This window comes from Stenotrophomonas sp. GD03958, from assembly GCF_029839005.1.
GTDB lineage: Bacteria > Pseudomonadota > Gammaproteobacteria > Xanthomonadales > Xanthomonadaceae > Stenotrophomonas > Stenotrophomonas hibiscicola.
Genome location: NZ_JAOBZT010000009.1, coordinates 1 through 56,421, shown reverse-complemented (window position 1 = coordinate 56,421; position 56,421 = coordinate 1). Strand labels below are relative to the sequence as shown.

At 67.4% G+C, this 56,421-nt stretch carries 49 protein-coding genes, 4 tRNA genes and 1 riboswitch (1 of these 54 only partly in view); of the genes, 22 read left to right on the top strand and 31 right to left on the bottom strand.

The features are described from left to right. A protein-coding gene (gene btuB, locus N5C25_RS04685; RefSeq protein ID WP_262212321.1) for a TonB-dependent vitamin B12 receptor crosses the window boundary here: on the bottom strand, nt 1–879 show its start. It extends 966 nt beyond the left edge of the window; 879 of the gene's 1,845 nt are visible here — the first part of the coding sequence; its start codon is at nt 877–879; the stop codon falls past the left edge of the window. A 114-nt stretch (nt 880–993) separates the two neighbouring features. After that, nucleotides 994–1,217, bottom strand: a riboswitch (cobalamin riboswitch). A gap of 143 nt (nt 1,218–1,360) precedes the next feature. Between btuB and N5C25_RS04680 the strand changes: the two genes are divergently transcribed. Further along, entirely contained in the window at nt 1,361–1,939 is a 579-nt protein-coding gene (locus N5C25_RS04680) for a histidine phosphatase family protein (RefSeq protein WP_021203373.1), read from the top strand. A 90-nt stretch (nt 1,940–2,029) separates the two neighbouring features. On the opposite strand, the gene N5C25_RS04675 is transcribed toward N5C25_RS04680, so the two are convergent. Continuing rightward, nucleotides 2,030–2,392, bottom strand: coding sequence for a TfoX/Sxy family protein (locus tag N5C25_RS04675; RefSeq protein WP_279936521.1), 363 nt, complete (start codon nt 2,390–2,392; stop codon nt 2,030–2,032). Continuing rightward, nucleotides 2,389–2,871 carry a GAF domain-containing protein gene (locus N5C25_RS04670; RefSeq protein WP_005407940.1) on the bottom strand — a complete coding sequence of 161 codons (483 nt, stop codon included), beginning with the start codon at nt 2,869–2,871 and terminating at the stop codon, nt 2,389–2,391. The genes N5C25_RS04675 and N5C25_RS04670 overlap by 4 nt, the downstream gene beginning before the upstream one ends. Nucleotides 2,872–2,939: 68 nt before the next feature. Here N5C25_RS04670 and bioD point away from each other — a divergent pair, with 68 nt between their 5' ends. Next, nucleotides 2,940–3,632 carry a dethiobiotin synthase gene (gene bioD, locus N5C25_RS04665; RefSeq protein WP_279936520.1) on the top strand — a complete coding sequence of 231 codons (693 nt, stop codon included), beginning with the start codon at nt 2,940–2,942 and terminating at the stop codon, nt 3,630–3,632. Nucleotides 3,633–3,696: 64 nt separating this feature from the next. Here bioD and N5C25_RS04660 read toward each other — a convergent pair whose 3' ends face one another. The 4 genes from N5C25_RS04660 to msrB all read right to left on the bottom strand — a co-directional run bounded on the left by N5C25_RS04660 (nt 3,697) and on the right by msrB (nt 8,484). Continuing rightward, nucleotides 3,697–5,145 carry a PLP-dependent aminotransferase family protein gene (locus N5C25_RS04660; RefSeq protein ID WP_058980667.1) on the bottom strand — a complete coding sequence of 483 codons (1,449 nt, stop codon included), beginning with the start codon at nt 5,143–5,145 and terminating at the stop codon, nt 3,697–3,699. Nucleotides 5,146–5,387: 242 nt separating this feature from the next. Then, nucleotides 5,388–6,125 carry a peptide-methionine (S)-S-oxide reductase MsrA gene (gene msrA, locus N5C25_RS04655; protein WP_058980665.1) on the bottom strand — a complete coding sequence of 246 codons (738 nt, stop codon included), beginning with the start codon at nt 6,123–6,125 and terminating at the stop codon, nt 5,388–5,390. 14 nt (nt 6,126–6,139) lie between these two features. Beyond that, nucleotides 6,140–7,909 carry a cytochrome c biogenesis protein CcdA gene (locus tag N5C25_RS04650; RefSeq protein ID WP_058980664.1) on the bottom strand — a complete coding sequence of 590 codons (1,770 nt, stop codon included), beginning with the start codon at nt 7,907–7,909 and terminating at the stop codon, nt 6,140–6,142. Between the two features lie 2 nt (nt 7,910–7,911). Next, entirely contained in the window at nt 7,912–8,484 is a 573-nt protein-coding gene (gene msrB, locus N5C25_RS04645) for a peptide-methionine (R)-S-oxide reductase MsrB (protein ID WP_021203379.1), read from the bottom strand. 144 nt (nt 8,485–8,628) lie between these two features. On the opposite strand from msrB, the gene N5C25_RS04640 reads away from it, so the two are divergent. Both N5C25_RS04640 and N5C25_RS04635 read left to right on the top strand, forming a co-directional pair. Next, entirely contained in the window at nt 8,629–9,348 is a 720-nt protein-coding gene (locus tag N5C25_RS04640; RefSeq protein ID WP_005407947.1) for a response regulator transcription factor, read from the top strand. Next, nucleotides 9,345–10,814: a HAMP domain-containing sensor histidine kinase gene (locus tag N5C25_RS04635; protein WP_279936519.1), complete on the top strand. Its 1,470-nt coding sequence runs from the start codon at nt 9,345–9,347 to the stop codon at nt 10,812–10,814. Before N5C25_RS04640 ends, N5C25_RS04635 begins: the two co-directional genes overlap by 4 nt. Here the strand turns inward: N5C25_RS04635 and N5C25_RS04630 are convergent. Together N5C25_RS04630 and N5C25_RS04625 are read right to left on the bottom strand one after the other, a co-directional pair. Continuing rightward, entirely contained in the window at nt 10,811–12,157 is a 1,347-nt protein-coding gene (locus N5C25_RS04630) for an ATP-binding protein (RefSeq protein ID WP_058980660.1), read from the bottom strand. The genes N5C25_RS04635 and N5C25_RS04630 overlap by 4 nt on opposite strands. Next, nucleotides 12,154–12,843, bottom strand: a complete 690-nt coding sequence (locus N5C25_RS04625; protein WP_010484092.1) for a winged helix-turn-helix domain-containing protein — start codon at nt 12,841–12,843, stop codon at nt 12,154–12,156. The genes N5C25_RS04630 and N5C25_RS04625 overlap by 4 nt, the downstream gene beginning before the upstream one ends. A 347-nt stretch (nt 12,844–13,190) precedes the next feature. Here N5C25_RS04625 and asnB point away from each other — a divergent pair, with 347 nt between their 5' ends. Next, entirely contained in the window at nt 13,191–15,092 is a 1,902-nt protein-coding gene (asnB, locus tag N5C25_RS04620) for an asparagine synthase (glutamine-hydrolyzing) (RefSeq protein WP_058980658.1), read from the top strand. A 468-nt stretch (nt 15,093–15,560) separates the two neighbouring features. Here asnB and N5C25_RS04615 read toward each other — a convergent pair whose 3' ends face one another. Beyond that, the gene (locus N5C25_RS04615; RefSeq protein WP_058981075.1) at nt 15,561–15,884 is read right to left on the bottom strand and encodes a phasin family protein; all 324 of its coding nucleotides are present in this window, start codon (nt 15,882–15,884) and stop codon (nt 15,561–15,563) included. A gap of 118 nt (nt 15,885–16,002) precedes the next feature. Next, complete coding sequence (gene queD / locus N5C25_RS04610; protein ID WP_005407953.1) at nt 16,003–16,365, bottom strand: 6-carboxytetrahydropterin synthase QueD; 363 nt, start codon at nt 16,363–16,365, stop codon at nt 16,003–16,005. A gap of 192 nt (nt 16,366–16,557) precedes the next feature. Here queD and N5C25_RS04605 point away from each other — a divergent pair, with 192 nt between their 5' ends. Both N5C25_RS04605 and N5C25_RS04600 read left to right on the top strand, forming a co-directional pair. Then, nucleotides 16,558–19,197, top strand: coding sequence for a TonB-dependent receptor (locus N5C25_RS04605; RefSeq protein ID WP_279936518.1), 2,640 nt, complete (start codon nt 16,558–16,560; stop codon nt 19,195–19,197). A 73-nt stretch (nt 19,198–19,270) separates the two neighbouring features. Then, nucleotides 19,271–21,865 (top strand): M14 family zinc carboxypeptidase, encoded by a 2,595-nt coding sequence (locus tag N5C25_RS04600; RefSeq protein WP_279936517.1) that lies wholly within the window; start codon nt 19,271–19,273, stop codon nt 21,863–21,865. Nucleotides 21,866–22,316: 451 nt separating this feature from the next. On the opposite strand, the gene N5C25_RS04595 is transcribed toward N5C25_RS04600, so the two are convergent. From N5C25_RS04595 to N5C25_RS04545, 11 genes are all read right to left on the bottom strand, one after another. Further along, entirely contained in the window at nt 22,317–23,729 is a 1,413-nt protein-coding gene (locus N5C25_RS04595) for a DEAD/DEAH box helicase (RefSeq protein WP_019660948.1), read from the bottom strand. 865 nt (nt 23,730–24,594) lie between these two features. Beyond that, nucleotides 24,595–24,671 (bottom strand) — tRNA-Arg (locus N5C25_RS04590). A gap of 32 nt (nt 24,672–24,703) precedes the next feature. Continuing rightward, a tRNA-Arg gene (locus N5C25_RS04585) sits at nt 24,704–24,780 on the bottom strand. Nucleotides 24,781–24,838: 58 nt separating this feature from the next. Next, nucleotides 24,839–24,915: transfer RNA gene (locus N5C25_RS04580), tRNA-Arg, on the bottom strand. Further along, entirely contained in the window at nt 24,906–25,832 is a 927-nt protein-coding gene (locus N5C25_RS04575; RefSeq protein WP_279936516.1) for an alpha/beta fold hydrolase, read from the bottom strand. Before N5C25_RS04575 ends, N5C25_RS04580 begins: the two co-directional genes overlap by 10 nt. Continuing rightward, a complete protein-coding gene (thiD, locus tag N5C25_RS04570) occupies nt 25,829–26,638 on the bottom strand; it encodes a bifunctional hydroxymethylpyrimidine kinase/phosphomethylpyrimidine kinase (RefSeq protein ID WP_058982738.1) in 810 nt (269 codons plus the stop codon). Before thiD ends, N5C25_RS04575 begins: the two co-directional genes overlap by 4 nt. Nucleotides 26,639–26,702: 64 nt before the next feature. Beyond that, nucleotides 26,703–27,371, bottom strand: coding sequence for a YoaK family protein (locus N5C25_RS04565; RefSeq protein ID WP_019661173.1), 669 nt, complete (start codon nt 27,369–27,371; stop codon nt 26,703–26,705). 12 nt (nt 27,372–27,383) lie between these two features. Beyond that, nucleotides 27,384–27,890 (bottom strand): hypothetical protein, encoded by a 507-nt coding sequence (locus N5C25_RS04560; protein WP_058982741.1) that lies wholly within the window; start codon nt 27,888–27,890, stop codon nt 27,384–27,386. After that, nucleotides 27,887–29,287, bottom strand: coding sequence for a PhoH family protein (locus N5C25_RS04555; RefSeq protein WP_019661175.1), 1,401 nt, complete (start codon nt 29,285–29,287; stop codon nt 27,887–27,889). The genes N5C25_RS04560 and N5C25_RS04555 overlap by 4 nt, the downstream gene beginning before the upstream one ends. Before the next feature lie 84 nt (nt 29,288–29,371). Further along, nucleotides 29,372–29,851 carry a peroxiredoxin gene (locus N5C25_RS04550; protein ID WP_019661176.1) on the bottom strand — a complete coding sequence of 160 codons (480 nt, stop codon included), beginning with the start codon at nt 29,849–29,851 and terminating at the stop codon, nt 29,372–29,374. Nucleotides 29,852–29,930: 79 nt separating this feature from the next. Further along, nucleotides 29,931–30,491 (bottom strand): glycine cleavage system protein R, encoded by a 561-nt coding sequence (locus N5C25_RS04545; RefSeq protein ID WP_019661177.1) that lies wholly within the window; start codon nt 30,489–30,491, stop codon nt 29,931–29,933. Between the two features lie 164 nt (nt 30,492–30,655). Between N5C25_RS04545 and dapA the strand changes: the two genes are divergently transcribed. Then, nucleotides 30,656–31,549, top strand: coding sequence for a 4-hydroxy-tetrahydrodipicolinate synthase (gene dapA / locus N5C25_RS04540; RefSeq protein ID WP_019661178.1), 894 nt, complete (start codon nt 30,656–30,658; stop codon nt 31,547–31,549). Nucleotides 31,550–31,581: 32 nt separating this feature from the next. Next, nucleotides 31,582–32,097, top strand: a complete 516-nt coding sequence (locus tag N5C25_RS04535; RefSeq protein ID WP_046986015.1) for a hypothetical protein — start codon at nt 31,582–31,584, stop codon at nt 32,095–32,097. A 220-nt stretch (nt 32,098–32,317) separates the two neighbouring features. Here N5C25_RS04535 and fdxA read toward each other — a convergent pair whose 3' ends face one another. Further along, nucleotides 32,318–32,641 carry a ferredoxin FdxA gene (gene fdxA, locus N5C25_RS04530; protein ID WP_004153066.1) on the bottom strand — a complete coding sequence of 108 codons (324 nt, stop codon included), beginning with the start codon at nt 32,639–32,641 and terminating at the stop codon, nt 32,318–32,320. 193 nt (nt 32,642–32,834) lie between these two features. Here fdxA and N5C25_RS04525 point away from each other — a divergent pair, with 193 nt between their 5' ends. Beyond that, complete coding sequence (locus N5C25_RS04525; protein ID WP_279936515.1) at nt 32,835–34,259, top strand: sugar porter family MFS transporter; 1,425 nt, start codon at nt 32,835–32,837, stop codon at nt 34,257–34,259. A 449-nt stretch (nt 34,260–34,708) separates the two neighbouring features. On the opposite strand, the gene N5C25_RS04520 is transcribed toward N5C25_RS04525, so the two are convergent. Beyond that, nucleotides 34,709–34,783: transfer RNA gene (locus N5C25_RS04520), tRNA-Glu, on the bottom strand. A 46-nt stretch (nt 34,784–34,829) separates the two neighbouring features. Here N5C25_RS04520 and pcnB point away from each other — a divergent pair. The 8 genes from pcnB (at nt 34,830) to N5C25_RS04480 (ending at nt 43,906) form a co-directional block, all read left to right on the top strand. Further along, nucleotides 34,830–36,215, top strand: coding sequence for a polynucleotide adenylyltransferase PcnB (gene pcnB / locus N5C25_RS04515; protein WP_251103285.1), 1,386 nt, complete (start codon nt 34,830–34,832; stop codon nt 36,213–36,215). A gap of 3 nt (nt 36,216–36,218) precedes the next feature. Further along, nucleotides 36,219–36,704 carry a 2-amino-4-hydroxy-6-hydroxymethyldihydropteridine diphosphokinase gene (gene folK / locus N5C25_RS04510; RefSeq protein ID WP_058980267.1) on the top strand — a complete coding sequence of 162 codons (486 nt, stop codon included), beginning with the start codon at nt 36,219–36,221 and terminating at the stop codon, nt 36,702–36,704. A gap of 34 nt (nt 36,705–36,738) precedes the next feature. Continuing rightward, nucleotides 36,739–37,554: a 3-methyl-2-oxobutanoate hydroxymethyltransferase gene (gene panB, locus N5C25_RS04505; RefSeq protein WP_058980268.1), complete on the top strand. Its 816-nt coding sequence runs from the start codon at nt 36,739–36,741 to the stop codon at nt 37,552–37,554. Beyond that, nucleotides 37,551–38,390: a pantoate--beta-alanine ligase gene (gene panC, locus N5C25_RS04500; protein WP_279936514.1), complete on the top strand. Its 840-nt coding sequence runs from the start codon at nt 37,551–37,553 to the stop codon at nt 38,388–38,390. The genes panB and panC overlap by 4 nt, the downstream gene beginning before the upstream one ends. Before the next feature lie 160 nt (nt 38,391–38,550). Then, entirely contained in the window at nt 38,551–38,931 is a 381-nt protein-coding gene (gene panD / locus N5C25_RS04495; protein ID WP_005409061.1) for an aspartate 1-decarboxylase, read from the top strand. After that, entirely contained in the window at nt 38,928–40,442 is a 1,515-nt protein-coding gene (pgi, locus tag N5C25_RS04490; protein WP_058980270.1) for a glucose-6-phosphate isomerase, read from the top strand. The genes panD and pgi overlap by 4 nt, the downstream gene beginning before the upstream one ends. Nucleotides 40,443–40,721: 279 nt before the next feature. Further along, nucleotides 40,722–40,928: a DUF6229 family protein gene (locus N5C25_RS04485; protein WP_010484314.1), complete on the top strand. Its 207-nt coding sequence runs from the start codon at nt 40,722–40,724 to the stop codon at nt 40,926–40,928. Nucleotides 40,929–41,008: 80 nt separating this feature from the next. Continuing rightward, entirely contained in the window at nt 41,009–43,906 is a 2,898-nt protein-coding gene (locus N5C25_RS04480; protein ID WP_279936513.1) for a type 2 lanthipeptide synthetase LanM family protein, read from the top strand. Between the two features lie 21 nt (nt 43,907–43,927). Here N5C25_RS04480 and N5C25_RS04475 read toward each other — a convergent pair whose 3' ends face one another. Beyond that, a complete protein-coding gene (locus N5C25_RS04475; protein WP_005409063.1) occupies nt 43,928–44,491 on the bottom strand; it encodes a response regulator transcription factor in 564 nt (187 codons plus the stop codon). Next, on the bottom strand, nt 44,488–45,714 hold the full coding sequence (locus N5C25_RS04470; protein WP_019661188.1) for an ATP-binding protein: 1,227 nt from the start codon (nt 45,712–45,714) through the stop codon (nt 44,488–44,490). The genes N5C25_RS04475 and N5C25_RS04470 overlap by 4 nt, the downstream gene beginning before the upstream one ends. 114 nt (nt 45,715–45,828) lie before the next feature. Between N5C25_RS04470 and ispG the strand changes: the two genes are divergently transcribed. From ispG to N5C25_RS04455, 3 genes are all read left to right on the top strand, one after another. Further along, nucleotides 45,829–47,094, top strand: coding sequence for a flavodoxin-dependent (E)-4-hydroxy-3-methylbut-2-enyl-diphosphate synthase (gene ispG, locus N5C25_RS04465; RefSeq protein WP_251103283.1), 1,266 nt, complete (start codon nt 45,829–45,831; stop codon nt 47,092–47,094). Beyond that, on the top strand, nt 47,075–47,824 hold the full coding sequence (locus tag N5C25_RS04460; protein ID WP_058980273.1) for a phosphatase PAP2 family protein: 750 nt from the start codon (nt 47,075–47,077) through the stop codon (nt 47,822–47,824). The genes ispG and N5C25_RS04460 overlap by 20 nt, the downstream gene beginning before the upstream one ends. A 200-nt stretch (nt 47,825–48,024) precedes the next feature. After that, nucleotides 48,025–48,672 carry a response regulator gene (locus N5C25_RS04455; protein WP_058980274.1) on the top strand — a complete coding sequence of 216 codons (648 nt, stop codon included), beginning with the start codon at nt 48,025–48,027 and terminating at the stop codon, nt 48,670–48,672. 328 nt (nt 48,673–49,000) lie between these two features. Here N5C25_RS04455 and eda read toward each other — a convergent pair whose 3' ends face one another. The 5 genes from eda to zwf form a co-directional block, all read right to left on the bottom strand. After that, nucleotides 49,001–49,660, bottom strand: coding sequence for a bifunctional 4-hydroxy-2-oxoglutarate aldolase/2-dehydro-3-deoxy-phosphogluconate aldolase (gene eda, locus N5C25_RS04450; RefSeq protein WP_279936512.1), 660 nt, complete (start codon nt 49,658–49,660; stop codon nt 49,001–49,003). 204 nt (nt 49,661–49,864) lie between these two features. After that, nucleotides 49,865–51,781, bottom strand: coding sequence for a phosphogluconate dehydratase (gene edd / locus N5C25_RS04445; protein WP_279936511.1), 1,917 nt, complete (start codon nt 51,779–51,781; stop codon nt 49,865–49,867). 58 nt (nt 51,782–51,839) lie between these two features. Further along, nucleotides 51,840–52,562, bottom strand: coding sequence for a 6-phosphogluconolactonase (gene pgl, locus N5C25_RS04440; RefSeq protein ID WP_058980277.1), 723 nt, complete (start codon nt 52,560–52,562; stop codon nt 51,840–51,842). After that, a complete protein-coding gene (gene glk / locus N5C25_RS04435; protein WP_019661196.1) occupies nt 52,559–53,566 on the bottom strand; it encodes a glucokinase in 1,008 nt (335 codons plus the stop codon). The genes pgl and glk overlap by 4 nt, the downstream gene beginning before the upstream one ends. Further along, a complete protein-coding gene (zwf, locus tag N5C25_RS04430) occupies nt 53,563–54,999 on the bottom strand; it encodes a glucose-6-phosphate dehydrogenase (RefSeq protein WP_019661197.1) in 1,437 nt (478 codons plus the stop codon). Before zwf ends, glk begins: the two co-directional genes overlap by 4 nt. A 352-nt stretch (nt 55,000–55,351) precedes the next feature. On the opposite strand from zwf, the gene ugpC reads away from it, so the two are divergent. Further along, nucleotides 55,352–56,421: sn-glycerol-3-phosphate ABC transporter ATP-binding protein UgpC (gene ugpC / locus N5C25_RS04425; protein ID WP_279936510.1), on the top strand; the 1,070-nt coding region annotated here is incomplete at its 3' end.

Below are 56,421 nucleotides of genomic sequence, written 5' to 3'. Positions count from 1 at the left end.
ACTGCGGCCGACATTGGCGGTGAACGCCAGGCGTTCGGACGGGGTGTAGCGCAGCTTGCCGGACAGCACCTGCTGGCGGGTTTCCGAATAGTTGTAGTAGCCGTCGTAATGGTTCTTTCCGTCGGCACGCAATGCACTGCCTTCCACGTTCCATTGGTCGTTGAAGGTGTAGCCACCGCGCAGGCTCTTGGACAGGTTGCGGTAGCCGTCGCGGTCATGCTCGTCGGCAAAGCAGCCCGCGGTGAACACCGAGGAGGAGCCGCGGCAGGCATCGATGCCATCGGAATGCTGGTAGGCGATGTCAGCGCCGAACCAGCCGCGTTCGGTGCCGCCGCCAATGCCGCCACTGGCCTCGCGCAGTCCATTGCTGCCGCCACCGAGCTGGAAATGCGGGGCGAAGTCACCCTGGCTGCGGCGGGTGAAGATCTGGATCACGCCACCGATGGCGTCCGCGCCGTACAGGCTGGACTGCGGGCCACGCACGATCTCCACGCGCTCGATCTGTGCCAGCGGCAGGTCCTGGTACATCGCCAGGCCGAGGTCGGCGCTGTTGATGCGCACGCCATCGACCAGCACCACGGTGTGGCCGGAGTTGGTGCCGCGCAGGAACAGCGAGCTCTGCTTGCCCAAGCCGCCGGCATTGGCCAGGTTGATGCCGGCGCGGCCGCGCAGCAGTTCCTGCAGCGAGGTGGCCTGGCTGGATTCGATCTGCGCGCGGTCGATCACCTGGGCCGGCGCGATGCTGTCCTGCAGGGCGATCGGGGTGCGGGTCGCAGTGACCAGGATCTGGTCGAGCGCGGTGGTGTCATTGGCGGCCTGGGCCAGCGCGGGCAGGGCGGCCAGCACGGCCAGGGACAACATTCGGGACTGCAGCTTCATGGGGGACTCCAGGTGCCACGCACGCCCGCGTGGCGAAGGGGAGGAGCCGCGAAGGCAGGCACGCGCCGATGCCGCAGCGCACGCCACGGTCATCCAGCGCCATGCCCACCGCATCGCGACCTGAGGCTTCCGGGCCGGTCTCCGGGCTTGCCGCCGGGCGGCGCGAGGCCGCCGTCCAGGCGCCTTCCCATGCCTGCGGCACAGTGGCGGTGTTGCCTGGAACTGACGTGCTTACCGTTGCGGGGGCAGCGCCGGCCTGGCGTGGAATCACGCGTCACCGGCTTCCCGTTTCAACCTGCCGGCCACGGCCGCAGGTCACCTGGAAGTGCGCGCAGTCTACGGCATCGCAGGCAGTCCCGTTGCGTCGCGCCTGCTCGACTGCCTTTGCTGTGCCCTTAGAATGGTCCCTCGATCCCGTGGTGCCGTTGCCGATGTCCGCCCGTTTTCCGCTGTCCCCGCGTTGCCTGTACGGAACGCACGCATGATCCTCGACCTGGTCCGCCATGCCGGCAACGGTCGCGATGAGTTCCTCGATGGCCGCAGCGACCCACCGCAGCTGGCCCGCCTGCCGCAGGAACTGGTCGACGCCTACGCCGCGCAGCCCTGGGAGCGGGTGATCAGTTCGCCGCGGCTGCGCGCGCTGCACACGGCAATGGCGCTGGCCACGCCGCGCGGGCTGGACGTGGAAGCGGACGAGGAATGGGAGGAACTGGATTTCGGCGATTGGGACGGGCAGTCGCTGTTCGACCTGCCGGAGGATGCACTGGCTGCCTTCCATGCTGACCCGCATGCGTTCCCGCCGCCGAACGGCGAAAGCTGGGGCCACTTCGAGCGGCGCATCGCGCGCGCGCTGGATCGCCTGCTCGATGATGACGATCCGGTGCCGACGCTGGTGGTCAGCCATGGCGGCCCGCTGCGCATGGTGCTGTCGAAGGTCTGCGGCCTGCCGATGTCGCTGTGCTGGGCGCTGCGCATCGACCATGGCACGCGCCTGCGTGTGTGGCTGGAGCGCGGTGAGGCCGGGCTGGTGGGCGAATTGCTGGAGCTGCAGCAGCCGTAACCCCTCGGTAGTGCCGGCCGCTGGCCGGCAGCCTCGGGAACGCTGCGAAGATCATGCAGTTGCCGGCCAGCGGCCGGCACTACCAGGCCGTCAATCCTCGTCCGCATCCTCGGCAACGCTGTCTTCCGCCTCATCGTCGGCATCGAAGCGCTGCTCATGCACCGGGCCCGACGCCGGGCCGGCCGCCTTCAGCGGATGCGCGGCGATGCGCGCTTCATAGTCGTGTACCAGCGCATCGCGCTGCGGCTCGCTCAGTTCCTGCCAGTGGCAGTCCAGCAACGCACCTTCCAGCGAGTACAGCAGGTTCAGGCTGGGCTTGAAGCCGGCACGCTTGACCTTGACGAAGGCACCGACCGCTCCGATCGCGACCAGGTCGTCGCGGCTGCGCAGGCCGACCTGGCGCAGCCAGGCCGCGCTCTTGGGGCCGATGTTGCGCAGCTTGGGTGCGTTCATCCCAGCGCCTCGACGAACACGCGGGCGATGGCTTCCAGGCCGGCCTGGTCGTCGGCATCGAAGCGGCCCACCTTCGGGCTGTCGATGTCGAACACGCCGATCAGTTCATCGCCGCGCAGCAGCGGCACCACCAGCTCCGAACGCGAGGCCGAATCACAGGCGATGTGGCCGGGGAAGGCGTCGACATCCTCCACGCGCTGGGTGACTCGCTGGCTGGCGGCGGCACCGCACACGCCCTTGTCCAGCGGGATGCGCACGCAGGCCGGCAGGCCCTGGAACGGGCCGACCACCAGTTCCTTGCCGTCGTACAGGTAGAAGCCCACCCAGTTCAGGTCGGGCAGGGCGTGGTAGACCAGTGCGGAGAGGTTGGCCGCGTTGGCGATGCGGTCGGACTCGGCGTAGACCAGGCCACGGGCCTGTTCCAGCAGCTGGGCGTATTGTTCCGGCTTGCTGCCGGTGAGCGAGGCATTGGCGAACATGCCCGCAGTCTAGCAAGCGCGACGGGCCGGCGATAATGCACGCTCTGTTGCCCTGTTGGAGCCCATCGATGCCGTTGCCTGCCACGCTGCCGCCCGCCCTGTTCGTTGCCGGCACCGACACCGAAATCGGCAAGACCGCGGCCAGCACTGCGCTGCTGCATGCGCTGCGCCGGCGCGGCCTGCGTGCGGTCGGCATGAAGCCGGTGGCCAGTGGCAGCGAAGACCTGGGGCAGGGCCTGCGCAACGAGGACGCGCTGGCACTGCAGGCGGCCAGCTGGCCGGTGCCGGACTATGCCGACCTGAACCCGTATGCGCTGCGGCAGCCGCTGGCACCGGAGCTGTCGGCGGCCGAGGACGGCGTGCAGGTGGAACTGGCGCCGATCGTGGCCGCGTTCGAACGCCTGCGCGCGAAGGCCGATATCGTCGTGGTGGAGGGCGTGGGCGGTTGGCTGGCGCCGGTCTCGGCCACGCTGGACCAGCTCGACCTGGTGCGTGCGCTGCAGCTGCCGGTGCTGCTGGTGGTGGGCATGCGGCTTGGCTGCGTCAACCATGCGCGGTTGACTGCGCAATCACTGCAGGCCAGCGGCGTGGACCGCCTGGGCTGGATCGGCAACCACATTGATCCTGCGATGCAGCGCCAGGACGAGAACATCGCCACGCTGCAGCAGCGCCTGCCGATGCCGTGCTGGGGACGGCTGCCGCATCTGCCGGGGGCGGATGGTGAAGCGTTGAGCGCGCATCTGTTCGACGACCTGGGGTAGTGCCGGCCGCTGGCCGGCAACCTCGATGAATCACGTCCATGCAGTTGCCGGCCAGCGGCCGGCACTACCGTGCTGCAGCCGCCAGCTCCCGTGCGATCGCACCCAGCCGCTCCACCGCACCGATGAAGCGCGCATCCAGGCTCTGGCAGCACGACAGCCGCAGGCAGTGGCGGTAGCGTGCGCCGCGCGAGTACACCTGGCCCGGCATGAACACGATGTCCTCCAGCAGCGCTCGCTCGAACAGCTCGCGCGTGTCCACGCCCGGCAGTTCCAGCCACAGCAGGAAGCCGCCCTGCGGTTCGGTGGCGCGGGTGCCGGCCGGGAAGTGTTCGGCCACCAGCTGGCGCAGCCGCCCGACCTGTTCGCGGTACAGGCGGCGCATGCGGTGCAGATGGTGCTCGTAGCTGCCTGCTTCCAGATACGCGGCCACCGCATCGCCGAGCAGCTGCGGCTCGCCGCCGGTGGACTGGAACTTCAGCAGTGCGATGCGCTCTGCGAAGCGGCCGCCATCCAGCCAGCCGATGCGGTAATCCGGCGCCAGTGTCTTTGAGAAGCCACCGACCACCATCACCCAGCCATCGCGATCGAAGGCTTTCAGCAAGGGTGCCGGCGGTTCGCAGAACTGCAGCTCGGCGTACACCGCATCCTCGATCAGCGGCAGCTGCCGTGCGTTGACCAGCTCGGCCAGGCGTTGTTTGGCGGCGGTCGGCATGGTGCAGCCGAGCGGGTTGTGCACGGTCGGCATCACCACCAGTGCGGCCAGCGGCCTGTGCTCCAGCAGCGCATCCAGTGCATCCACGTTCAGTCCGTGCTGCGGGTGGGTGGGCAACTCGATGGCCTGCAGGCCGAGGTTGGCCAGCAACGGATACAGGTTGAAGTAGGACGGCGCCTCAATGCCCACCGCGTCACCGGGCTGGGTGACCGCGCGCAACGCCAGCTGCAGGGCTTCCATCGCACCATGGGTCAGCAGGAGTCGCTCGGCGTGGGTGTGCAGCCCCATGCGCGGACTGCGGCGCACGATCTGTGCCAGCAGCCGGGGGGAGCCGTTGGGTCTCGCGTAGGTCTCCACCGTCTGCTGGCCGTGGCGCAGCACCTGCGCGGTATGCCGGGCCAGCTGCGCGCCGGGATAGAACTGGCGACCACGTGGGCCGGCGAAGGCCAGATCGACCACACCCGGGCGGCGCTGTGCTTCCAGTACCCGGGCCATCAGCACCTGCTGCAGCGGCGCGGTGGGCGCGGATGGGGTGTCGCGCAGCGAACGCTCCGGCACCGACAGCCGCGGCGCGACTTCGAAGCCCGCCTTCGGCCGCGGAATCACCAGTCCGGCATCTTCCAGCTGGCGATAGGCGGCAATCACCGTGTTCAGGCTGAGCCTGCGCTGCAGGGCCATCTGCCGCAGCGAAGGCAGGCGGCTGCCGACCGGAAGGCGGCCACCATGAATGGCTTCGGCCAACTCATCCGACAGCCGTTGATAGCGGGGGGGAATCATCGAGGCCTGGTCATCTGTATCCATCGAATATCCCGCCATCTGGTGCTGTACCCATGATGATGGCGAGCCTAGCATGTCGTTGTCGGCCGGGCCTGATCGGGGCACGGCCGATACTTCCCAAACGCACGGCTGGATGGCCGTGCGTCTTTTTCTGTGTGTAGAGCCGAGCCCATGCTCGGCTGCACTTCCGCCAACAGCAGCCGAGCTTGGGCTCGGCTCTACAGAGAGCACCGTCGAGCGTCGGTCAGCCCACGGGGGAATGCCGGCTACCGCATCGGCACCAGCGTCGCCTCGCGCCGGTACAACGCCGGGAACTGCTTGCCCAGCGCCGCAAGCTTCGGTGCGTCGTAGTAGCGGATGTAGGCCGCCTGCGGGTAGTTGGTCATGTAGTTCTGGTGGTAGCTTTCGGCCGGGTAGAAGCGCTGGCCGCTGACCAGCTGGGTGACGATCGGCGCGCGGTAGCTGCCGGCCTGGCCGAGCTGGGCGATGTAGGCGCGGCTGGCAGCCTGCTGGCGGGCGTCATCGGTGAAGATTGCCGATCGATACTGGCTGCCGTGGTCCGGCCCCTGGCGGTTGAGCTGGGTCGGGTCGTGTGCCACCGAGAAGAACACCTGCATCAACTGCCCGTAGCTGACCTGGCGCGGGTCGTAGTCGATCTTCACTGCTTCGGCGTGGCCGGTCTGGCCGCTGCTGACCCGCTCGTAACGCGCGTCGGCGGCGCTGCCGCCGATGTAGCCGGACACCGCATTGCTCACGCCCTTGACGTGCTGGAACACGCCCTGCACGCCCCAGAAGCAACCGCCGGCGAACACCACGCTGGCGTGGGTCGCGTCATCGCGGAACGCCGCATCGCCCGTGGGTGCCGGTAGTGCCTGGGTCTGCGCGCTGGCTTCGAGCGGTGCCGCGATGGCGCCGTGGTCAACGAGTAGCACACCGGCGATCAATGCCGTGGCCACCAGACCTGCAACACCGGCGGCGATGCCCTGTTCAAAGGAGAGTTTCATCGTGTCCTCCCGGTTCAACCGAAGGTGAAGGCATAGGCCTGCACGCCCGCGTCGAGGAACTCGATCTCGAAGCGGTGCGGGCCGACCGTGACGCGCTGGCGCACCAACTGGTACAGGCGGTGCTCGTCGACCACGCCACTGCCATCGGCGCCGACATCACTGCCGGCATCGGCGGCGGGCAGCGGCTTGCCGTCCAGCCAGACGCGAAAGCGCACCGGCGTGCCGTCGCGGGTCGGTGCCAGCACCAGGTGCAGGTCGCGCGCATGGAACTGGAAGGCAATGCGGCCACCGGCCCGCTGCAGCTCTGCGGCCTCGTCGGTAATGGTCCAGTGGCCGGACAGTCCCCACTGGTTCAACGCCAGGGTGGTCGGCAGCGTGTAGTCGAACGCGCTGTCGCTGCGCTGTCCGCCGGGTGAGGCGAACTGCTCGGCACGGGCGTGGCCGAGGTAGGTTTCCGGCGAGCGCAGGTTGCCCATGTCGGCCTGCACGGCCACGCCCTTCAGGTCGGCGGCAGCGGGATCGGCCGGTGGCGGCAGGTTCGTCTGCCCGGCTTCGGCCAGCAGGCGACGGATCACCTGTTCCGAGCGCGCGTAGTTGCCTTCGCCGAACTGGTGGCCGCGGATGTTGCCCTGCGCATCGACGAAGTACTGCGCCGGCCAGTAGCGGTTGTTGAACGCGCGCCAGATCGTGTACTGGTTGTCGAGCGCCACCGGGTACTCGACCTTCAGCTGCTGCACCGCCTTCATCACGTTGCGTGGGTTACGCTCGAAGGCGAACTCCGGCGTGTGTATGCCGATCACCACCAGGCCGTGGTCACGGTAGCGGCGTTCCCATTCGTGCACGAACGGCATCGCGCGCAGGCAGTTGATGCAGGAGTACGTCCAGAAATCGACCAGTACCACCTTGCCGCGCAGCTGCTGGGCCGTCAGCGGTGGGCTGTTGAGCCAGCCGGTGGCGCCGTCCAGCGCGGGCAGGGTGCCTTCCACCGGCAGCGGTGCATCGGCTGCGGCGTTGGCACCGGCCATCATCATCATCGGCGGTGCCGCCGGCTGCGCACCGGGTACCGCATCCAGCAGGCCCTGCTCGATGCGTGCGGTGCTGACCGTCGAAAGACGGGTGAGCAGGCCGGTATCCCAGCCCAGACCAATCGCCACCACCGCCAGCAGCGCGGCTACGCCCAGCACCTTGCGCAGTACGTCGCCCAGCCCAAGCCGCGCCTGCAGCGCGCGGAACACGCGGCCACCTACCCATACCGCCAGCGCCAGCGCGCTGATCGCACCCAGCGCATACGCCAGCAGCAGCGCACTGGTACCGGCACTGGCGCCATGCAGGGCGGCACCGGTCAGCACGAGGCCGAGGATCGGCCCCGCGCAGGGCGCCCACAGCAGGCCGGTGGCGACGCCGATCAGCAGCGAGGTCCACGCGCCGCCGTGCCCCGCGGCATCCGCCGCATCGGCACGCGCGCTCAGCCGTGCGCCGACGCGCTGGAATGGCGCCAGCAGATGGTCGGCCAGTCGCGGCCACAACAGTGCCAGCGCGAACAGCGCCATCAGCAGCAGGGCGACCCAGCGTCCGACCTGGTTGGCCTGCGCCACCCATTGGCTGCCCACCGCAGCCAGGCTGGCGACCACGGTGAAGGTGAGCGCCATGCCCAGCAGCAACGGCAGCGTGCTGCGCAGGAAGGGGCGGTCGGCACGCGCGAACACGAACGGCAGCACCGGCAGGATGCACGGGCTGAGCAGGGTCAGCGCGCCGCCGAGGTAGGCAAGCAGCAACAGCAGCATCGTCAGGCTCCGGAAGCAGGGGAAGAACCGACCGGCACCCGCCAGCCGTCGGCGGTACCGTCCGTGGCGCCGGGAACGAACACCATCGCCGCACCATTCATGCAGTAGCGCAGCCCCGTCGGGCGCGGGCCGTCGTTGAACACGTGGCCAAGGTGGCCACCACAGCGGCGGCAGTGCACCTCTACCCGCAGCATCCCGAAGGTCACGTCGCGGTCTTCGCCGATGGCGTTGTGCAGCGGTGCCCAGAAGCTGGGCCAGCCGGTGCCGCTCTCGAACTTGGTGGAGGAGGAGAACAGCGGCAGTGCACAGCCGGCGCAGGCGAAGGTGCCTTGCCGGTGTTCCTTGTTGAGCGGGCTGCTCCAGGGGCGTTCGGTGGCCTGCTGGCGCAGTACCGCGTACTGCGCCGGGGTCAACCGCTGGCGCCATTGGGCATCGCTGTGCATGACCTCGAACTGTCGCGGCGGGCGCGCTTCAGCGGCCGCCGGGGCGGCGCGGCTGCAGGCCCCCAGACCGAGCAGGCCGGCAGCGGTGGCAACACCACCCAGGCCCAGCAGATGGCGGCGGGACAGGGACATGGCGGACTCCGGGAAGGGGCGACGGGGCCATGCTGCGCCCGCCCGGGTCAACGAATCCTCACGCAGGATTCAATTTTTCGTGAGGTATCGGCGGCCGCCCCGCGCCACAATGCTGCCAGCCTCCCCACTGGCCCCGAGCTGCCGATGTCGACCAAACGCGTGCTGATCGTTGAAGACGATGCCCACATCGCCGACCTGCTGCGCATGCACCTGGGCGATGAGGGCTACGACGTGGCCCATGCCGCCAGCGGCGATGCCGGCCTGCGCCTGCTGGAGCAGGAAGGTCCGTGGGATGCATTGGTGCTGGACGTGATGCTGCCCGGCGTGGATGGCCTGCAGGTCTGCCAGCGTGCACGCGCGATGGCGCGCTATGTGCCGATCATCATCATCAGCGCGCGCGGCAGCGAAACCCAGCGCATCGTCGGCCTGGAACTGGGCGCCGACGATTATCTGGCAAAGCCCTTCTCGATGCCGGAACTGGTAGCGCGGGTGCGCGCATTGCTGCGCCGCGCCGAGGCGATGGCGCAGAGCGCGCGCATCGATGCCGGCGCGATCGAACTGGGCGGCCTGCAGCTGGATCCGGTCGCGCGCACCGCCTCGGTGGATGGCAACGCGCTGGAGCTGACCCCGCGCGAATTCGACCTGCTGCTGTTCTTCGCCCGTCACCCGGACCAGGTGTTCGCGCGCATGGAACTGCTCAACCAGGTCTGGGGTTACCAGCACGATGGCTACGAACACACGGTCAACACCCATATCAATCGCCTGCGCAGCAAGATCGAGCCGGACCCGGCCAACCCGCGGCGGTTGCTGACGGTGTGGGGCCGTGGCTACAAGCTGGTCGATCCGGCCGGGGCGGCGGCATGATCAAGCCGAACCTGTGGCAGAAGCTGGCGGTGGTTACCGCTGCGCTGATGCTGGCGTGCTGCATGGCGCTGCTTGCACTGCAGATGCGGGCCAACACCCGCCACGAGCAGGAGGTGGTACAGCGGCTGTCGCTGGGCCTGGCCGAGCACATTGCCCAGCGCAGCGAGCTGATGGATACCAGCGGCATGCGCGATGCCGCCGTGCGCGCGCTGTTCGGCCAGCTGATGGCGGTCAACCCCAGCGTCGAGGTCTACCTGCTGGACGACCAGGGCCGCATCCTTGGCCACGATGCGCCCAGTGGGCACCTGGTGCGCACCCGGGTGGACGTGGCGCCGCTGCGCCGCCTGCTGGCGGGAGCACCGTTGCCGATCCTCGGTGATGATCCGCGCAGCGCCGATGGCCGCAAGGTGTTCAGTGCTGCACCGTTGATCGTGCAGGGCCGCCAGGCCGGCTATGTGTACGTGGTGCTGGTGGGCGAGCACCGGCAGATGCTGGCCGACGACCTCGCCGCCGGCAGCCAGTGGAACACCACGCTGTGGTCGGTGGCACTCGTTGGTGGCCTCGGCCTGCTGGCCGGGCTGGTGGCCTTCTACTGGGTGACACGCCCGCTGCGGCGGCTGACCCGGCGCATCCAGGCCTTCGACATCGATGCACCCACGCCACTGCCACCGGCGGAGCCGCTGCGCCCGGGTGAGCGCGATGAACTGGTGATCCTCGAACATGCGCATGCGCAGATGGCGCAACGGTTGGGCGAGCAGTGGCAGCAGCTGCGCCAGCAGGATCTGCAGCGCCGCGAGCTGGTCGCCAACATCTCGCATGACCTGCGTACGCCGTTGTCGTCGCTGCATGGCTACCTGGAAACACTGGCGTTGAAGGACGCCACGCTGTCGCCGGACGAGCGGCGCCGCTACCTCGGCATCGCGCTGGCACAGAGTGCCAAGGTCGGCCGGCTGGCGCGCGCGCTGTTCGAGCTGGCGCGACTGGAGCACGGCGAAGTACGTCTGGAGTGGGAGGTGTTCGCATTACCGGAACTGCTGCAGGATGTGCTGCAGAAATTCGAGCTGGCGGCGCAGGCGCGCAACCAGCACCTGCACGCCGAGTTCCCGCCCGGCCTGCCGCTGGTGCGTGCCGATCTGGGCCTGGTCGAGCGGGTGCTGACCAACCTGCTCGACAACGCGCTGCGGCATGCACCCGAGGGTGGGCAGATCGAGGTGCGCGTGCGCGCAACCGATGACAGCGTGGAGGTCAGCGTGGCCGATGATGGCCCCGGGGTGGCGCCAGCGCTGCGCACCCACCTGTTCCAGGCACCGGCCGCGCTGGGGGCACGGCGCGGCGAGAACGGCGGGCTGGGCCTGCTGATCGTGCAGCGCATCGTGCAGCTGCATGGGCGCAGGATCGAACTGCGTGACAGCGCGAGCGGCGCGTTGTTCGTGTTTGCCCTGCCACGCGCCGAACCGGCGGCCTAGCAGGCCGGTTCGCCCGTCACCGCACCGCCGCTTTCCAGCGGCAGTTTCAGGCGGATGCACGCACCTCCCAGTTCGGAGTCGGTCACTTCAACGTGGCCGCCATGCTTGTCGGCCACCACCTGCACCAGCGCCAGGCCGAGGCCGAAGCCGGGGCTGCCCGGGTCCAGCCGCACATAGGGTTGCAGTACCTGGCCGCGCAGTTCGGGTGCGATGCCGGGGCCGTCGTCCTCCACCTGCAGGCACAGCCAGCCGTCATTGGCGGTGCTGGCAATACGGATCTGCCGGCGCGCGTAACGCAATGCATTGCCGAGCAGGTTGCGCAGTGCCAGCTCCAGCATGTGCCGGTTGACGTTGACCAGGCCCACCGGCGACAGCGCCTGCTGCACCGGCACCGGCAGCGGCGCGAACTGGGCGACCACGCCGCGCACCAGCGCCGCCAGCTGCAGGCGCTGGCGGGTCAGCTGATGGCAGCGACCCAGTGCGGCGTACTCGACGCCGGCGTCGGTCAGGTGCTGCAGCCGATCCACATCGGTGCGCAGGCCGCCCAGCGCATCGCGCTGCACGTCGTCGAGTGCGCTGTCTTCCAGCTCGGCCAGGCCGAAACGCATCCGTGCCAACGGCGTGCGGACTTCGTGCGCCACCGCCTGCGCGAGCACCCGCTGGCTTTCCAGCAGTTGCTGCAGCTGCTCGGCCATGTGGTTGAAGGCATTGGCCAGCGGCCGCACCAGTGCGGTGCCGGCGCGCGGCGCACGCGTGTCCAGCTGGCCGTCGCGCATCCGCCGCGCCGCCTGGGCCAGCTGCGAGACGTCGCGCCACAGCCGGTAGACCATCACGTACATCGGCAGTGCCACCGCCACCATCAGGATCAGCAGCAGGATCGCCACGCCGGAGACTTCGCTGTCCTGCCAGCTTTCGTCAGGCAGCGCTTCGTCCAGCGGCCCCAGCATCAGCGCGTAGTCGCTGTCACCGATGCGCTGCAGGCTGCGCATGTGCTTCAGGTCGATCTGCACCCGGCCGTTGTTGAATGGCGGTCGCTGGCTGGACTGCAGCGCCTTCACCGCCTCGGCCAAAGGAACCAGGCGTAGGGCATAGGCGAAATCAGCGTCGAGTTCGCGGGCCAGCGCCGGCCACTGTTCACGCGGGGTTTCGGCGAAGCGATGCTGCAGCAGCGCGTGCGTGCCGCGCATCTCGGCCTGCAGGCCGGCTTCGGTGCGGTCTTCCAGCAGGGCATCCCAGGCCCACAGGCCCAGCACGATCAGCAACAGATGGGCGAGCAGGAAGCCGATGCCGTAGCGCAGGAAGTGGAAGGCGTGGCCGCGCATCGCCGACGGCGTGCGCGTCATCCCCATGCCGAGCGGCTGAACAGGTAGCCGCGGCCGCGAACGGTCTTGATCCGTTCTGGCTGCTCCGGGTTGTCGCCCAGCTTGCGGCGCAGGCGCGAGATGCGGGCATCGATCGAGCGGTCCAGGCCGTCGAAGGCGATCCCGCGCAGGCCGCGCAGCAGCGCATCGCGGTCCAGGATCTGGCCGGCGTTGCTGGCCAGCAGGAACAGCAGGTCGAACTCGGCCGTGGTGAGCTCCAGCAGGCCGCCCTGCAGGTGTACGTTGCGGGTGGAAGGGTCGATGTTCAGCTCGCCGAAGCGCAGGCTGCCGTCACGTGGCTCGACCCGGCGGTGGCGGCGCAGGTGGGCACGCAGCCGGGCCAGCAGCACCCTCGGTTCGATCGGTTTGCCGATGTAATCGTCGGCCCCCAGTTCCAGGCCCAGCACCTGGTCGATGTTGTCGGTGCGGGCGGTCAGCACGCAGATGATGCCGTCATAGTGGGGCCGGATCTGCCGACACACTTCGAAACCATCCTGGTCGGGCAGGCCGACATCGAGCAGGACCAGCGCCGGCTTTTCCGCCAGGATCCGGGCCACTGCCCGCTCGCCGCTGCGTTCATGGGCGACCTGGTAGCCATGCCGCTGCAGGTAGTCACTGACCATCGTTCCCAGGCGGGCATCGTCTTCGACCAGTACGATATCCAGCATTTCCAAGGCCTCCGTGGACGCAAACGTACCGCCACGGCACGAGCGCGGCGATGCTATCCCAGCCTGCGGGCCGCCCGGGTCCAGCGGGTGGGCGCCATTCAGCCGGGGTTGCTGGCGCTGGGGCCGCACTCCAGGCCTGGCAACAGCTTGGCGTTGAGCATAGCCTGAGGCTGTTACAAAACGTTACCTTCGTGATACGTCTGGTGACCATCGCTGACAGCAACGCGACTGACGCGGGGCCGTCAGGGCGCAGAGCATGGAGTCTCCTCCGCTCCGCGTGCCGTTCCCATGTCGCCCGCCCTCTACCTGCTGAACCCGTCCCGCCGCTGCCGCTGCAGAGGTGCCCGATGAGTGGCGTGGTCGGGGCCTGGCTGCCACCTGCCGAGGACGAACACCTGCTGCAGCGCCTGGCACCGATGCTGCGCGCCCTGCAGCAGCGCGGCCGGGGCCGCATTGGCTACTGGACCGACGCCGGGGCCGGCCTGGCACTGGGCCACTGCCGGGCGCCCACCGATACGCCATTACAGCCGCTGAGCTCGGACTGCGGTCGCTACGTGCTGTGCCTGGACGGCCGCCTGTACAACCGCAGTGACGTGCAGGCGCAGCTGCGCGACCTGCCACGCAGTTGCAGCGATGCGCGGCTGCTGCTGCAGGCGATCGTCGAATGGGGCGTGGAGCGGGCGCTGTCGCGCATCGAGGGCGCGTTCGGTTTCAGTGTGTGGGACCGGGAGGCGCGCGAACTGTGGCTGGCCCGCGACCGGGTCGGCGAGCGGCCGCTGTACTACGGTTGGTACCAGGGCCAGTTCCTGTTTGCCTCGGAGTTGAAGGCGCTTCAGGCCTTCGCCGGATTTGCCCCTGGCATCGACCAGGATGCGCTGAGCCTGCTGCTGCGCCATGACTATGTGCCGGCACCACACACCATCTACCGCGGTATCCACAAGCTGGTGGCCGGCGCGACGCTGCGCATCGATCTGAATGACCATGCGGCTGGCGGTTCCAGCCAGGCCGCCCAGGGCGGCTCACGCTACTGGTGCGCACGCGATGCGATGCACAGCGCACTGCAGGAATCCCTGCGGCCGGCACCCAGCCTGGAGCAGGCTACCGACCAGCTGGAGACGGTACTGCAGAAGGCCATTGCCGCACGCATGCATTCGCCACTGGCCTGCGGCGCGTTCCTGTCCGGTGGCACCGACTCGTCGCTGGTGACCGCGATGATGCAGGCGCAGTCGACCCTCCCGATCGAGGCATGGACGGTCGGTTTCGACGATCCCGGCCATGACGAGAGCGACTGGGCCTCGCAGGTCGCGCGGCATCTCGGCGTGCAGCACCACCTGCACCGGATGGACGCGCGCCAGGGACTGGACCTGCTTCAGCGGCTGCCGCAGGTCTGGTGCGAGCCGTTCGCCGACGCCTCGCAGCTGCCGACGTTGCTGGCCAGTGAACTGCTGGGGGCGCGCAAGCCGGTCGCGCTGACCGGTGACGGCGGCGATGAGCTGTTCTTCGGTCACCCCAGCTACGGCCGCGCGCTGCGCATTGCGCGACTGTGCGGTGGCTTGCCGGATTGGGTGCGGGACCTGGCGCGACGCAGCGGCAACCGGATGAATCCCGAGCGCGGCCGCCTGGGGGGCTGGCGTGCGCTGGTGGCCGAGGTGGCTGCCAACGATGTGGAGGGGCATTACCTGCAGCGCGTGACCCGCTGGCGGCAGCCGGCGCAGGTAGTGCTGGGTGCGCGTGAGCCGCTGACGATCTTCCAGCAGCAGGACACGGCGCTGCCGGCCGAGGCGCGCATCCAGCTGCTGGATTTCCGCATGGACCTGGCCGAGGGCATCCTTGCCAAGGTTGATCGCGCGGGCATGGCGGCGGGCGTTGAAACCCGTGCGCCGTTGCTGGACATGGAGGTGGTGCGCCTGGCCTGGCGCCTGCCGCAGCACCTGAAGTACCGCGATGGCGAACACAAACTCATTCTGAAGAATCTGTTGGCACGCTACCTGCCCGAGCTGCTGGTGTACCGTCCCAAGCGTGGCTTTGGCCCGCCCATGGCGCGCTGGCTGGCCGGTCCGTTGCGCGATTGGGCGGAGGCGCTGCTGGACCCGCAGCTGCTTCGCAACCAGGGCTGCTTCGATGCGGCACGCGTGCGCGGCATCTGGGAAGCGTTCCTGCGCGGCGAGCGCAAGTGGCACACGCACCTGTGGAACGTGCTGATGTTCCAGGCGTGGCACCAGCATTGGCATGATGGTCGCGGGCGCTGAGCCCTTCCTGCATCGCGTGCGGCGGGTTCATTCTGCGTGGCGCCGGGCGGATGCCTTGCGTACGAATGTCCTCCGGCGCCAGCCGTTGGCCGTCACCTCCCCCTTTACTTCGTACGCAAGGGCATCCGCCCGGCGTTCGGAGTTCGTCGGCGCCTCGTTGAAAGGCGCCACGAGCGCTGCGCTTTACCTGCCGTAAGCCGAGCCTCGTCGGGGCGGGCGGGGGTCTGGGCAAAGTAAAGGAGGAGGTGGCGGCCAACGGCCGGCGCCGGGACATTTGCCCAGGCCCCTGCCTGTCCCGGCGGGGCCCCTCAGTTCGCAGAGACATCGGACGAAGACGCACTCCGGAATCCGGACGCCAGGCAAAAAAAGACCCGGCAGAGGGAGGGATCTGCCGGGTCCGGATTGCATGGGGGGAGGGACCCACGCAATGAGCGTTGCGTCGCGTCAGTGGTTGCTCGCGTCCGCCGTTTATTCGTTGTAACCCTGCACCAGTTCGGACCACGCCTTGCTGGCCACCAGGCCGAGACCGACCACGTCCTGCTGGGCCTGGCCCAGCCGCTGCAGGTTGTCCTGCCACAGCTGTGCGCCCTTGTTGAGCATCCCGGCCGCGTCGTCGCTGCGGGCCAGTTCGCCCAGCCAGCCGCCGGTCGCGGTCAGGTTGCGCTCCATCACCTTCAACTGCACGCCGAACATGCTTTCCGCGTTCTCCAACGCCAATCGGTTTGCGCGCGTTGCGGCGGCGGCGAACTGACGGGTGGCATCACTGAAGCGATCGCTGAAGGCGGCGGCCATGGGGGGCATCAGGGAGTGGCTTGATGCATTGCAGCATACGCCGTTGATGCGGCAATGCAACAAAAATAACAAAGGCGCTCAGGGCGCCTTTGAAAAGCCTTTCAGATCAATGGGTTGATCAGGCCGTCGGGCCGCGGTAGCGACAGCCGGAGGTGCAGGTTTCGTGCACGGTGATCTCGCTCAGCGCCGGCAGGCTGGGCTTGAGTTCGTTCCAGATCCACACCGCCAGGTTCTCGCTGGTCGGGTTCTCCAGGCCGGGGATGTCGTTGAGGTAGTGATGGTCCAGGCGGTCATAGATCGGCTGGAAAGCCGCCTTCACGTCGCCGAAGTCCATGATCCAGCCGGTCTGCGCGCCGGGCTCGCCCTCGACCTTCAGTTCCACCCGGAACGAGTGGCCATGCAGGCGCGCGCACTTGTGCCCCGGCGGCACGTTGGGGAGGCGGTGCGCCGCCTCGAGCATGAAGACTTTGAAGATTTCCATGGCGCGATTGTACGCCGCAGGTGGCCGGCCATCCTGAGCGGTTGTTGGGCTTTCGTGAATTAATTCTTTCCATCCGGATGAAGAGATGATAGTTTCTCTTATATCCGTATGAAGAGATGTTATTGGCCGGACCCCGGCCAGGCATGGACTACTGCGGAACTACGTCGCCCTTTCCACCTCCCCCACATCGTCATGCCCAAGCACACCCTGCTCGTGGCGGCCCTGGCCGTCGCTCTGGCCGCGCCTTTGTCCGCCGCCGCCGAAACCTCCGCCGACGCCAGTGGCGAAGCCAGCACCCTGGCCGCCGTGCGCGTCACCGGTTCCAACATCAAGCGCACCGATACCGAGGCCTCCAACCCGGTGCAGGTGATCGGCCGCCAGCAGTTGGAACAGACCGGCAAGGCCACCGTCGCCGACGTGCTGCGCTCGATCTCGGCCAACACCGGCAACGCTGCCAACGAAACCACCAACAATGGCTGGGCGTCCGGCTCGGCCGGCATCGGCCTGCGCGGCCTGTCGCAGAAGAACACGCTGGTGCTGCTCAACGGCCGCCGGCTGGCCAACTACGGCTTCCCGGCCGGTGGCCTGTCCGACACCTTCGTCGATCTCAATGCGCTGCCGCTGGTCGCGGTCGAGCGCATTGAGGTGCTCAAGGACGGCGCCTCGGCGGTGTACGGCTCCGACGCCGTGGCCGGCGTGGTCAACATCATCACCCGGCAGAACTTCGAAGGCGCCGAGATCGGCGGCAGCTTCGGCGGTGCCGACCAGGGCGGCCTGTACGAGCAGAACCTGAAGTTCGTCGGCGGCCTCGGTGATCTGGACACCGATGGCTACAACATCCTCTTCAGCCTGCAGGGGTACAACCGTGAGCGCCTGGACCAGGACGAACGCAACCTGACCAGGAGCGGCATCTACACCGACAAGCCGGGTGGCCGCTGGAACGGCTGGTCGGCCAAGGGCGCGCGCTACCTGGTCAACGGCGTCTCGGTGCCGATGCTCGATGCCAACGGCAACTGCCCGGCCGGCACCACCCGCGTTGCCAGCGCGCCGATCGATGGCCTGTCCGGTGATACCTGCGGCTTCAACCAGGCGCCGTTCACCACGCTGATTCCCTCGACCAAGCGCTACCAGGCCTATGCCAACGGTACCTTCCGCCTGAACGACAACGTCGAGGCCTTTGGCGAAGTGCTGTACAGCCAGATCAAGAGCGCCGCCTGGTTCGGCAGCAGCCCGTTCTTTACCCTGGAAAGCGGCCGCTTCGCGTTGAACGCCAACAGCGGCCTGGCCGAGCCGGTGTCGTCGCTGCTGCCGGCCAACAATCCGTACAACCCGTACGGCCGTGCGATCCCGATCGAGTACACCTTCTTCGACCTCGGCGGCACGATCAAGACCAACCGTTCCACCGCCTACCGCGGCGTGTTCGGCCTGCGTGGCACCACCGCGTCGTGGGATTGGGAAGTGGCCGCGTTCGGTGCACGCAGCAGCGAGCGCGAGAGCGTGTCCGGTGGCTTCGCCAACCGCTGGGCGCTGGCCGATGCGCTGGCCACGGGCAGCTACAACCTGCTCAACCCGGCGGCCACGCCGCAGTCGGTGCGTGATTCGATCAACATCGCCACGCTGCGTCCGGCCGAATCCAAGCTGCAGGGTATCGATGCGAAGATTTCCGGCAGCCTGGGCCATACCTGGGCCGGCGAGATCGGCTTTGCGGCCGGTGCCGAGTGGCGCCGCGAAAAGCTCGACTCCAACAACCCATGGCAGATCGATGCCGGCCTGCAGGTGCGCCCGGCCATTGCTGAAGTGCACGGCAAGCGCCAGGTCAGTGCGGCCTACGCCGAAGTGAACGTGCCGCTGGCCTCGACGCTGGAGCTGTCCGCCGCCGCGCGCGCTGATCACTACGATGATTTCGGCGATGCGTTCTCGCCGAAGATCGGCCTGCGCTGGCAGCCCCTGGATGTCCTGCTGGTGCGTGCGTCCGCTTCCAAGGGCTTCCGCGCACCGTCGCTGTCGGAAAACTCCAACAGCACCAGCATCGCCTACGGCAGCGTGGTTGATCCGCGTGATCCGGACGTGCCGGGCTCGCGCCAGAACCCGACCTTCTTCACCGTCGGTAACAACGCACTGAAGCCGGAGCGAACCAAGAGCGTGAACTTCGGCGTGGTGCTGTCACCGTGGGCCAACACCAACCTGAGCGTGGACTATTACCGCATCCAGCTGGACAACCTGGTCGGCACCAACAATACCCAGACCCTGGTCAACGACAACGTGGCTGGCGCGGTGCAGCGCGATGAGCGCGGCAAGCTGCAGGCGGTCTACAACCGCTACCAGAACCTGAGCGAGCTGAAGACCTCGGGTATCGACGTCGAACTGCGCCAGCGCATCCCGACCGCGGCGCTGGGTGACTTCACCGTGTCCTCGGCCTATACCCACGTGCGCGACTACCGTCGCCCGACCGTGGTCGGTGGCCCGCTGGTGGACTACGCCGGCAGCAACCTGGGCGCGACCCTGCCCAAGGACAAGGCCACCACCACGCTGGACTGGAAGTACGGTGATTTCAACGCCGCAGTAACCTGGTACTACACCAGCAGCTACCGCCAGGAAGCCAGCACCGCAGCCAAGGCCGTGCAGCAGCGCGTCGGCAGCTATAGCCAGTACGACCTGTACCTGGGCTACACCGGCATCGACAAGCTGACGCTGTATGCCAAGGTGCAGAACCTGGCTGACAAGACGCCGCCGTACGACGCTTCGTTCCCGGGCATCCGCGCGCCATACGACTTCAGCCAGTACGACCTGCGCGGCCGCTACTTCACGCTGGGCTTCGATTACCGCTTCTGATCCATCCGCTGCGGCCGGTTTCTTCAGGGAGCCGGCCGCGCGACCGTCTGCCGTTGTGTCCTGGGGAGTCACCGTGTCCTTGCATCGTCGTGCCGTTCTTCCGTTGCTGATCGCCGCCGCCACCGCACTGTCCTGCCCGCAGCCAGCGCAGGCACAGAGCGCGTACTTCTTCCCGCAGGCCGTCGACGCGGCCGCGTTCGATACGTCCATTCCCACACCCGAGCAGTTCCTCGGCTACCCGATCGGCAGCCGTTACACCCGGCACGACCAGCTGGTGGCGTACTTCCAGGAACTGGCGAAACGCTCGGACAAGATCAGCGTGCGCGAGATCGGCCGCAGTTACGAGGGCCGCCCGTTGCTGATCGCCACGGTAACCGCTGCCGGCAACCACGCGCGGTTGGAACAGATCCGCCAGCAGCACGCGACCCTGGTCGATCCGGCGCAGCCGCGCAGTGCGGCGGGCGACAGCCCGGTGGTGGTGTGGCTGGGTTACAGCGTGCATGGCAACGAGACCTCCAGCGCCGAGGCGGCGATGCTGACCGCCTACTACCTGGTGGCCAACCGCAGTGCCGAGACCCAGCAATGGCTGCAGCAGGCGGTGGTGCTGTTCGACCCGGCGCAGAATCCGGACGGTCGCGATCGCGCCGCCAACTGGCACAACGCGTGGGCCTCCGATCCGGCCTCGGCCGACCCGGCTGACAAGGAGCACGTCGAGCCGTTCCCGCAGGGCCGCACCAACCACTACTTCACCGATCTCAACCGCGACTGGCTGGCCCTGACCCAGCAGGACTCGCGGCCGAAGGTGGAGGTGTTCCACCAGTGGTACCCGAACGTGCAGATCGACTTCCACGAAATGGGCAAGGACAGCACGTACTACTTCGAGCCTTCGCCGAAGAGCATGCACAGCCCGTTGATTCCGGCGCCGTCGTACGAGTTCAACAAGACCCTGGCCAAGTACCACGCGCAGGCGCTGGATGCCTTGGGTTCGCTGTACTACACCGGCGAGAATTTCGACAACTTCTCGCCGGTGTACGGCTCGACCTATCCGGACTTCCACGGCGCGGTCGGCGTCACCGTCGAGCAGGCCAGTTCACGTGGCCGCGTGCAGGAATCGGTGAATGGCCTGCTGACCTTCCCGTTCACCATCCGCAACCAGGTCGCCACCGGGCTGGGCACGGTGCGTGGTGCAGTGGCCGAGCGTAGTGGCCTGTTCGACCTGCAGAAGCAGTTCTTCCAGAGCGCGCTGAAGCAGGCCGCACAGCAGCCGATGAAGAGCTTCGTGTTCGGCGACGCGCACGATCCGGCACTGACCCGCCGCCTGCTGGAACTGTTGCTGCTGCATCGCATCGAGGTACGTGCGCTGGAGCGTGCAGTCACCGTCGATGGGCAGCGCTTCGATGCCGGCAGCGCCTACGTGGTGCAGGTGCAGCAGGCGCAGTTCCGCCTGGTGCATTCGATCTTTGCCGAGACGCCGCCGATCAAGGGCGACGTGTTCTACGGCAGCACCAGCTATGCAATCGCACCGGCCTACGGCGTGGCCTTCGCCGGTAGCCGCAGCCGTATTGAAGGCGGCACACGGGTGACTGCGTTGCCGGCGCAGCAGGGCGCGGTGCTGGGTGGCCAGGCCGGGTTCGCCTACGCGATCGACTGGCGCGACTACAACGCCGGGCGCGCGCTGGCCGCGCTGCAGGGCAAAGGCGTGAGCGCACGTGCAGCATTCCAGCCGTTCACCACCGCGACCGCGCAGGGCGACGTCAGCTTCGCCGCCGGCAGCCTGGTGATTCCGGTTGCCGGGCAAGCGCTGCAGGGCGCGGCGCTGCTTGAGGCAGTGACATCGGCCGCGCGCGAGGCAGGTGTGCAGGTGCACGCGCTGTCCAGTGGCCGCAGCCGCGAAGGCATCGATCTGGGCAGTGACGGCGTCAAGGCGCTGCGCAAACCCGCGGTTGCGCTGGTGATGGGTGAGGGCGTGGCCGCCACCGAGATCGGCTCGGCCTGGTTCCTGCTCGACCAGCAGTTGCATTTGCCTGCCAGCAAGCTGGACCCGCAGCAGCTGGGCAAAGTGTCCCTGGACCGCTACACCACGATCGTGCTGTCCGGGGGGACCTACACCGGCGTCGATACCACGGCGGTGGCTGCGCTGAAGCGCTGGGTGCAGGCGGGTGGCTCGCTGGTGACCTACGGCAGTGCATCGAAGTGGGCGATCGAGCAGAAGTTGGCCGACGGCGAGAAGCTCGGCAAGGAAGAAGAGACTGCCGACGAGAGCCGCCGTGCATTCGGTGACCAGCGCGACATCGCCGCGATCGAGCGGGTCAGCGGCAACATCCTGAGCGCCGATGTGGACACCAGTCATCCGCTGGCGTTTGGCGTGCCGCGCCGGCAACTGGCGATCAACAAGGAGAGCACGGTGACGCTGCAGCCGAGCACGAATCCGTTCTCGACGGTGGTACGCATCGACACACCGCCGCGGGTGAATGGCTATCTTTCCGAGCGCAACCGCGCGCGGGTGGCGGGCAGCGCGTGGGTGCTGGTGTCGGCGCAGGGGCAGGGCAATGTGGTGCTGTTTGCCGATGACCCGGCGCACCGCAAGTACTGGCACGGCACGGACCGGTTGTTGATCAACGCGATCTTCTTCGGGAATCTGGTGAATCCGAGTAAGGCGCGGGGTTGAGGCGTTTGGCGCCGAGTTGTTGTTGTGCTTGGGAGGCAGGGGGCCTCAGCCAGGACACGCCGTTAACCCATCCATGGGGGCTCGATGGCGCCATCCTTGGCGCCAACGGTCCTGGCTGAGGCCCCCTGCCTCCCAGGACAGTTTCCTGCGGGCGCGGACGCATCAGACCCCAAGGCGGGAGCAAGGGCAAAAGCAAAGGCAAAGGCAAAGGCAAAGCCAGGAATTGCGGCTTCGGCTTTTGAATTTGAATTTGAATTTGATCTTTCTTCTACCGGCTACCCTGCGGGAGAAGTAGGCGCTGGTGATCTCACCCACTGCGCCCTGCGCCGCCCCAAGCCAAACCATCCGCGTGCTTTCACCCACGGTAGCCGGCAAAAAAAAGGACGGCGCGTCAGCGCCGTCCCTCGATAGCCCCCCGCGCAGCGGGAAGCCCCCTCCGTGTCAGCTGGGATCAGCCAGCGCGACCACCGCCGCCACCCTGGCCACGACCACGGCCGCCACCATTGCCACCACCGCCACGGCGCTGGCCCTGGCCGGCACCTGCACGCTGCTGGCCATTTCCACCGCCTTCGCGGCGGCCACCGCCGGCCTTCTTCGGGCCGGCATGCGCATGGCGCGGCGCATCACCGTGCGGACGGCGCGCGTGGCTCTTGCGCGGTGCGCGCTCACCGGTATCGTGCTCGGCCTTGCCCGGCGCACTGTTGCCCCAGCGGATCGGAACCTGCAGTTCGAAGCCCGGTACATCGCGGATGTCCATGTCGCGGCCCAGCAGGCGCACGATCGCGCGCAGCAGCTTCACTTCATCCTGCGCCACCAGCGAAATCGCCTGGCCGGTCGCGCCGTTGCGGCCGGTACGACCGATGCGGTGCACGTAGTCCTCGGCCACCATCGGCAGGTCGAAGTTGATCACCTTCGGCAGCTCGTTGATGTCGATGCCGCGCGCAGCGATGTCGGTGGCCACCAGCACCGTCACGCGGCCGGCCTTGAAGTCGCCCAGCGCACGCAGGCGCTGGCCCTGGCTCTTGTTGCCATGGATCGCCGCAGTCTTGATGCCCGACTTTTCCAGGAACGTGGCCAGCTTGTCGCTGCCGTGCTTGGTACGGGCGAACACCAGGGTCTGCTCGCGGCTGTCCTGCGCCAGCAGGTGCAGCAGCAGGTCGCGCTTGCGGCCGGCATCGACCGGGTGCACGCGGTGGGTGATGGTTTCGGCCACGGTGTTCTTCGGCGTCACCTGGATCTGTTCCGGGTTGCGCATGAACTCCAGCGCCAACTGGCGGATGTTGTCCTCGAAGGTGGCCGAGAACAGCAGGGTCTGGCGGTTCTGCTTCGGCAGCTTGGCCAGGATGCGCTTGATCGACGGCAGGAAGCCCATGTCGAGCATGCGGTCGGCTTCGTCCAGCACCAGCAGTTCAATGCCGGACAGGTCGACGCTGCGACGCTCCAGGTGGTCGATCAGGCGGCCCGGGCAGGCCACCAGCAGGTCCACGCCACGGCGCAGGATGTCCAGCTGGTTGCCCATGCCGACACCGCCGTAGATGCAGGCGCTGGGGATACGCAGGTACTTGCTGTAGCCGCGCAGGCTGTCATGCACCTGGGTGGCCAGTTCGCGGGTCGGGGCCAGGATCAGCGCACGCGGCTTGCGCGGGCCGGCACGCACTTCCTGCGAGGCGGTGCCCAGGTGCTGCAGCAACGGCAGGCCGAACGCGGCAGTTTTGCCGGTACCGGTCTGTGCGCCGGCCAGCAGGTCGCGACCGGCCAGCGCCAGCGGGATCGCCTGCTGCTGGATCGGGGTCGGGTTTTCGTAGCCCTGCTCGGCAAGCGCACGCAGCAGGAAGGGCGCCAGGCCCAGCGATTCAAAAGACATTGAGATTGCTCCAGGTACAAGAAACGCCTGTCCGAACGGACAGACGGGGGCAGATCAAAGTGATCGGCTGACTCGGAGCGTTCCCGTGAACCGCGCTGCGAGAAGTTGGGTGCAGCCGGCACGAAGCGCCGGCTGGAATGCGTGACGAACGGCGTCGGAGTGGGGGCGGGCGAAGAGGGCGGACCCTGGTCGCCGGCGGTCCCGGAGGGAAACGGACGGCCGCTGCAGACCTACCTAGTCTAACCGATGGCTGAGACCTCGCGCAAAAAGGCCTGTTCAGGTAAGGGATTCTCTCTGCAGGGCTGCGCCCTGCACCCGCAGAGGCCAAAGCGACGTCAACGTCAAAAGCGGGTTTCCTGAGGGATGGCGGGGTGGGTCCGGTGGCGGGAGACGCCGTAAACCCGTCCATGGGGGCTTGGCCGCGGCATCCATGCCGCGGACACTCCCGCAACCGGACCCACCCCGCCTTCGACAGAGTCCCGCTGCTGTTGGTAGGTGTCGACCTTGGTCGACACGGTAGATCCACGCCATGCGTGGATGCTCTTCGATCAATTATCGAAATACTCGAACTCGATGGAGATTCATCCACGCATGGCGTGGATCCATCAGATCGCGGAAATCTGTCAGAGGTGGGGCGGCATGGGCAGGCAGGACCGTTGGCGGCATGGATGCCGCCATCGAGCCCCCATGGATGGGTTTACGGCGTGTCCTGCCTGTCCATGCCGCCCCGCCAACCCACGGAACACCAGCTGTTGCTGTTGCTGTTGCTTCGGCCATAGCTGTTGCTTCGGCGGGTGCAGGGCGCAGCCCTGCCGAAAAACACACATAAAAAAACAGCAGGCCGAGGCCTGCTGTTTCGGTGTAATGGTGCGCCCGGAGAGATTCGAACTCCCGACCGCCTGGTTCGTAGCCAGGTACTCTATCCAACTGAGCTACGGGCGCCAATTACATAAACTTGTTGTGTTGACTGTGTATGGTGCGCCCGGAGAGATTCGAACTCCCGACCGCCTGGTTCGTAGCCAGGTACTCTATCCAACTGAGCTACGGGCGCGCGGTACACAATCAAATTTTACTGCATTTCCAGCGGCGGATGCCGGAAACCTGTCGAGTGGTGCGCCCGGAGAGATTCGAACTCCCGACCGCCTGGTTCGTAGCCAGGTACTCTATCCAACTGAGCTACGGGCGCCCTGCGACAGGAGCGGAATTATGCGGATGTCGGCGCGTACCGTCAACAGTTTTGTGAAAATTTTCATCCAACTGAATGAAAAAGCTGTCAGCCACGGCATAAGGGGCCTTCAGCCACGCGAAATGATCGGCGCGCGTGCCCAGTTCCTGCGCGGACAGCACGCGCAGCTGCGCGTCCACATTCGGCAGCTTCGCCAGCAGCGTCTGCATCGATCCGGTGGGGGCCAACCAGTCGTGCTCCATCAGCACCGCCTGTGCGCTGCCATGCACACGCGCCATCTGCGCATCGAGGTCTTCGTCCATCCCGACGGCGGCGTAATGGTTGTTCAGGCCGACGCGCGCCCAGTCGGCGATCAGCCCGCGCGCTTCGGTGCCACCGAAGCCGAGGCGACGGCCATGCAGCACGCCCTGGCGCTGTGCGATCCATGGCAGGAAGCGGTAGACCAGCGGCAGCAGCCAGCCACGCGGTGGTGGGAATCCGCGCCAGAACGGTGAGCCGCTGGCGGCCAGCCACAGCCGGTTGAAGTGCTGCGGGTTGCGGCCGGCATGCACGCAGGCCAGCTGCCCGCCAAGGCTGTGGCCGCCGATGATCCAGGGCAGGGCGTCGCCTTCGTCATCCGCTGCGGCCAGGACGGCCTGGCTGGTCGGCAGATCCTGTTGGAGTACCTCGCGATAGCCCCAGTCCAGCGCGCGCGATGGGCGCAGCGAACTGCTGCCGTTGCCGCGCCACTCGTGCAGGTACACCGCCACGCCCTTCGCCGCCAGCGCCAAAGCCAGTGGCAGGTAGTGGCGCGCGGCCACGCCCAGTGCCGGCAGCCACAGCAGGCGCGCAATGGGGTGCGCGGGCACGCAGGCAATCACTTCGTAGCGATGGCCGTCGTCGCACTGTACGGCGAGGATGCGCGGCGCCAGGTTCATGCGTGTGGTGCCGCGCCGAAGTGATCGAGCACCCGCACCTCGCTGCGACCAGGGGCATGGCTCCGCTGCAGGCTGCGTGCGACGTAATCGATGCCGGCTTCGCAGGCGTTGGCCAGGCTCAGGCCATTGCACAGCTGCGCGGCGATGGCCGCAGCCAGCGTGCAGCCGGTGCCATGTGCATCCAGTGGCAGGCGGGCGTGGATGAATTCTTCGTTGCTGACGCCGTCGAAGTAGCGGTCGATTACGCGGTTGCCTTCCTGCAGGTGGCCACCTTTCAGCAGTACGGCACCGGCACCGAGATCGAGCAGGGCTGACGCCGCGCGCTCAGCGTCATCGCCATTGCTGATCTTCCGTCCGACCAGCAGTTCTGCTTCCGGTGTGTTGGGGGTGATCAGCGTGGCCAGCGGGATCAGGCGCTCACGCATGGCCTGCAATGCGCTGTCTTCCAGCAGGCGCGCCCCACTGGTGGCGACCATCACCGGGTCCAGCACCACGTGCGGCGGACGATGCTTCTCCAGTGCGTCAGCAACGGCGTTGATCACGCCGGCGTTGGCCAGCATGCCCAGCTTTACCGCGTGAATGTCGAAATCGTCGAAACAGGCTTCCAGCTGCGCGCGCAGGAAGTCGATCGGCGGCACATGCACGGCGATGACGCCACGCGTGTTCTGCGCGGTCAGTGCGGTGATTGCGGAGAGGCCGTGCACGCGATGCGCGGCGAAGGTTTTCAGGTCGGCCTGGATGCCCGCCCCTCCACCGGAGTCGGAGCCGGCGATGGTGAGGGCGGAAACGGGAGTGGTCGGGCTCATTCCGCGATTGTGCCGTGGTCGCGCAGGGGAAGGTAGATCCACGCCATGCGCCGATGTCCTTGATTCAATGCCGCCAACGTGCCCATTGCTGGTACAGCACATAGCCCAGGCCCGTCAGGCCAGTCAGCAGGGCAGGGGCGAGCAGGGCGTCATATTGCCAACGCATGAACAGCCAGGCGCCGAGGATGCCGCCGGCCAGGAAGCCGCTGATGATCAGGCCGCTGAGGGTCAGGCGTCGTACCTGCAGCGGCAATCCGCGCAGCAGGTGGCCCAGGCCGATGCCGAGGTCGGTGAACATGCCGCTGAGATGGGTGGTGCGTACCACCGCGCCGCTGAAGGTGGTGGCCATCGCGTTCTGCAGGCCGCAGGCCATGGCGGCGGCCAGTGCGCCCCAGATCTGGTGGCGTTCGAACAGCGGAATGGCCACCAGCAGCAGCGCGGACTCCAAGGCCAGCGCCACGCCGTAGCGTCGGCCCAGTTGCAGGGTACTGTCCTGGATCAACAGGCCGCTGAGCATCGCACCCAGTGAGAACGCGATCAGCAGCCCCCACAGATGGCCGACCGCGCGCCAGTCGCCCTGCGCCAGCGCCATGCCCAGCTGGCTGGTGCTGCCGGTCATGTGGCTGACCGCCTGATGCTCGAAGCCGAGGAAGCCGACCACGTTGACCATGCCGGCCACGCACGAGAGCGCGACCGCACCAATCCAGACCCAGGTGGGCAGGCGTATTCCCATCGGCAAGGCCCCTCAGGGCCCGCCGAAGCCGCCGTTGAACTGCAGCTCGCTGAAGGTATTGCTGGAGGGGTCGAACACCGCGCCCCAGAACTGCGTGCCGCCGTCGCAGACGCGGATCGCTTCCCGTGCCGGATTGATGCCGCTGCCATCGGGCAGGTGGAAGGCGTTGACGTAGATCAGCCGCTTGCCGGCGCTTTCGATGCCGACGTACTGGCGGTCGAAGTCCAGCACCTTCGGGACCTGTGCCTGCAGCGACGAGAGCTGTGCTTCCAGTTGGTCGATCTGCTGCCGGCTGGGTGCCCAGTAGCCGCTGACCCGGCCCGCCTCGCGGCCTGGACTGGGCCGCGAGCAGGTGTCGAGCACCTGCGCGGCGATGATCGGGCGGGTGACCACCCAGGATTGTCCGGTACGTTCGGCGGTCGGCACGCTGGCCGGGCCGCGCGTGGTGGTGCAGGCGCCGAGCACGGCTGCGAGGGCGATCGCAGCCGTGGGCAGCAGCAGGCGGGTGCAGCGGTTCACAACACCTCCGAAGCGTAATCGGCCAGGCGCGAGCGTTCGCCACGGCGCAGGGTGATGTGCGCACTATGCGGCCAGTTCTTGAAGCGATCCACCGCGTAGGTCAGGCCCGAGGTGGTTTCGGTCAGGTACGGGGTGTCGATCTGCTCGACGTTACCCAGGCAGACGATCTTGGTGCCGGGGCCAGCACGGGTGATCAGCGTCTTCATCTGCTTGGGGGTGAGGTTCTGCGCCTCGTCCAGGATCAGGTAGCGTGACAGGAACGTGCGGCCGCGCATGAAGTTCATCGAGCGGATCTTGATGCGGCTGGCGAGCAGGTCGTTGGTGGCTTGGCGGCCCCAGGTGCCGCCTTCCTGGTTGTGCGTGAGCACTTCCAGGTTGTCGGTCAGCGCGCCCATCCACGGCGTCATCTTCTCTTCCTCGGTGCCCGGCAGGAAACCGATGTCCTCGCCAACGCTGACCGTGGCGCGGGTCATGATGATCTCGCGGTAGCGCTGCTGGTCCATCGTCTGCGCCAGGCCGGCGGCGAGTGCCAGCAGGGTCTTGCCGGTACCGGCGGTGCCCAGCAGGGTGACGAAGTCGATCTCCGGGTCCATCAGTGCGTTGAGGGCGAAATTCTGCTCGCGGTTGCGTGCGCTGATGCCCCACACGGCATGGCTGCCGTGGCGGAAATCATCGACCAGCGACAGCACTACCTTGCCGTCGCCGACCACGCGGCTGACGCGCAGTTCGACTTCGTCTTCGCCGGGCAGGTAGACGTACTGGTTCGGGTACCACTCCTCGCCATCCTGCGCCTGGATCTCGTAATGGCTGCGGCCCTTGTCGCTCCAGCTGCGCAGATCCTCGCCGTGGCGCTTCCAGAAGTCTTCGGGCAGCTCGGTGGCACCGGTGTAGAGCAGGCTGAAATCGTCCAGTGCGCGGTCGTTCTCGTAGTCCTCGGACACGATGCCGGCGATGGCGGCCTTGATCCGCAGGTTGATGTCCTTGGAAACGAACACCACCGGCAGGTCCGGCGTTTCTTCCTTGAGGGCCAGGATCGCGCCGAGGATGGCATTGTCCGGAATGACCTTGCCAAAGCTCTTGCCCGCGTCGAAATGGCTGGTCTGGAAGCGCAGCTTGCCGGCGCTCTGCTTGCCGCGCAGCTGCAGGCCATTGGGACGCTGCAGTGGAATGCCGTCGGCCAGGTTGTCCAGGCCGGATTCCTGCACCAGCTCGTTGAGGAAACGGCTCACCTGGCGAGCGTTGCGGCTGGCTTCGGAGGTGCCCTTCTTGCCGTTGTCCAGCTCCTCGATTACCTGCATGGGCAGGTAGATGTCGTGCTCCTCGAATTTGAACAGCGCGGTGGGATCGTGCATCAGCACGTTGGTATCCAGCACGTAGATGCGCTTGCCTCGGGTCATCGTCGATTCCTGGTTACGGGCAGGGAAAAACCACCACGGCCTGCAGCGGGGCAGGGTGATGGCAGACACGGTAGGCAGTGGGACTCACTTGGACTGGGAGGCCTTCAGTTCGGCGAGAACGGCATCGGCATGGCCGGCAACCTTGACCTTGCGCCAGGACTGCACGATGCGGCTGTCGGGGGAAATCAGGAAGGTGCTGCGTTCGATGCCGCGTACCTGCTTGCCGTACATGTTCTTCATCTTGATCACGTCGAAGGCGCTGCACAGCGCTTCGTCGCCATCGCTGACCAGCGGGAAGTTGAAGCCCTGTTTGGCGCAGAAGTTGTCGTGCGACTTCACCGAATCGCGCGAGACGCCCAATACCACCGCGCCTGCCTTCCTGAACTTCGGCAGCAGGGCGTTGAAGTCGATGCCTTCGGTGGTGCAGCCCGGCGTGCTGTCCTTGGGATAGAAGTACAGCACCAGCCATTGGCCGGCATAGTCGCCGAGGGTGGCGTGGTCGCCGCCGGACAGGGCCAGCGGCAGGGAGAGGGTAGTGCTGTCCAGGGTGTCGCCGTTGTTCATGAGGTCCTTCTGTCGAGCCTGGGTTCTTGCCATTACAGCTACATGAAACGCCACGCGCGCGTGAGAGACGCGCGAAGAATCAGAACTTCATGGGATCCATGATCGCGTCCAGGTTCAGGTGGTCGCAGAACTCAAGGAAATCGTCGCGCAGCGCGGCAATATGCATGTTGGCCGGCACGCCGATGGTGACCTGTGCGCTGAACATTTCCGCACCGGTCTGCATGGCGCGGTAGCGCGTGCTCTGCAGGTTCTCGATGGTGATGCCCTGGCGGTCGAAGAAATCGGCCAGCTGGAACAGGATGCCCGGCTTGTCGGCGGCGATCACCTCGACGATGTAGGGCAGCAGGTTGGACTGCGCCTGCTTGGCGGCGGTGCGGTACCAGACCAGCTTCAGCCCTTCCTCGCGCTCCAGCCGGGTCAGCATCGCCTCCAGCTTGGCCACCGAGTCCCAGGAGCCGGTGGCCAGGGCGGTGACCGAGACGTCGCGGCCGACCGTGGCCAGGCGTGCGTCCACCAGATTGCAGCCGCTGTCGGCGATGCGGCGGGTGACGGGCAGCAGGGGGGACTCCGGATGCGTCGTGTAGGCGTTGATCAGGAGGTGGTTTTCGCTCGGCGCGGGGCGCGGGGTGGTGTCGGTCAAGGCGATTCCGGGTAATGCATGCGTGAGTCTGAATGCCCGCCAGAGGCGGGGATCCACCGGTGTCCAGCATACTTGCCCGTGCTTTCGCGCCGCAAGTAACATTCAGGTCGCCCCCGGCCTTTCGTGGCGGGCGTTTTCCCTTTCCAGCCAAGAGCAGCACGTCCTTGTCCCTTTCCGGCCTCATCACCGCGCTGGCGACCCCGTTCCGGGCCGACGGCGCCCTCGATCCCGACGGTTGGCAGCGCCTGCTGCACCTGCAACTGGAAGGTGGCGTCCATGGCGTTGTCGTTGCCGGCTCGACCGGCGAAGCGGCAACCCTCACCGATGCCGAGTACGACCTGCTGCTGGCCAGCGCGGTCGAACGCATTGGCGGCCGCATCCCGGTCATGGCTGGCACCGGCCTGTCCGGTACTGCCAAAACCATCGAACAGACCCGTCGTGCGGCCGCGCTTGGCGCCAGCCATGCACTGGTGGTCACCCCGCCTTACGTAAGGCCGACCCAGGCCGGCCTGATTGCCCATTATCGTGCGGTCGCCGACCAGGGCGGGTTGCCGGTCGTGCTGTACAACGTGCCCGGCCGTACCGGTTGCGACATGCAGCCGGAGACCGTGGCCGAACTGGCCAGCCACCCCAACATCGTCGGCATCAAGGAGGCGGTGGGCGACACCGGCCGGGTGCAGGCGCTGCTGGCGCTGCGCAGCCCGAAGTTCGCGGTCCTCAGTGGCGATGACGGCACCGCCGCGCGCTCGATCCGGGCCGGCATCGATGGCCTGATCTCCGTGGGCTCCAACGTGCTTCCGGGTGCCTACCGCCGGATGTGCGAACTGGCCGCCGCGCACGACCATGCAGCCACCGAATCCTGGGACGCGCGCCTGCAGCCGTTCCACGATTTCTGCGGCGTTGAACCGAACCCGATTCCGGTCAAGGCGCTGCTGCGCCGCATCGGTGTCGGCCATGACCTGCGCCTGCCGCTGCTGCCGCTGTCGGCGCCGCACCATGCGGCCGCCGACCACCTTGCCGGCGACATCGCCGCCCTCGAAGCCCTTTCCAGCCACTGACCTTCCGTCTTGGTCTGACCCAGGAGATTCACATGCGTCAATCCGTTTCCACCGTCCGCGTGCTGTCCTATGCCCTGCTTGCTGTGGCGGTCGCTGCCGGCACCACCGGCTGCTTCAAGCGCGGCGTCAAGGGCGACTACGCCCTGGCCCCGGAAATGCGTCCGCTGGAAGTGCCGCCGGACCTGAACCTGCCGGCCACCACCGGCGACAACAAGGTGCCGACCCTTGCCTCGGCGACCAAGCCGGCGGCCCCGGTGGCTGCGGCCCCGGCCGTGGGCAACACGGGTTTCACCATCGCCGGTGGCAAGGATGAGGCCTTCGCCAAGGTCGGCACCGCGCTGGAAGGCGTGGAAGGCGTGACCATCGCCAGCCGCGCGCAGCTGCTGGGCTCGTATGACGTGGCCTACGAAGGCAGCAACTTCCTGGTCCGCGTGGTGGCCGTCGATGCCGGCGCCTATATCTCCGCGGTGGACCCGCGCGGCCTGCCGGCCACGGCCGAAGCGCCGGTAAAGCTGATCGCCGCGCTCAAGGCGAAGCTGGCCCAGTAAGGGCTGGTCGGGTGGGTGCGGGCCTTGGTCCGCACCCGCTCTGGTAGAGGCCGACCTTGGTCGGCGCTTTTGTGCCAACCAGGGTTGGCAGCTACCGGACGGCGCGGTTGATGGATTCCAGATCGCGCGGTTGGCAGATGCCGGATCTTGCGGTTGGCACCTGCCGAAGAACAGAAAAGGGCGCCGATGGCGCCCTTTTCGTTGTCGCTGTGGGCGCCTTTCAGCGTTCCAGCAGCTTCAGCTTGTCCGGCTTGCCATCCCATTCGCCGGCGTCGGCAGGCGGGTCCTTGCGCACGGTCAGCACCGGCCACTCCTTCGCCAGCTCGGCGTTGAGGGCGACGAAACTCTCCTGGCCGGCAGGAACATCGTCCTCCGGGAAGATCGCGTTGACCGGGCATTCCGGTTCGCACAGGGTGCAGTCGATGCACTCATCCGGATCGATCACCAGGAAGTTCGGGCCTTCGTGGAAGCAATCCACGGGGCACACTTCCACGCAATCGGTGTGTTTGCACTTGATGCAGTTTTCGGTGACGACAAAGGGCATGGGCTGGGGGCGGATCGATTCCTGAACCCGCCAATTCTAGAACAGGTTGGCCCCCAGTGTCGGCGCGGGGCGGAAATCGGGCGCCTGGCAGGCGCGGCCGTGGCGGACATTGGCGGCAGGGCAAGGCCTGTGCGACGCTGCGGGTCAGCCGGCTGCGTCGGATGGCCGGCCTCCCTTCCCAACAGGTTCATCCATGTCCCAGCGCCAACCCGGCATCGCCTCCCGCGGCGGCGAAAACACGGCATTCATCGTCCTCATCAGCTGCGTGGCCACCCTCGGTGGATTCCTGTTCGGCTTCGATAGTGGTGTCATCAATGGCACGGTCGACGGCCTTCGCCAGGCCTTCAACTCCAGCGAGGCGGCGCTTGGTTTCGAAGTCGCTTCGATGCTGCTGGGGTGTGCGGTCGGTGCCTTCCTGGCAGGCTGGCTGGGGGATCGCCTGGGTCGCCGAGGCGTGCTGATCGTGTCGGCGCTGATGTTCCTGGTTTCGGCGCTGGGCGCCGGTGCCGCTCACGCTTCCTGGCTGTTCATCGCCGCGCGCGTGCTGGGCGGTTTCGCGGTGGGCGCGGCCAGCGTGATGTCGCCGGCCTACATCGCCGAGGTGGCCTCGGCGCGCTATCGCGGGCGCTTGGCCACGGTGCAGCAGATGGCGATCATCTGCGGCCTGTTCGCCGCCTTCCTCAGCAATTACCTGCTGGCCCGTGCCGCTGGGGCGTCGACCGAGCCGCTATGGCTGGGCCATGAGGCCTGGCGCTGGATGTTCTGGATGCAGGCGCTGCCATCGGGGCTGTTCCTGCTGCTGTTGCTGGTGATTCCCGAGAGCCCGCGCTTCCTGGTCGTGAAGGGGCGCCCGGAGCAGGCGAGGGCGGTGTTGGCGCGGCTGTACGGCGAGGCCGCAGCCACGGCCAAGCAGGCCGAGATCGAGGCGAGCCTGGCCCAGGACCAGCACAAGCCACGCTTCGCCGACCTGCGCGACAAGGTCACCGGCAGGCTGCGCCCGATCCTCTGGGTCGGCATCGGCCTGGCGATGTTCCAGCAGCTGGTCGGCATCAACGTGGTGTTCTACTACGGCGCGGTGCTGTGGCAGGCGGTGGGGTTCTCGGAAAGCGACGCGCTGCTGATCAATGTATTGTCCGGTGCGCTGAGCATCGGTGCCTGTCTGCTGACGGTGCTGCTGATCGACCGCATCGGGCGTAAGCCGCTGCTGTGGATCGGCTCGGTCGGCATGTCGGTAGCGCTGGTACTGATGGTGGTCGCGTTCGCCAGTGGCAGTCTCGCCGACGGTCGACTGCAGTTGTCCGACGGCATGGGCCGGCTGGCGCTGGTGGCGGCCAACGTCTATGTGGTGTTCTTCAACATGTCCTGGGGCCCGGTGATGTGGGTGATGCTGGGTGAAATGTTCCCCAACCAGATCCGCGGCCCGGCATTGGCCGTCGCCGGTGCGGCGCAGTGGACCTCGAACTTCGCGATCACCGTGACGTTCCCGATGCTGCTGGCGGGCATCGGCCTGGCCGGGGCCTACGGGATCTATACGGTGGCGGCCATCCTCTCGATCTTCTTCGTGGTCCGCTACGTACGCGAGACCAAGGGCAAGGAGCTGGAGCAGATGGAAGGCTGACGGCGACTGGCTTCGGTTGCGTTCCGTTGGCGCCTGCTTGTCCAGAGTGTGAGGGGGCAGGCCGCCCTCTCCAGGACACGCAAGAGCCCATCCATGGTGCTCGATGGCGCCATCCATGGCGCCAACGGTCCTGGAGAGGGCGGCCTGCCCCCTCCTGACAGTTTCATGGTGCGTGCGGATGCGGCGAAGCGCTGGTCGGTTGTTGCCGCAGCTGGCGGGAAACCGTCCAGAGCCGGTGGGGTCACCCAGGGCAGGAACGTTGGCGCCATGGATGGCGCCATCGAGCCCCCAATGGATGGGTTTACGGCGTGTCCTGACCTGGGTGACCCCACCGGCTCAAGCCGATTGCAGGGAGGCGCCAAAGCGACCAACCCGACCGCAATCACTGCAATCCCGGAAAACAGAAAAGCCCGCACAAGGCGGGCTTTTTCGGTTCCTGCTGCGGCGACTGGCGCTCCCTAGGGGACTCGAACCCCTGTTTTAGCCTTGAGAGGGCCACGTCCTAACCACTAGACGAAGGGAGCGTAACTGTGTCGCTGCCGAGGCAGGAGCGCTAGTATATGCACCTCGATGCCATTGGGCAATCCCGAAACTTCAACCGGAAGCGCCAACATCATTTCCCCTGCTACATCACCGTTCAGCCTGCGCGTCATCCCGCGCGACCAGCACACGATCTCCCGCAAGGACATCAGCCCGAACGCCCTGCGCGTGCTTTATCGCCTGCGCGATGCCGGCTTCGGCGCCTACCTTGTCGGCGGCGCGGTGCGCGATCTGCTGGTCAATGGCCAACCCAAGGATTTCGACGTGGCCACCGACGCCACGCCCGAACAGGTCAAGCAGCTGTTCCGCAACTGCCGCCTGATCGGCCGCCGGTTCCGCCTCGCCCACGTTGTGTTCGGCCGCGAAATCATCGAAGTCGCCACCTTCCGCGCCAACAGCGATGACGGCAGCGGCGACCGCGAGATGGAAAACGGCATGCTCGTGCGCGACAACGTGTACGGGACCATCGAGGACGACGCCGTCCGCCGCGACTTCACCTGCAACGCCCTGTACTACGCCATCGAGGATTTCTCGGTGCGCGACTACACCGGTGGCTTCGAGGACGTGCAGGCGCGCCTGATGAAGCTGATCGGCGACCCGGTGCAGCGCTACCAGGAAGACCCGGTACGCATGCTGCGAGCGGTGCGCCTGGCGGCCAAGCTCGGCTTCCAGATCGAAGAGGGTACTGCCGCGCCGATCCCGCACCTGGCCGGCCTGCTCAACGAAGCCGCGCCAGCGCGCCTGTTCGAGGAAGTGCTCAAGCTGTTCCTGTCCGGACACGGCGTGGCCAGCTTCGAAGGCCTTGAGCGTTACGGCCTGCTCGACGTGCTGTTCCCGGAAAGCGCCAAGGCGCTGAAAGCCAACCGCACCGGCGCGCTGCGCCGCATGCTGGTCGAGGGCCTGGCCAATACCGATGCGCGGGTGGCCAACGACGAACCGGTCTCGCCGGCGTTCCTGTTCGCGCTGCTGCTGTGGCCGGCGTTCTGCCGTGCACAGGCGACCCTGCTCAAGCAGGGCGTGGCACCGGAAGAGGCGCAGCGCCGCGCCGCCGACCGCGTCACCGTGCAGCAGTTGAGCACCATCGCGCTGCCGCGCCGCTTCTCGCTGCCGATGCAGGAAATCTGGCTGCTGCAGTCGCGCTTCAGCTCGCGCCAGCGCAAGCGCGTGTTCCGCACCCTGACCCATCCGCGCTTCCGTGCCGCGTTCGATTTCCTCAGCCTGCGCCAGGTGGCGTCGTCCGAGCACGCCGCCGATGTCGAGTTCTGGCGCGAAGCGCAGGCGCAGTCCGGGCGTGAGCTGGAGTCGTCGCTGGATGCGATGCACAGCGAAGAAGGCGATGACGAGAGCGGAGCGCCGCGCAAGCGCCGCCGTCGCCGCCGTCGTCCGGGTGCCCCGGCCGGTGCAGCGGGCGAGTAGGCGATGACCCCTGCTTGGATCGGCCTCGGCGCCAACCTCGGCGACGCGGCCGCCACCGTCGGCGCGGCGATTGCCGCGCTGGACGGCCTGCCCGGGACCCGGCTGCGCCAGGCCTCGCGGCTTTACGCAACGCCGGCCTGGGGCAATGAAGACCAGCCGCCGTTCGTCAATGCGGTGGCCTCGGTCGAAACCACCTTGCCGGCCGATGAGCTGCTGCAGGCCATGCTGGCGCTGGAGCAGCGCTTCGGTCGCGTGCGCGATCCGGCAGTGCACTGGGGCCCGCGCGCGCTGGACCTGGACCTGTTGTTGTACGGCGTGCAGGAGCTCGACCAGCCCGGGCTGAAGGTGCCACACCCGTACATGCACGAACGGGCCTTCGTGTTGGTGCCGCTGGCCGAAATCGCGCCGGATCTGGTCATTCCCGGCCACGGCCGCGTGCGGGACGCAGTGGTGCGGGTGGACGCCTGCGGGATTGCCCCGATAGGGTGATAATGCCCGGGTTATCTCCCCCGGTTATCAGCACATGAGCACCCACGCAGACAGCAAGCCCTGGACCGTTCCCGCCCTGGCCGAGGCCAAGCGCAATGGCCAGAAGCTGGTCATGTTGACCGCCTACGACGCCGGCTTCGCCCGCACTTTCGACGCCAATGGCGTTGACCTGATCCTGATCGGCGATTCGCTGGGCATGGTGGTGCAGGGCCATGATTCGACCCTGCCGGTGACCGTGGCCGACATGGTCTACCACACCCGCGCCGTGGCCCGCGTGCTGCAGCGTGCGCTGCTGGTGGCGGACCTGCCCTTCGGCGCCGATGCCACCCCGGAGCGCGCGCTGGATGCCTCGCTGCAGCTGCTGCAGGCCGGTGCCGAGATGGTCAAGATCGAAGGTGCCGGCTTCAAGGTCGACATCATCCGCTACCTGGTCGAGCGCGAGATTCCGGTCTGCGCGCACCTGGGCCTGACCCCGCAATCGGTGCTGCGCCTGGGCGGCTTCAAGATCCAGGGCCGCGGCGATGCCGCCCGTCGGCTGGTCGAGGACGCAAGGGCGGTGGCCGCTGCCGGCGCCAGCATCATGGTGCTCGAATGCGTACCGACCCCGGTCGCCGCCGAAGTGACCGCTGCGGTGGAGGTGCCGACCATCGGCATCGGTGCCGGCCCGCACTGCGATGGCCAGGTGCTGGTGCTGCACGATTTCCTCGGCCTGGACAGCGGTCATCGCCGCCCCAAGTTCGTCAAGGATTTCCTTGCCGAAGGCGGCTCGGTGGCCGGTGCCACCCGTGCCTTTGCCGACGCCGTGCGCGACGGCAGTTTCCCCGACGAACAGCACGCCTACGCCCAATGATCCAGACCTTCAACGAGCTCGGCGCGCTGCGCGGGCTGATCGCCCAGTGGAAGCGCGAGGGCCTGCGCGTGGCGCTGGTGCCGACCATGGGCAACCTGCATGGCGGCCACCATTCGCTGGTGACCCAGGCCCGCCAGTACGCTGACAAGGTGGTGGCCAGCATCTTCGTCAACCCGACCCAGTTCGGGCCGAACGAGGATTTCAGCCGCTACCCGCGCACGCCCGAGGCCGATGTGGCCGGGCTGGAACAGGTCGGCTGCGATGCGGTGTGGCTGCCCAGCGTGGGGGCGATGTATCCGCTGGGCGTGGACAAGACCACGCGCATGCACGCGCCGGGTGTCAGTGAAGTGCTTGAAGGTGCCAGTCGCCCGGGTCACTTCGACGGCGTGTGCACGGTGGTGGCGCGCCTGTTCCTGCAGGTGCAGCCTGACGTGGCCGTGTTCGGCCGCAAGGACTACCAGCAGCTGGCTGTCATCAGACAGATGGTGGCCGAACTGTCGTTCCCGATCCAGATCGTCGGTGCCGAGATCGTGCGTGACGAGGATGGCCTGGCCAAGAGTTCGCGCAACCAGTACCTGAGCGCAGAACAGCGCCCGGTCGCGACCGCCATTCACCGCACCCTGCTGGGCATGCGCGAGGGCTACGTGGCCGGTCACCCGCGCGAACGCATCGAGGCCGATGCCACAGCCGCACTGCAGGCGGCCGGTTTCCAGGTCGACTATGCGGTGCTGCGCACCCCGGAGCTGGCCGAGCCGACCTTCGACGGCGGTGGCCGCGTGGCGCTGATCGCCGCGCGACTGGGTACGACCCGGCTGATCGACAACCTGGAATTCTGAGTTCCGGCGGCGCCGCGCGATGCATGGGGTCAGATGCCTTTTCCAGGGGAAAGGGTTCTGACCCCGGTTTCACCGCCTACCTGAACAGGTTGCCGGCCGTGATGCCCCGCGCTGTACGGGTGCTAGAATCCGCTCTTTCCTTTGCCGTTGCAGCGCCCCCATGCACCTGTCCCTGCTCAAGACCAAGATCCATCGCGCCACCGTCACCCATTCCGAGCTGAACTACGAAGGCTCGATCGCCATCGATGACAACCTGCTGGCTGCCACCGGCATCCGCGAGTTCGAGCAGGTGCACATCTGGGACGTGACCAACGGTGCGCGCTTCTCGACCTATGCCATCCGCGCCGAGGCCGGCAGCGGCGTTGTCTCGCTCAACGGTGGCGCCGCGCGCCACGTGCAGGTCGGTGACATCATCATCATCGCCGCGTTCGCCAGCATGACCGAGCAGGAAGCCGACAGCTTCAAGCCGAAGCTGGTGTACGTTGATGGCAAGAACCAGATCACCCACACCAACGACACGATCCCGACCCAGGCCGCATGACAACGAACAACGGATTCGACTCGCTGCATTCCCACGCCCAGCGCCTGAAGGGCGCAAGCATCCCCAGCCTGCTCGCCGCCGAACCCGGCCGCGTGCAGGATCTGGCGCTGCGGGTCGGTCCGTTGTACGTCAACTTCGCGCGGCAGAAATACGATGCCGCCGCGCTGCAGGCGTTGCTGGCGCTGGCTGCCGAACGTGATGTCGGCGGCGCCATCACGCGCCTGTTCCGTGGCGAGCAGGTCAATCTGACCGAGGGGCGCGCCGCACTGCACACCGCATTGCGCGGCGACGTGGTCGATGCACCGGTTGCCGCTGAGGCCTATGCCACCGCGCGCGAGATCCGCCAGCGCATGGGCGTGCTGGTGCGCGCGCTGGAAGACAGCGGCGTAACCGACGTGGTCAGTGTCGGCATCGGTGGATCCGACCTCGGTCCGCGCCTGGTCGCCGATGCGCTGCGTCCGGTCAGCGGTGCGCGCCTGCGCGTGCATTTCGTGTCGAACGTGGACGGCGCCGCCATGCAGCGCACGCTGGCCACGCTGGATCCGGCGAAGACCGCGGGCATCCTGATTTCCAAGACCTTCGGCACGCAGGAAACCCTGCTCAACGGCCAGATCCTGCAGGACTGGCTGGGGGGCAGCGAGCGCCTGTATGCCGTCAGCGCCAATCCGGAACGCGCGGCCAAGGCTTTCGCGATCGCCGCCGATCGCGTGCTGCCGATGTGGGACTGGGTCGGTGGCCGTTATTCGCTGTGGTCGGCCGTGGGTTTCCCGATCGCGCTGGCCATCGGTTTCGAGCGCTTCGAGCAGCTGCTGGAAGGCGCCGCGCAGATGGATGCGCATGCGCTGGATGCACCGCTGGAGCGCAACCTGCCGGTGCTGCACGGCCTGACCGACATCTGGAACCGCAACCTGCTGGGCCATGCCACGCACGCGGTGATGACCTACGACCAGCGCCTGGCGCTGCTGCCGGCCTACCTGCAGCAGCTGGTGATGGAAAGCCTGGGCAAGCGCGTGCAGCGTGACGGACAGCCGGTCACCACCGACACCGTGCCGGTGTGGTGGGGCGGGGCGGGCACCGACGTGCAGCACAGCTTCTTCCAGGCGCTGCACCAGGGCACCAGCATCGTTCCGGCCGACTTCATCGGCTGCGTGCACAGCGACGATCCCTACACGATCAATCATCAGGCCCTGCTGGCCAACCTGCTGGCGCAGACCGAAGCACTGGCCAATGGCCAGAGCAGCGACGACCCGCACCGCGATTACCCCGGAGGCCGCCCGAGCACGCTGATCCTGCTCGACGCACTGACCCCGCAGGCGCTGGGCGCACTGATCGCCATGTACGAACACGCTGTGTACGTGCAGTCGGTGATCTGGAACATCAATGCCTTCGATCAGTTCGGTGTCGAGCTTGGCAAGCAGCTGGCCAGTGGCCTGTTGCCGGCGCTGCAGGGTGAGGATGTGGCGATTGCCGATCCGATGACCCGCGAGATACTGGCGCAGCTGAAGCGCTGAGCCCGGTCGTGGATGCGCCGGCGACAGGCCGGCCATCCCATGCCTTCCGTTCCTGCCATCCGGGGCCCTGCGGCGTTGCCCATGCAGCGTATTCGCGTGCCTGCGGCAGCGCAGCTTGACTACGCATGGCGTGCCAATGCAGTGTGCATGGGCGGCTGTACCTGTCATCCAGTATCGCTCGCAGCATGATGTTGATGCCAGGGACTGGCCGTATCCGAAGGGACGTGGAATCGATCCATGTCCTCAACGCCTCATGTTGTGAATGACAGGAGATTGCGAATGGATCTGAATGACGACGTTGTGTCCGGCTGGCTCAATGGCTCGGACGATGTGGATGGGTGCGCCAACCCTGCGGGTTCGCTGTTCATCTACGGTGCGGCAGCCACCGAAGCGGCCCTCACCGGGGCTTCGGACACCATGATCACCGGTGGCACCAACGAGTGCACCACCACGGTATCGGTGATCAACCACTGCCTGTGTTGCTGATGTAGCCCGTGCCGGCACGCAGAAGCATGCAGCTGCGTGCCGGCGACTGGAACAGACTCTTGAATCTCGCAGGGGGCGTAATGACCGCTTCTCCGGCTGCGGCCGCGTTTGCGCGCATCACCGAACATTTCCTTGCCCAGGCGCGCGCCGCGCTGGCTGCCGGCCTGCATGATCCCTCCATTGCCCTGCAGCCTGGCGAACGTGCGCTGCTGCATTCGCAGGGCGAGGCGGCGCTGCGTGAGCATGCCCAGCTCAAGCTCAACCGCGTGCTCCTGCTGGAGCTGCACGCCGCTGCACGCAGCGGTGACATCGGCCCGCTTGACAGTGCTGGTGCGCTGGACGAATTCGTTGCCCTGGCCACGAGCGAGGGCTTCCGCGAGCATCTGCAGCAACGTTATCCGGTACTGCTGCCGCGCCTGACGCGCATGCTCGAAGGACAATGCGCGGCCGTGGTGGAGCTCGCTGCACGCATCGGTAGTGATCGTGTTGCGTTGGCCGAGTTGCTGGGTGCGCCGGCGGGCACGCTGCATGCCGTTGCATTGGGCCGCGGTGACCTGCACGGTGGCGGCCGCACCGTGGCACGGCTGCAGTTCGAAGGCGGCACGGTGATGTACAAGCCACGCTCATTGCGCATCGATGCCACGCTCGATGGCCTGTTGTCCGCGGTCTTCGGTGACGCCCCTGACCGCGTACGCGTGCCGAAGGTGATCGATCGTGGCAGCCACGGCTGGGCTGCATTCGCCGCGCATCGCTATTGTTCCGGCGAGGCTGAACTGCGGTGCTATTACCGCGGCCTCGGCCACTGGCTGGCCATCCTGCGCCTGATCGGTGGCACCGACATCCATCTGGAGAATCTGATCGCGGTCGGGCCGGTGCCGGTGGTGGTCGACGCCGAAAGCGTGTTCTGCCGGGTAATCGAAATCGAGCCATCAGGGCTTGGCGATGCGTACGACACCGCCGTCAAGCTGATGCGAAATTCAGTGCTGCGTACCGGAATCGTGCCGTTCCGTACTGCCGGCCTGGGCATGGAGGGCGTGGACCTGTCTGCAGCCGGCGCGCTGCCCGGCGAGCAGCCACGGGTGCAGGTGCCGGTGATCGTCGACGACGGGACGGAACCGGCCCGGTTGGGCATGGTCGAGGCCGAGGTCTCCATTGCGCAGAACCATCCCAGCGCACAGCCCGATGTGTCGTTGTACTGGGACCACATCAGCGAGGGCTTCATCGACGCCAGTGGGCGTCTGCGCGCGCTGGACGCGAACGGCGAACTGATGCCGCTGCTGACGGCCTTCGAAGGCTGCCAGGTGCGGGATGTACGGCGGCCGACAATGGCCTACGCCGAGCTCGGGCGGATGCTCTGGCATCCAGCATCGCTTCACAACGAAGCTCGGGCGGTTGAGCGCGCGATCGACCTGCTGGTGCGGAATGCGGCGGTGTCGCCCGCTGCGCCATCGGACCTGGAAACCGTACGCGGAGAGGTCGATGACCTGCGCCACGGTGACATTCCGATCTTCGCATCGCAGCTGGACGCGGCGCGTATCCACTCCGTCGTCGCCAACTGGCGCGCGATGCGGATCGACCTGGAAGACGTGACGATCCGCAGCACGCTGGTCGCCACCGACCTGAACCAGCATGCACTGGCCCGAGCCGAGGCCCGGTCCGGCTACAGCTATGCAGCACGGCATCCGCGCGCCGACGACCTGGACGCACGCCGTCGCACGCTGGCCACGCGCGCGGTGGAAAGCCTGCTGCGGCTGGCGGTGCACGGCGAAGACGGCTCGATGACCTGGATCACACCTGAAGTGACGCGTACCGGATGGACCGTCCAGCCGGTGCAGCCAGACCTGTACTTCGGGCTGGGCGGCATCGCTTTCGCACTGGCAGCCTATCGCCACGAAGTGGAGCAGGGGCGTGCCGATCCGGTGGCCGGGCTGGATCCGGCCATCGAGGGCGCCCTTGCGGTGTTCCAGACCCTGTGCGAGCGGCACCCCGCCGAAATTGACGGTGGATTCGTCGGAACCGGTTCGCAAATGTGGGCATTGCTGGCATTGCACGACCTGTTGCAGCGACCGGCGCTGCTGGCGCTGGCAGAGCGCTGCGCGGAAGCCGCGGAGCATCGCGGTTTCCAGCAGGCGGCAAAGTTCGAACTGATTGATGGTGTGTCCGGCATGATCCTGCCGTTGCTGGCGCTGGCTGAAGCCACCGGCAACGCACGCTGGCTGGAACTGGCGGCCGCAGCGGGACGCCGCATGCAGGACGCTGCGATTGTCGACGCAGACGGTACGCGCTGGCCGACGCCACAGTTCAGCGAGCCGATCGGTGGTTTTGGCCACGGTGCGATGGGCATGGGCTGGGCGCTGGCACGACTGGCCCGCTCCGAGGCTGGCAGCGTGCCCGAGCGGGCCGCATGGCGGCGGCTGGCCGAAGGAGCATTTGCATTCCAGGCAGCCCTGTTCGAGCCACATACCGGGCACTGGCGGGACATCCACCTGCAGGATGGGCAGAAGAACTTCCCGACCTGGTGCCACGGCAGCGTGGGCATCGGCCTGGCGGCGGCGGACCTGTATGCCCGCACCGGTGATGCCGCGCAATTGCGCGACATGCGTCGCGCCGTGGCCGATGCGCGCGGCAAATGGGGGTTCAGCCACACCCTGTGCCATGGCGATGTGTCCACCCGGGAACTGCTGGTGCTGGCCGCTGCGCTGGATCCGGCAGGGTGTCCCTATCCGCAGGACGAGGCCGCCATCGAGATCATTTCTTCGATCGAGGAGCACCAGGGGATGGTTGGCGGCCTCACCCGCGCGGCCTTTACCCCGGGCCTGATGATCGGCCTGGCGGGTTCGATCTACGGCTTCCTGCGCATGCATCCGGCCTGCGTACTGCCATCGCCGCTGCTGCAGGAGACGAAGGCCACGCGGGCCGATGCGTGTGCGGTGCGCTTCAGCGCCGCGCAGTACCGGCCGGCGCTGGCCGAGGCCTGAGCCGGACCGGTCCGTCAGCGATCAACGGCTCGGATCGCGTTCCGGGCTCGGCCGCTTTGCCAGCTTGCGCTGCAGCGAACGCCGGTGCATGCCGAGCAGGCGTGCCGCTGCGGATACGTTGCCGCCGGTCTCGTGCATCGCCTGCTGGATGTGTTCCCACTGCAGGCGGCTGATCGGCGTCATCGCGTCCGGCACTTCCATTTCGCCATCGTCGGCCGGGCCGTCGTCTTCCTCGCCAAGCGCGCGCAGGATCATCGGTACCGTGGCCGGCTTCGGCAGGTAATCGTCGGCCCCCAGCTTGATCGCCTCAACGGCAGTGGCGATGCTGGCGTAGCCGGTCACCAGCAGGATACGCATGTCAGCGCGCAGCGCGCGCAGCGGCTGGATCAGCGCCAGGCCGGAATCACTGCCCAGCTTCAGGTCGATCAGCGCGAACGCCGGCGGATGCTGGCGGGCCAATGCCAGCGCGCTGGCGGCATCCTGCGCGGTCTGCGTTTCCAGTCCCTTGCGGGCCAGGCTGCGCTGCAGGGTGCGCAGGTACAGTTCGTCGTCGTCGACCAGCAGGCCGAGGGTTGAGGCGCTCATGGGGTTTCCTCGCGTGGGACCAGCGGCAGGCGGAAGCCGACGCGGCTGCCGGCGCCTTGGGCCGGGCGCATCCACATCTCGCCGTCGAGGCGTTCGATGGTGGCATGGGACAGGGCCAGGCCAACGCCCATGCCCTCGCTCTTGCTGCTGCCGAACAGCTTGCCTGGCAGCACCGCGGCACGGGCATCGAAGCCGTGGCCGTAGTCGCGGACTTCGCCGATCAGGTCGTCGCCTTCGATGCGCAGGTCCAGGTCTACCCGTGGCCGCCCGGCCTGTTCGCCGGCATCTGCGGCATTGTTGAGCAGGACCATCAGCAGATGGCCCACGCCCGGATCCAGTGGTAACCGCAGCGGCGCATCGTCATTGCGATGCAGGTCGATGGTCGGCCGCACCAGGCGCCACTGTTCCAGTACCTGCTGGGCGCTGGAGTGGCTGCGGCCCGGTGCGTCGGCCGAGGCCGGTGCGGCCAGCGCCAGCACGCGTTCCCGGCACTGCACCAGCAGTTCGCGCAGGGTCTCCATGTCTTCGCGCACTTCGGGCTCTTCGCTGCGCTCGGCGACGTCATCGGCAAGCAGGGTCATGGTCGCCAGCGGCGTGTTCAGTTCATGCGCCACGGAGGCGGCATGGGTGGCCAGGGCGACGATGCCTTCGTTGCGGGCGAAGCGTTCCCTGAGTGCCGACAGTTCCAGTTCGCGCTGTCGCAGCGCCAGCGCCAGGCGGGTGGAGAAGGTCAGCACGACCGCTGCGGAAATGAGGAAGTTGGCGACCACGCCCCAACGGTTGAGGTCCTGCGCGCGGAAATAGCCGTCCGGCAGCGGCTGGCCGAAGATGCCGCTGGCGGCGTAGCCGAGCAGGCAGGCCAGGGCCACTGCCAGTGCCCAGCGCAGGGGCAGGGCGAAGGCGGCCAGCGCGATCAGGATCAGGAACAGTGAACTGAACGGGTTGGCCATGCCGCCGCTCCAGCCCACCATCCAGGTCAGGATGATCACGTCCACCAGGATATGGCCGAATGCGGTCAGCGGGGCGGTGTCGGCCGCTTCCGGGCGCAGCTGGGTGTAGATGTTGAACAAGGTGAGCACGGCCACGCCGGCCCATAGTGGTAGCTGGGGCAACGGCAGGCCCAGCACCCAGCTGGCGACCAGGATGGTGGCGGCCTGGCCGCCTACGGCAAGCCAGCGCAGGCTGCACAGGGTACGGAGGAACGGGGCGTCGGGACCGGTCATTCATGCTCATCGTATGCGTTCACGGGCGCGCGTGCCTGCGACAATCGGCCGCAGCCGTGCCGCCGGCTGAATGCGAGTCACCCCGAATGCGGGAGCGGGCGGTAGAATGCGCCCATGCACGACGCCGTTACCCGCCCTACGCCTCCCTCCGATGCCACCTCCTGGCCCCGCCGCCAGACCCATGCCGTGCAGATCGGCGGGGTCACCGTAGGCGGAGGCAAGCCGGTAGTGGTGCAGTCGATGACCAACACCGACACCTCCGACGTGGCTTCCAGCGTCAAGCAGGTGGCCGAGTTGTGGCGCGCGGGTTCGGAAATGGTGCGGTTGACCGTCAACACCGTGGAAGCGGCTGCGGCGATCCCGCGCATCGTCGACAAGCTGGCGATGATGGGTATCGACGTGCCGCTGATCGGTGACTTCCATTACAATGGCCACCAGCTGCTGACCGCCGAACCGGCGTGTGCCGAAGCGCTGGCAAAGTACCGCATCAACCCCGGCAACGTCGGCTTCGGCAAGAAGAAGGACCTGCAGTTCGCGCAGTTGATCGAGTTTGCGATCCGCTACAACAAGCCGGTGCGCATCGGCGCCAACTGGGGCTCGCTGGACCAGGCCCTGGCGGCGAAGCTGATGGACGAGAACAGCCTGCGCGAACAGCCCTGGGATGCCGGCCGCGTGCTGCGCGAAGCGCTGATCCGCTCGGCCCTGGATTCGGCCGAGCAGGCGGTGGAACTCGGCCTGCCGCGCGACCGCATCGTGCTGTCGGCCAAGGTCAGCGGCGTGCAGGAGCTGATCGCGGTATACCGCGACCTGGCCCAGCGCTCGGAATTCGCCCTGCACCTGGGCCTGACCGAAGCCGGTATCGGCAGCAAGGGCATCGTCGCGTCGGCGGCGGCGCTGGGCGTGCTGCTGCAGGAAGGCATCGGTGACACCATCCGCATCTCGCTGACCCCGGAACCGGGCCAGTCGCGCACGCAGGAAGTGATCGTCGCCCAGGAACTGCTGCAGACCACCGGCCAACGCGCCTTCACGCCGCTGGTCACGGCCTGCCCGGGCTGCGGCCGCACCACCTCGGAGTTCTTCCAGGAGCTGGCCAAGGTCGTGCAGAACCACGTGCGCGAGAAGATGCCGCTGTGGAAGATCCACCACCCGGGGGCGGAGAACATGACCCTGGCGGTGATGGGCTGTATCGTGAACGGGCCGGGCGAGTCACGCCATGCCAACATCGGCATCTCGCTGCCGGGCACGGGCGAAACACCCGCAGCGCCGGTGTTTGTCGATGGCGAGAAGAAGGTGACCCTGCGCGGCGACAACATCGCCCAGGAGTTCGTCGCCCTGATCGACGACTACGTCGAACACACGTATGTCCGAAGCGCCGGATAAGCCTGCAATCCTCGCTGCACCGGAGTCCGCCTCCGGTTTCCGCCACTGGATGGCGCGCAATGCCTGGCGCCTGGTCCTGCTGTTCGGCGGCGTGCTGCTGCCGTTGGCTGGCTTCGTCGCCCTGGCGGACGAGGTGCACGAGTTTGAATCGTTCCATTTCGACGCGCCGCTGCTGTGGCAGATGCATGGCCTGCACTCGCCACTGCTGGACCGCTTCTTCGTGCTCATTTCCAAACTGGGCTATGAGTGGTTCCTGATCCCGGCCGACGTGCTGATCATCGGCGTGCTGCTGGGCTACCGGCGCTGGCGCGAGGCGACCTTCGTGGCGGTCAGCTTCGTCGGCTCGGCGCTGCTGAACATGGGCAGCAAGCACTTCTTCCAGCGCCAGCGCCCCAGCCTGTGGGAATCGATCGCGCCGGAATCGACGTTCAGCTTTCCCAGCGGCCACGCGATGGGCTCGATGACCCTGGCGGTGACCCTGGTACTGCTGGCCTGGAACACCCGCTGGCGCTGGCCGGTGCTGCTGCTGGCACCGGCATTCAGCCTGCTGGTCAGCGTCTCCCGGGTCTATCTGGGGGTGCATTACCCCTCCGATATCCTGGCCGGATGGTGTGCCGCGCTGGTTTGGGTGGTAGGGTGCTATCTGGTCATGTTCAGTCGCCGGCACCCTTGGCGGCATCATGGCACGCGGCCAGCGAAGGCCAGCGAAGCATCATCACAGGGGGATTGACGTGGATGCCCCGCGCGGGACGTCTACGTGATAGATCAGTTGTTTCGTTGCAGCAGGTTCTGCAAGACAGGGGGCAAGCACAACGCGCGGTACTGTGATGCGCAAGGCAGATTGCCGGGGCCGCATTCCGAACGCGCTTGCAGGGTATCGGCACCCTGCCTAGCTTGACCTGCAATGGCCGCATTCGAAGAGGTACGTGAATGACGATTCGAGTCTACCTGGTGGATGACCACGCGCTGGTCCGCACCGGGATGAAGATGATTCTGTCGGGGGAAGCCGACATCGAGGTGGTGGGCGAAGCCGAGACCGGCGAAGAAGCGCTGCGTGAAGTCCGCCAGCTGCTGCCGGATGTGGTGCTGTGTGACCTGCACCTGCCGGGTGTGAGCGGCATGGAAGTGACCGAGCGCATCGTGCGCAGCCACCGCAATACCCGCGTGGTGATCGTGTCGGTGCTGGAAGATGGCCCGCTGCCGAAGCGGCTGCTCGAAGCCGGCGCGGCCGGATATATCGGCAAGGGCTGTGATGCGCAGGAACTGCTGCGCGCGGTGCGTGACGTGGCAGGTGGGCGCCGCTACCTGGGCACCAGCATCGCGCAGAATCTGGCGCTGTCGACGGTGGAAGGCAACGGTTCGCCGTTCGACAGCCTGTCGCCGCGCGAGCTGGAAGTGGCGTTGCTGCTGACCCAGGGCCTGCGCCAGGAAGATATCGCGCGGCGGCTGAGCCTGAGTGCGAAGACGGTGAACACGCACAAGGCGCGGCTGTTCGAGAAGATGGGGATCCACGACAACATCGCGCTGGCGCGGATGGCCAGCCAGTACGGGCTGGTGGATCCGGCGCGGCCGCTGTAAGGGTTTCGGCCAACGGCTGAGCCCCTCGCGGTGTGCGGCAGGATTCGTGGGGTTGGCCCTGCGGAGGGATTGCGCGGGGGACGCCGTGAACCCATCCCTGGAGGCTCGGTCGCGCCATCCATGGCGCTCACGCCCCTGCGCAATCCCTCCGCAGGGCCAAGGACGGTTTTCGTGCGCCGCCACCGCGGAATGAAGAAGGAAGAGCGGGAGCGGTCGCGCGCTGCGCGCGCTCTGGATGCTGGTCCTGTAGAGCTGAGCCATGCTCGGCTGCTTTCCATTCCGCTGGCGTGGAGCCGAGCGTGGGCTCGGCTCTACAGCTGCGTTGGGCTCAGTGGCCGCGAACGCGCTTGATGATCTTCGCGGCGTCGGCGGCGCTGGCGCGCACCTTGTCCCATTCGCCGTTGGCAATCCAGTTGCCCGGCACCATCCACGAACCGCCGATGCAGACCACGTTTTTCTGCTCGAGGTATTCGGCGGCGGTGTTTTCGGTGATGCCGCCGGTCGGGCACAGCTTCAGGTCCGCCACCGGGCCGGCCAGTCCCTTGATCATCGCCAGCCCGCCCACGGCCGTGGCCGGGAACAGCTTGCACACGCGGAAGCCCCGGGCGTAGAGCGTCAGCAGCTCGGTCGGCGTGGCCGCACCCGGCACCACCGGCAGCGGCGCAGCAGCCAGTGCATCGGCCAGCGCTGGCGGCGTGCCCGGGGTCACCAGGAAGTCCGCGCCCGCATCGATCGACTGCTGCATCTGCTCCACGGTCAGCACCGTGCCTGCACCCACCACCACATCGGGCAGCTCGCGCTTGAGCATCGCCAACGCTTCCATCGCCACCGGCGTACGCAGCGTCAGCTCGATCGTCGGCAAACCACCGTCCAGCAGCGCCGCACTGACCGCCCGCGCCTGGTCCAGCGTATGAACCGTCACCACCGGCAGGATGCCCGCCGCATGCAACAGCTCCGCCGCCTTCACCTGATGTTGTTCGATACCCATGCTTTTGCCCTTGCCTTTGCTCTTCTTGATTCAGTGGCCGCAGCGCAAATGACGCGCCGGGAATTGTCCAAGGGCAGTGGAGCGCCCTGGCCGGGACCGTGAGCGGCATGGATGCCGCGATCGAGCCCCATGGATGGGTTTGCGGCGTGTCCCGGCCAGGGCGCTCTACTGCCCAAGCCGGGAAGCCTGCCGCGGCTTTTCGCTTCAGGCGTCTTTCGCCTCATGCGGCGCTGCCGCCGCCGCGGCATCATGCCCCAGCTCGTACTCCGCGTCGTACTCCCACGGCCCGCCATCGGCCGCCGCCGGCCCGCACGAAATCGACATCGCGCCTTGGTCGGCCGGGCCCACCACGCGACGGTTGACCGCGAACAGATTGCGGCCCAGGTCATGCGCGGCCGGCGCAGTGTTCGGAGCCAGCGGACGCGCCGCCCATTCGGCGGGGTCCACCAGCACTTCCAGCGTGCCGGCCTCGCCGTCCAGCCGGATCATGTCGCCTTCGCGCACCTTCGCCAGCGGGCCGCCGCGCGCCGCTTCCGGCGTCACGTGGATCGCCGCCGGAATCTTGCCCGAGGCGCCGGACAGGCGACCGTCGGTGACCAGCGCCACGCGTCGACCCTGGTTCTGCAACAGGCCCAGCAGCGGCGCCAGCGAATGCAGTTCCGGCATGCCGTTCGCACGCGGGCCCTGGTACCGCACCACCGCCACGAAATGCTCGGGCAGCAGGCCAGCGGCGTGCAGCTTGTTCAGCACCTGCGGTGCATCGACCACCACGGCCGGTGCTTTGATCGTGCGGTACTGCGGCTTCACCGCCGACAGCTTGATCAGCGACTTGCCCAGGTTGCCGCGCAGCAGGCGCAGGCCACCCTGGTGTTCGAACGGATTGTCGACGCCACGCACCACCTCGTCATCGGCGCTGCGTTCCAGGCCCGGCAGATAAACCAGTTGGCCGTCGCGCAGCTGGGGTTCGCGGGCGTAGTCGGCCATGCCGCCACGGGCCACGCTGACCAGGTCGCCATGCATCAGGCCGGCCTTGATCAGCTCGCCGAACACGAACGCCGGGCCACCGGCGGCGGCGAAGCGGTTCACGTCGGCCTCGCCGTTCGGGTAGACGCGGGCCAGCAGCGGAATCAGCTGCGACAGCTCGTCGAAGTCGTCCCAGGTCAGCACGATGCCGGCCGCACGCGCCACCGCGATCCAGTGGATGGTGTGGTTGGTCGAACCGCCGGTGGCCATCAGCGCGATGACCGCGTTGATGATCGCGCGCTCGTCGATGATCCGGCCCAGCGGACGGAAGTCATCGCCAAGCGCAGTGATGTCCAGTGCACGTTCGGTCGCTTCGCGGGTAAGAGCGTCGCGCAGCGGGGTGCCCGGATTGACGAACGACGCGCCCGGCAGCTGCACGCCCATCGCTTCCAGCAGCACCTGGTTGGAGTTGGCCGTGCCGTAGAAGGTGCAGGTGCCGGCGCCGTGGTAGGAGGCCGACTCGGCTTCCAGCAGTTCTTCACGGGTGGCTTCGCCGGCGGCATAGCGCTCGCGAACTTCCGCCTTCTGCTTGTTGGGTATGCCCGGGGTCATCGGGCCGGCCGGCACGAACACCGCCGGCAGGTGGCCGAAGGCCAGTGCGCCGATCAGCAGCCCCGGCACGATCTTGTCGCAGACACCGAGGTAGACGGTGGTATCGAACATGTCGTGGCTGAGCCCGATCGCGGTGGCCTGCGCGATCACATCGCGCGAGAACAGCGACAGCTCCATGCCACCACGGCCTTGGGTGACGCCGTCGCACATCGCCGGCACACCGCCGGCCACCTGCGCGGTGGCGCCCAGCTCGCGGGCGATCTGGCGGATCTGCTCGGGATAGGACTCGAACGGCTGGTGCGCCGACAGCATGTCGTTGTAGGCGGTGATGATGCCAAGGTTCGGTGTCACCCCACCGCGCAGGCGGCTCTTGTCGGTACCGCCGCAGGCGGCGAACCCATGGGCGAGGTTGCCGCAGCTCAGGCGGCTGCGGAACGGGCCCTCGCGCAGGGAGGCGTCGATCGCGGCCAGATAGGCGGCGCGCGAGGCCGCGCTGCGGCGGATGACGCGCTCAGTGATGGCTTGCAGTTGCGGATGGAGGCTCATTGGCTACCGGCGTTCGTGGTGGCGAGAGGCAAGCGGCGGCGTGGCGCCGCCGCCGACATCAATCAGCCCAGTGGACGCGCAGGCGCGCGCCTTCCAGGTTGATTGCATTGAGGATCGGGTACTGCTGGGGGTCATTGCTGTCCAGTGCCTGGCGCAGTACCTGCAGCTTCTGCTTGCCGCGCAGCAGCAGCAGACGCTGGCGGCACTGGCGCAGGCCGTGCGGGGTCAGGGTGATGCGCAGCGGCCACTGGTTCGCGCCCGGGCAGCCGGTGGCATCCAGTGCCGCATAGGGCAGGGTGCTTTCCAGTGCACGGGCCAGGTCCTTCGAACCCGGGAACAGCGAGGCGGTGTGGCCATCGTTGCCCATGCCCAGTGCCACCAGGCTGGGTGGCTGGCTGTGCTGGGCCTGCAGGTTGGCGGTGTAGACGCACTCCGTCAGCGGCTTGCCGATCCGCACCAGCGGATCGAAGTGCGCACCCTCGGCACGCTTGAGCAGGTGCTCGCGCACCAGCCAGGCGTTGCTGTCGCGATCCTGCGGCGACAGCCACCGCTCATCGGCCAGGCTCACTTCCACCCGGTCCCAATGCACGTCCAGTTCGGCCAGTGCCTGGTATACCGGCGCCGGCGTGGTGCCACCGGAGAGCAGGATGCGGGCCCGGCCCACTTCATTGATGTCGTGGTTGAGGGTCTGCGCCATTTCGGCGGCCACCGCCTCGATCCAGCCATCGGCGTCGCCGTGCTGGATGAACTCGATGCGGTCGTCGTGGAAGGTGGGGCTCATGCGGCAACTCCTGGTGCGTCACGTTCGGCGTCGGCAGCATAGGCGGCAGCGCCCAGCAGTCCGGCGTGGGGATGCATCACGGCAAGCGATGGCACCCTCGCCATGATCGAAGAGAACCGCCCCTTGTGTTCGAAGCGCTGGCGGAAGCCGGAGTGCTGCAGTGAATCGAGCATCTTCGGGGTCAGGCCGCCCGTCAGGAACACGCCGTCCCAGGCGCCCTGGGTCAGTACCAGATCGCCGGCGATGGCGCCGAACACCGCGCAGAACACGTCCACGGTGCGCATTGCCTGCGGATCACCGTGCAGGGCACGCGCGGTCACGTCCACCGGCTGCAGCTGGCCGGGGTCGATGCCGGCCATCTCGCACACGGCGCGATGGATGTTGACCAGCCCGGGTCCGCAGATCAGGCGTTCGTTGGAGACGCGGCCGAACTGCTCGGACAGGATTTCCAGGATGCGGATTTCCTCCGGTGTGCCCGGTGGGAAACTGACATGACCGCCTTCGGTTTCCAGCGGATAGCAGCGGCCGTGGCGCATGATCAGGCCACCGACGCCGAGCCCGGTACCGGGCCCGATCACCGCGTAGTTGCGCGGCTGTCCCGGCTTGCCCGGTACCCAGGCGGCGCCGCCGACCTGGACGACGTCCTCGGGCTGCAGCAGCGAAATCGCCATCGCCTGTGCGGCGAAGTCGTTGATCAGGTGCAGCTCGTCGAACCCCAGCATCGCGGCGGTGCGGCTGCGCGAGATCACCCACGGATGATTGGTGATGCGCGCCTCGTCACCGTCGACGCGGCCGGCCACTGCGAACACGCCGCGGCTGGCCGCAGCGCCGATCTGTTCCAGGTGGTGGCGCGCGGCATCACCCAGCGACGGGAATTCCGCCACCGCGTACTCGCGGATGCTCTCCTTGAGCAGCGGCGCGTCCTGCGAGGTGTCGGCCAGGGCGAAGCGGGCATTGGTGCCGCCGATGTCGGCAACCAGCACCGGCTGCGAGATGGCACTCATGCCGAGGCCCCGCTGTCCGGCGCGTCCACGCCCTGCGGCAGGAACTCGCCTGCATTGCTCGGGCCCCACTGGCCAGCAGGATACGGTTCCAGCGGCAGCTTGGCCTCCTTCCAGGCGTCGGCAACGCTGTCGATCCAGGCCCACGCTGCGCGCACTTCGTCGTCGCGCACGAACAGCGTGTGGTTGCCGTTGAAGGCATCCAGGAACAGGCGTTCGTAGGCGATGCGGCGGTGCAGGCCGGTCGGCACCGACAGTTCCAGTTCCAGCGGATGCAGTTCCAGGGCACCCCATTCCGGGCCGGCCAGGCTGCTCATCAGGCCCAGTTCGATGTTCTCCTGCGGCTGCAGCTGGAACACCAGGCGGTTCGGTGCGGCCTGCGCGCGCTGCGGGCGCTCGAACAGCCAGTGGGTGACCGGCTTCAGCGTGACCACCACGCGGGTGGTGCGCTCGGGCAGGCGCTTGCCGGTGACCAGGTGGAACGGCACGCCGCTCCAGCGCCAGTTGTCGATATGCGCGGTGACACCGGCGAAGGTTTCCACGTCGCTGCCTTCCGGCGGCTGGTAGGCCTGTGCCGGCTGGCCATTGATGGTGCCGGCGGTGTAGCGGCCCCGGATGCTGTCACGCGCGGCGTGCCTGGCATCGAGCGGGCGCAGGGCCCGCAGCACCTTGACCTTCTCGTCGCGGATGCGGTCGGCTTCCAGCGAGGCCGGCGGTTCCATCGCCACCATGCACAGCAGCTGCAGGATGTGGCTCTGCACCATGTCGCGCAGCGCGCCGGAGCGGGCGTAGTAGGCGTCACGGCCGTCCACGCCTTCGCTCTCGGCCACCAGGATGTGCACCGATTCGATGTAGTTGCGGTTCCACACCGCTTCCAGCAGCGTGTTGCCGAAGCGCAGCGCGATCAGGTTCTGCACTGCCGCCTTGCCCAGATAGTGGTCGAGGCGGAACACGCGGTCCTCGTCGATCCACTGGCCGATGGTGCTGATGATTTCCTCGGCGCTCTCGCTGTCGCTGCCGATCGGCTTCTCCAGCATCAGGCGTGCCGGCGCGGCGAGGGCGCCGCCCTTGGCCAGGCCTTCGCAGGTGGAGATGTACAGGCCCGGCGGAATGGCCAGGTAGCTGACGCACTTGCGGTGCACCAAGTCGGAGACTGCGGCGGCAACCGAGTCGACATCGCGCAGGTCCACCGAACGGTAGTCTATGCGGCGCAGCAGGGCAGCGATGTCGTCCTGCGTGGCCATCGGCATGGCCTGCTGCAGGCGCGGCCGGAGGATGTCATGGAAAGCTTCGGTGTCATGCCCGGACAGGGCCAGTGCGCGGATGCGGAAGTCCTCCGGCAGCAGGCCGTCGCCAAGCAGGCGAAGCAGCGAAGGGAACAGGTAGCGCTGGGCCAGATCACCTGTGGCACCGAACAGGAAGAGGGTGTCGTGCATCGCTCGAGTTTCAGATCCGGGTGACATCGTTGTCAATCGCTTCATGGCTGGGTTCGGGGGACATCCGCGCAACTGCCTGTCCGAGGTTCGTCAGGGGCGATCTCCGGTGTTGCGGAAGATCCTTCCATTCGAAACCACTACCTCGGCGGAACCTTCGTTCAACCGCCGACGCAGATCGGTGCGCACCGATCATCGGATAGTGCCACGTGAAAACGTTTACATGGCAGAATGGGCAACTGTATTCGATTGCAGTGCTCGCCGTCATGCGGCAGGCGCGCAATCATCACTGCCATCGGGAGGGCCGAGGCAGTCCCAAAAGACAGCCCGGCTTCGGGCGGACCGGATAGGTGATATGGCAAAAGTGCAGTTGCAGGGTGTGCGCAAGGTCTATGACAACGGCCAGGTCGCGGTGAAGGACGCCACCTTCGAGGTAGCCGATGGCGAGCTGATGGTGCTGGTCGGACCGTCCGGCTGTGGCAAGTCGACCCTGTTGCGGATGGTGGCCGGCCTTGAAGAGATCAGCGGTGGCACGCTGACCATTGGTGATCGCGTGGTCAACGACGTGGCGCCGAAGGATCGCGACATCGCCATGGTGTTCCAGAGCTACGCGTTGTACCCGCACATGACCGTGGCCGAGAACCTGGCCTTCGGCCTGAAGCTGCGCGGGCATGACAAGGCGACCATCGACAAGCGCATTGCCGAGGCGGCGCAGACGCTGGGCCTGACCGAGATGATGGACAAGCTGCCCAAGGCGATGTCCGGTGGCCAGCGTCAGCGCGTGGCACTGGGCCGGGCGCTGGTGCGCGAGCCGGCGGTGTTCCTGCTCGACGAGCCGCTGTCCAACCTCGACGCCAAGCTGCGTCACAGCGTGCGTACCGAGATTGCGCAGCTGCACCGGAAGCTGGGCACCACCATGATCTACGTGACGCACGACCAGGTTGAAGCGATGACCCTGGGTCAGCGCATCGTGGTGCTGAAGGACGGCATCATCCAACAGATCGATACGCCGATGGCGCTGTACGACCGCCCGGCCAACCTGTTCGTGGCCGGTTTCCTCGGCAGCCCGGCGATGAACGTGCTGCGTGGCACGCTGCAGGGCGATGCCGGTGGCGTGACCGTGGTCGACGGCCAGTGGCGTGCACCGCTGGGCCAGGCCACGATCGATCCTGCATGGCTGCAGAAACCGATCGCGGTGGGTGTGCGCCCGGAGCACCTGCAGCCTGCTGCTGCCGATAACGCGCACGCGTTCATCGCGCGTATTGAAGGCATCGAACCGGTCGGCAACGAGATCTTCGTCAACATGAGCAGTGGCCAGCACGCGCTGACCATGCGCGTGGCGCCGCAGTCGCTGCCGGGCGTGGGTGAAGACATCCGGGTGGCCATCCACCCGCAGGGCCTGCACTTCTTCAACGCGGAAACCGG

Bases quoted from the DNA above. Each gene is read 5' to 3' on its own strand.
- N5C25_RS04660 (WP_058980667.1), bottom strand. From the start codon at position 5,145: ATGGATACAGATGACCAGGCCTCGATGATTCCCCCCCGCTATCAACGG.
- N5C25_RS04650 (WP_058980664.1), bottom strand. From the start codon at position 7,909: ATGCTGCTGTTGCTGCTTGCCTACCTCGGCGGCGCGCTGACCCTGCTC.
- asnB (WP_058980658.1), top strand. From the start codon at position 13,191: ATGAGTGGCGTGGTCGGGGCCTGGCTGCCACCTGCCGAGGACGAACAC.
- panB (WP_058980268.1), top strand. From the start codon at position 36,739: ATGAGCACCCACGCAGACAGCAAGCCCTGGACCGTTCCCGCCCTGGCC.
- N5C25_RS04470 (WP_019661188.1), bottom strand. From the start codon at position 45,714: ATGACCGGTCCCGACGCCCCGTTCCTCCGTACCCTGTGCAGCCTGCGC.
- panD (WP_005409061.1), top strand. From the start codon at position 38,551: ATGCACCTGTCCCTGCTCAAGACCAAGATCCATCGCGCCACCGTCACC.
- N5C25_RS04605 (WP_279936518.1), top strand. From the start codon at position 16,558: ATGCCCAAGCACACCCTGCTCGTGGCGGCCCTGGCCGTCGCTCTGGCC.
- N5C25_RS04625 (WP_010484092.1), bottom strand. From the start codon at position 12,843: ATGCTGGATATCGTACTGGTCGAAGACGATGCCCGCCTGGGAACGATG.
- N5C25_RS04595 (WP_019660948.1), bottom strand. From the start codon at position 23,729: ATGTCTTTTGAATCGCTGGGCCTGGCGCCCTTCCTGCTGCGTGCGCTT.
- eda (WP_279936512.1), bottom strand. From the start codon at position 49,660: ATGGGTATCGAACAACATCAGGTGAAGGCGGCGGAGCTGTTGCATGCG.
- zwf (WP_019661197.1), bottom strand. From the start codon at position 54,999: ATGCACGACACCCTCTTCCTGTTCGGTGCCACAGGTGATCTGGCCCAG.
- pgi (WP_058980270.1), top strand. From the start codon at position 38,928: ATGACAACGAACAACGGATTCGACTCGCTGCATTCCCACGCCCAGCGC.
- panC (WP_279936514.1), top strand. From the start codon at position 37,551: ATGATCCAGACCTTCAACGAGCTCGGCGCGCTGCGCGGGCTGATCGCC.
- N5C25_RS04675 (WP_279936521.1), bottom strand. From the start codon at position 2,392: ATGAACGCACCCAAGCTGCGCAACATCGGCCCCAAGAGCGCGGCCTGG.
- N5C25_RS04485 (WP_010484314.1), top strand. From the start codon at position 40,722: ATGGATCTGAATGACGACGTTGTGTCCGGCTGGCTCAATGGCTCGGAC.
- N5C25_RS04460 (WP_058980273.1), top strand. From the start codon at position 47,075: ATGTCCGAAGCGCCGGATAAGCCTGCAATCCTCGCTGCACCGGAGTCC.
- N5C25_RS04565 (WP_019661173.1), bottom strand. From the start codon at position 27,371: ATGGGAATACGCCTGCCCACCTGGGTCTGGATTGGTGCGGTCGCGCTC.
- N5C25_RS04475 (WP_005409063.1), bottom strand. From the start codon at position 44,491: ATGAGCGCCTCAACCCTCGGCCTGCTGGTCGACGACGACGAACTGTAC.
- N5C25_RS04670 (WP_005407940.1), bottom strand. From the start codon at position 2,871: ATGTTCGCCAATGCCTCGCTCACCGGCAGCAAGCCGGAACAATACGCC.
- msrA (WP_058980665.1), bottom strand. From the start codon at position 6,125: ATGAAACTCTCCTTTGAACAGGGCATCGCCGCCGGTGTTGCAGGTCTG.
- msrB (WP_021203379.1), bottom strand. From the start codon at position 8,484: ATGTCCCTGTCCCGCCGCCATCTGCTGGGCCTGGGTGGTGTTGCCACC.
- bioD (WP_279936520.1), top strand. From the start codon at position 2,940: ATGCCGTTGCCTGCCACGCTGCCGCCCGCCCTGTTCGTTGCCGGCACC.
- N5C25_RS04680 (WP_021203373.1), top strand. From the start codon at position 1,361: ATGATCCTCGACCTGGTCCGCCATGCCGGCAACGGTCGCGATGAGTTC.
- N5C25_RS04640 (WP_005407947.1), top strand. From the start codon at position 8,629: ATGTCGACCAAACGCGTGCTGATCGTTGAAGACGATGCCCACATCGCC.
- N5C25_RS04635 (WP_279936519.1), top strand. From the start codon at position 9,345: ATGATCAAGCCGAACCTGTGGCAGAAGCTGGCGGTGGTTACCGCTGCG.
- folK (WP_058980267.1), top strand. From the start codon at position 36,219: ATGACCCCTGCTTGGATCGGCCTCGGCGCCAACCTCGGCGACGCGGCC.
- fdxA (WP_004153066.1), bottom strand. From the start codon at position 32,641: ATGCCCTTTGTCGTCACCGAAAACTGCATCAAGTGCAAACACACCGAT.
- thiD (WP_058982738.1), bottom strand. From the start codon at position 26,638: ATGAGCCCGACCACTCCCGTTTCCGCCCTCACCATCGCCGGCTCCGAC.
- pcnB (WP_251103285.1), top strand. From the start codon at position 34,830: ATGCCATTGGGCAATCCCGAAACTTCAACCGGAAGCGCCAACATCATT.
- N5C25_RS04480 (WP_279936513.1), top strand. From the start codon at position 41,009: ATGACCGCTTCTCCGGCTGCGGCCGCGTTTGCGCGCATCACCGAACAT.
- N5C25_RS04535 (WP_046986015.1), top strand. From the start codon at position 31,582: ATGCGTCAATCCGTTTCCACCGTCCGCGTGCTGTCCTATGCCCTGCTT.
- N5C25_RS04575 (WP_279936516.1), bottom strand. From the start codon at position 25,832: ATGAACCTGGCGCCGCGCATCCTCGCCGTACAGTGCGACGACGGCCAT.
- N5C25_RS04630 (WP_058980660.1), bottom strand. From the start codon at position 12,157: ATGACGCGCACGCCGTCGGCGATGCGCGGCCACGCCTTCCACTTCCTG.
- N5C25_RS04550 (WP_019661176.1), bottom strand. From the start codon at position 29,851: ATGAACAACGGCGACACCCTGGACAGCACTACCCTCTCCCTGCCGCTG.
- glk (WP_019661196.1), bottom strand. From the start codon at position 53,566: ATGAGTGCCATCTCGCAGCCGGTGCTGGTTGCCGACATCGGCGGCACC.
- N5C25_RS04615 (WP_058981075.1), bottom strand. From the start codon at position 15,884: ATGGCCGCCGCCTTCAGCGATCGCTTCAGTGATGCCACCCGTCAGTTC.
- N5C25_RS04555 (WP_019661175.1), bottom strand. From the start codon at position 29,287: ATGACCCGAGGCAAGCGCATCTACGTGCTGGATACCAACGTGCTGATG.
- ispG (WP_251103283.1), top strand. From the start codon at position 45,829: ATGCACGACGCCGTTACCCGCCCTACGCCTCCCTCCGATGCCACCTCC.
- N5C25_RS04455 (WP_058980274.1), top strand. From the start codon at position 48,025: ATGACGATTCGAGTCTACCTGGTGGATGACCACGCGCTGGTCCGCACC.
- queD (WP_005407953.1), bottom strand. From the start codon at position 16,365: ATGGAAATCTTCAAAGTCTTCATGCTCGAGGCGGCGCACCGCCTCCCC.
- edd (WP_279936511.1), bottom strand. From the start codon at position 51,781: ATGAGCCTCCATCCGCAACTGCAAGCCATCACTGAGCGCGTCATCCGC.
- pgl (WP_058980277.1), bottom strand. From the start codon at position 52,562: ATGAGCCCCACCTTCCACGACGACCGCATCGAGTTCATCCAGCACGGC.
- N5C25_RS04525 (WP_279936515.1), top strand. From the start codon at position 32,835: ATGTCCCAGCGCCAACCCGGCATCGCCTCCCGCGGCGGCGAAAACACG.